This is a genomic window from Paratissierella segnis, from assembly GCF_014385195.1.
Classification (GTDB): domain Bacteria; phylum Bacillota; class Clostridia; order Tissierellales; family Tissierellaceae; genus Paratissierella; species Paratissierella segnis.
Genome location: NZ_JACRTG010000002.1, coordinates 1 through 52,622 on the forward strand (window position 1 = coordinate 1; position 52,622 = coordinate 52,622).

Here is a 52,622-nt window from a genome sequence, read left to right on the forward strand (position 1 = left end):
TGAAAGTTTGTCTAGCTCTTTGCTGACTATTTTCGATTTGCTTCATTTCTTCCACAAATCTTTGAATTGATTCTTTGTAATTTATTCAAAGTCTCACACTGTTTAATTATCTAGGTTCAATCGACCTAATTAATGTTTTAGGTCATTGCGTCTCGCTTAACGACGCCTAATTATTATATCAAATTTTTATACTTAAGTCAACTACTTTTTAATATTTTTAAATTTGTTTTTTGAAAATATTATTAAGTTTTTTTGCAGTCAACTTTTATAATATTACACGCAATTGTATTAAATGTCAACACTTTTTTGAATTATTTTTTTAACTATTATTTTTAGCTAAAACTAAGACTTCCTCAACCTTAATATACTTTAACCCTAATCGTTTTAACTCTTATTTTCTAATTCTTAAACCACTTTTTAAAACCAAAGGTCGTTTAGAGGCAATACTTATACTGCCCGATGATGACGTAATCAGTAATCTTGGGTCAATAAAGGCAGAATATTCATTGCAGGAGTTATTCTGGAACGAAAGTTAAGAATCTATGTTTAATGACCCTAGAAACTCTTCACTCTTCATTATCTTTTCAATTGTGAATTGTGAATTGTGAACTGTGAACTGTGAACTGTGAATTGTAATCAACTATCTTTTTCATCTTTCTTTTTTATCATTACTTCCTCAATTAGACCATCTTCTGATGCTTTTACCACCTTTATCTTTAAATCACCTGAAGTGAATTCAGAGCCTTCTGTCACAGGAACGCATGCTTCATCTGCTAATCTACATACTAATCCTCCAACTGTATAACCTTTATCAACAGGTATATTATATTTAGTTCTTTTAATTATATCTTCAACTTTAGTAGAAGCGGAATATACATTTTTACTTCTTTTTATAATGTCTTCTTTATCTTCCGGTATTAGAAATTTTAGTATTGCAAATACAATTGCAATAGCTATTGTCCCTAGAACTAAATCCTTCATCGTATGTGAATAGATCAACATCTTTCTAGCTATTACAAAGAGTATCAGCTCCATAATAGCTTTAGTAGAATGATTGATTATCATCAGCATAAGTTCTACCCCTACTATCAAAACCAATGCATAAGCAAGAAATGATTGAAATATCTCATAAGATTCCGGTGCGTCTGCTACAAAAATTGCTGGAAAATATCTAAATAAATCTATCAATCCAATAATTACACCTATTGCGATTAAAGCAGTAATTATCATTTCTAAAACATAAGTTAATTTTTCTAATTTATGCTCTATTAAAAAGTTTTTCATTTCACATCTCCCAATAAATTTAATTATTTTAATCAATCAATGTTTTCTCAATTTCCTTTCTTAATTTCTCCAATACCCTTTTTTCAATTCTTGATACGGTCATTTGAGAAATATTTAAACTCTTAGCTATATTTACCTGAGTTTTTTTATTAAAATATCTTTCAATCAATATCTGTTTTTCCACATCATTTAATTTTTCCATAGTCTTCATTAAAAAGTCATTGTTTTCAATCTTACTAAAGTAATAATCATCCTCACCTATCAATTCAGCTAAATTTATATCCTTATCATCATTGTTAGAATCATATGTTACATCTAAAGATTGTGGTGTATAAACTTTGCTTGCTTCCATGGCTTCTAACACTTCTTCTTCTGTTGAATTCAAGTATTCAGCAATATCTTCTATGGTAGGAGATCTTTGCAATTCTTGGCTTAAATAAACCTTGGCATTATTTATTTTTTTTGATAATTCCTGAATTCGACGGGGTACCCTGATTGTCCAACCCTTATCTCTGAAATATTTTTTTATTTCTCCAATTATGGTAGGTGTTGCAAAGCTTGAAAACTCATAACCTTTATCTATATCAAACCTATCGATAGCATAAATAAGTCCTATACATGCTACTTGATAGATGTCATCATATTCAATGCCTCTATTAGCATATTTTTTAGAAAGAATTTCAGCAATGTATAAGTGCTTTTCTATCAAAATATCTCTTGTTTCTTTATCCCTTGTTTCGCTATAATATTTAAATAGATCCTTTATATTCATTTTTTCTTTGTCTTTTAAATTTCCATTTTCATAGTAGTTCTTATTTATCATAGACTACCATCCTTATTTAATATATTTTGTCATCTCAATACCTTCATCAGTAAAGTCAACTTTGTCCATTAATGATTTTATAATTAAAATTCCAAGTTCTCTATCTTTTTTTTCTTCTATTTCTTTTGGTATATTATCTTTACAATTTGAAACCTTTATTGTTAATTTATCTATATAGGATTCATAAACAATAGATATTGAACCTTTATGACAAAATTGTAATGAGTTGATACATGCCTCTCCTATAGATACCTTAATATCTTCTATGGTGTCAAAATCAAATCCTAATTTATTTGCTAGAGAAGAGGTTGTAAGCCTTACCATACTAATATAATCAGGTTTATTTGGTATTGTTAAAAATACAGAATCATTATTCATCATTTTCACTCCTAATTATAAATAGCTTGTCCAGTTCAGTTATATCAAATAGTTTTCTTATATTGGGTTTAATATTTGATAGGTAGATTTTTTTATTATCTTCTTTAACTTGCTTTAAAATACCTATCAATGCTCCTAAACCTGTGCTATCAATATATTCAAGCTTCTTACCGTCAATTAACAAATCCTTCTTTTCTTTATTATATGAATCTAAAACTAATTCTTTAAATCTAGTTGAACTATATATATCCATATCTCCTTCTGGAATTATTACCAAAAGATTATCTTTTTTATCTACGTTAATCAAAGTATTTAATGACATTAAACCACCCCTATCCATTCAATTTATTTAATTTTATAACATATATACATTAATGTAAAGTGAAAACAAAAGGAAATCCCTTAAAGAGATTTCCATCAATATTACTCACCTACATATTTTGCAACTGCCATAACCTTATCATCTCCATCAATTTTCATAAGAGTTACTCCTTGTGTATTTCTTCCCATTGCGGATATATCATTGGTATTGAGTCTAATTATAATACCACTTTGTGAAATCATCATTATTTCATCGTTTTCATATATAACTTTTGCTGAGACTATATCACCTGTCTTGTCTTTTATATTATATGTGATTAGACCCTTACCACCTCTTTTTTGAGTTTTATATTCGTCTAAAGAAGTCCTTTTTCCAAAACCCTTTTCAGCTATTACCAATAAATATTTACCTTTTTCAACTAATTCCATAGCTACGACAATATCATCGTCATTCAATGTAATAGCTTTTACACCAGTGGCATTTCTACCCATTTCTCTTACATCATCTTCGTTGAATCTAATGGCCATGCCTTTTTTAGTGACTAAAATCAATTCCCTTTTTCCATCAGTCATCTTTACACTTATTAGTTCATCATCTTCTCTCAAATTTATAGCAATAATTCCATTTTTCCTAATGTTTGTAAATTTCTCCAAGCTTGTTTTTTTAATTATGCCTTTCCTTGTGACAAATACTAAATTACATTCCTTATTAAATTCTTTAATAGGTATTATCGAACTTACTTTCTCATCATTTGAAAGATTTAAAAGATTTATAATAGCTGTTCCCTTTGCTTGTCTTCCAGCATCAGGTACTTCATAAGCTCTTAATGAATAAACCTTTCCTTTATTTGTTATAAATAGAAGAGTATCATGGGTAGATGTTATAAAGAGATCTTCAACGAAATCTTCTTCCCTAGTTGTTAAAGCTATAATACCCTTTCCGCCTCTCTTTTGAGGTCTATATGTGCCTTCAGGCATTCTCTTTATATAGCCAAAATGAGTTAACGTAATTACTACATCTTCTTCTTCAATCATATCTTCAGCGTTAATTTCATCAGCAGATGGCATTATACTGGTTCTTCTCATATCGCCATACTTTTCTTTGATCTCTAATAATTCTTCTTTGATTATATTTAAAATCATTCTTTCACTTGCCAATATTGCCTTTAATCTATTGATTTCCTTAATTAAAGCCTCATATTCCTCTTCTAACTTATCTCTTTCTAACCCGGTCAATCTTCTTAATCTCATATCCAATATTGCTTGTGATTGTTTTTCTGAAAGACTGAAATTTTCCATAAGTCTTTCTTTTGCAGTGCTATCATCCTTTGAACTTCTAATAATCCTTATAACTTCGTCAATATGATCTAATGCAATTTTTAAACCCTCAACAATATGAGCTCTTTCTTCTGCCTTATTAAGATCAAATTGAGTCCTTCTTACTATGACTTCTTTTTGATGCTCAATATAATGATGTAATACTTCCTTTAATTTTAATACCTTTGGTTCTCCATTGACCAAAGCCAGCATTATAACTCCAAAAGTAATTTGTAATTGTGTATGTTTAAAAAGATTGTTTAAAACCACATTGGGATTCGCATCTCTTTTTAGTTCTATAACAATCCTCATACCTTCTCTATCGGACTCATCTCTTAAATCTGAAATACCTTCTAGTTTTTTCTCCCGTACATATTCGGCAATTTTTTGCAATAAATTTGCCTTAATAACTTGATAAGGTAATTCCGATACTATAATTCTATGTTTTCCTTTATTTGTTTCTTCTATCTCCGCAACAGCTCTCAATATGATTTTTCCTCTGCCGGTTCTATAGGCAGATTTGATTCCTTCTTTCCCCATTATATGAGCACCGGTTGGAAAATCAGGACCTTTGATTACTTTCATCAAAGCTTCAATATCTGTATCCGGATCATCCAATAAAAGTACTATTCCATCAATTACTTCTCTTAGATTATGTGGTGGAATATTAGTTGCCATCCCAACTGCAATACCCGATGATCCATTGACTAATAAATTAGGAAATCTGCTGGGTAAAACAATTGGTTCTTTTAAAGTTTCATCAAAATTGGGTCTGAAATCTATGGTATCCTTACCTATATCCCTAAGCATTTCTTGAGATAACTTGGTCATTCTAGCTTCCGTATAACGCATGGCTGCCGCTCCATCACCGTCAACAGATCCGAAGTTTCCATGACCGTCAACCAATAGATACCTTGTATTAAAATCTTGAGCAAGTCTAACCATAGCATCATAAACGGAAGTATCACTATGTGGATGATATTTACCTAATACGTCTCCAACTATTCTGGCAGATTTTCTATATGGTTTATCAGGTGTCGTACCCAATTCATCCATGGCATATAATATTCTTCTATGAACAGGCTTTAAACCATCTCTTACATCCGGGAGGGCGCGACTTACTATTACACTCATAGAATATTCCAAATAGGACTTCTTCATATCTTCTTCTATATTAACATCCAATAATTTGTTGTGTTCAGTATCCATTAATTTCCCTCCTATATATCCAGATTTTGTACAAATTTTGCATTTTCTTCAATAAATTCACGTCTTGGCTCTACCTTATCCCCCATTAGAGTTGTAAAGATTTCATCAGCATTTATATCATCACTTATTTGAACCCGCAATAAAGTTCTGGTTTCCGGATCCATCGTAGTGTCGAATAACTGATCTGCATTCATTTCTCCAAGACCTTTATATCTTTGAATACTGTAATTTGTTCTTCCCAATTCATTTAATATATCATCAAGTTCCTTATCGCTATAACAGTATACTTCTTTTTTACCTTTAGTTACTTTATACAAAGGCGGTTGGGCAATATAGATATGCCCTTTTTCTATCAGTTCCTTCATGTATCTGTAGAAAAAAGTCAATAATAAAGTTCTGATATGTGCACCATCTACATCGGCATCTGTCATTATAATTATTTTCCCATATCTTAATTTTTCAATGTTGAAATCACTTCCAATACCGGTACCGAAGGCTGTTATCATGGCTTTAATTTCTTCATAACCTAAAACTTTATCAATTCTTGCCTTTTCAACATTCATTATCTTACCTTTTAACGGTAAAATTGCCTGATATTTTTTATCTCTTCCTTGTTTAGCACTACCACCTGCCGAATCCCCTTCCACCAAATATATTTCATTTTCAGATAAATCACTGGACTGGCAATCTGCCAATTTTCCGGGCAATGTAGTATTATCTAGAATGCTCTTTCTCCTAGTCAACTCTCTAGCCTTTCTAGCTGCATCTCTAGCCCTTTGAGCACTTACTGCTTTATCTAATATTATCTTGCTGGCCTTAGGATTTTCTTCTAAATAATTATTTAAATAGTCATAAATAAGTGAATCAACAATTCCTCTGGTTTCACTATTTCCTAATTTACTTTTTGTTTGTCCCTCAAATTGCGGATTAGGCAATTTTATGGATAAAACAGCAGTTAATCCTTCTCTAACATCTTCACCTGAGAGATTTTCTTCCTTTTCCTTTAAAAAGGAATATTTTCTTCCGTAGTCATTTATAGCCCTTGTGATTGCAGATCTTAATCCTGATAAATGGGTGCCGCCTTCAATTGTGTTGATATTGTTTGCAAATGTATATATATTTTCCGTATATCCATCTGTATATTGTAAAGCCAATTCTACAATTGTTGAGTCTTTTTCAGATTCGAAGTATATAACGTCTTTATGAATCGGAGTTTTATTTTTATTTATATATTCCACAAAAGACTTAATTCCACCTTCATAATGAAATTCCTTTAATATATCATTTCTTTTATCATTTAATATTATTTTAATTCCTTTGTTCAAAAATGCCATTTCTCTCATTCTGAATTCCAATGTTTCAAAGGAAAATTCTATAGTTTCAAAAATACTTTTATCAGGCATAAAATGAATTGTAGTACCTGTAGAATCTGAATTCCCGATAACCTCGAGCTCCGATACTGAAATTCCTCTTTCAAATCGTTGCATATATTCTTTACCATTTCTTCTTACCTTTGCTACCAACCACTCCGAAAGTGCATTTACTACTGATACACCAACTCCATGTAAACCTCCGGATACCTTATATGCGGAGTTATTAAATTTCCCTCCCGCATGTAATATAGTTAAAACAGTTTCTACAGTAGATTTACCGGTTTGAGGATGAATTTCTACAGGTATTCCACTACCATTGTCCTCAACCGATACAGAATCATCATCATATATAGTTATTTTAATAGTATCACAAATACCTGCTAATGCCTCATCTATGCTATTATCTACTACTTCATACACTAAATGGTGAAGCCCCTTAGGTCCTGTACTACCAATGTACATACCGGGTCTTTTTCTTACTGGCTCTAAACCTTCCAATACTTGTATATCTTTTGCGGTATAATGTCTCCCATTATTGTCATTAGCTTCTTGTACCATCTACGCTCTTCCCTCCAATTCTAGTTAACTTGCAGTTAATCATTATTTTAAATCACTTTTCCATCTTCTATAATAAATACAGATTTTGATAAGTCGTTAACTGCATTTAAATCAACAGCATCTGTAACTGTAATAAAAACTTGCATATTTTTGAAAGAATTTGATAAAAATTTTCTTCTATCTTCATCTAGCTCGGAAAATACATCATCTAAAAGCACCACAGGATAAACTCCAAAATACTTCTTTATATATTCTACCACAGATAATTTAATTGACAAAACTAATGTTCTTTGCTGTCCCTGGGAGCCATATATTTTTACATCTTTATTGTTAATTAACATCAATAAGTCATCTCTATGAAGCCCGATTTCAGTTGTTCCATATTCTATATCCCTATTTAAATTGGACTTCAATAACTTTAAATATTCTTTCTCAATACTTTCTTTATCAATTAATCTAGGAATATTGGAAAAATATTTTAATTCTACGCTTTCTTTATCACAAGTAAGATTTTTATGGATAGGATTTATAAGTATATTCAATTCATTTATGAATTTATCACGCTCTATTATAATACTTGTACCAAGCTTTGACAATTGAATGTCAAATACATCTATTAAATTCACTAAATCTTTTTTTATTCTGCAAGTTTTTAATAAATTGTTTCTTTGCATTAAAACCTTATTGTATCTTATTAGATTATAACTATATACGGGTTTAATTTGAGAGATACTTGCATCTAAAAAATTCCTTCTTAACAAAGGTCCCTCTTTGATCATTTTTAAATCATCCGGACAAAATAATACAGAAACTAAACCGGTATTAAGTTCCTTATAGTTTTTTAGCTCTGACTTGTTTATTCTTATTCTTTTTGGTTTATCTCTTTCCATCTTGACTTCAATGAACTTTTCCAGATTGTTAAGTTTTGTATTAGCACCTATATATGCTTGTTCTTTATTGAAATTGATCAATTCTCTATCTTTAGTCGTTCTAAATGATTTACCATATGAACATATATATAAAGCCTCAATTAAATTGGTTTTGCCTTGAGCATTTTTCCCCATAAATATATTTATATTATCATTAAATTCCACATTTAAATTATAATAATTTCTAAAGTTAATAAGTCGCAGATTCTTTACATTCAAAAATTACACCCCTTAAGGATTTATATAATAATGAATTTATCAAAATTTTCTATATCCACTATATCATTTTTCCTTAGCTTTTTTCCACGTTCAAATACTTTCTTATCATTTACCTTAATCAATCCATCAGCTATCATTATTTTAGCATGTCCCCCAGTCTGAACTACATTGACAAGTTTTAAAAATTGATCAAGCTTTATATATTCGGTTGAAATAGATATTTCTTTCATAATTACCTCCAAAACAATTCACGATTTCAATTCACAATTCACAGTTCACAATTCACAATTATTAGGGTTGAGCTATAGGGTCTTAATCAGAAGATAATCTTTTATCTCTTCTCTTACCTAGATAAATTCCTTTACCCTATTACCTATTACCTATTACCTATTAAAAAATTATCCATTGTCTTAGTCAATTGTCAAATCTTTTATTATTATTTACGATTTCTTTCACTATTTTATTTAAAAGTCTTCTTGAGCTAATCTAACAGGCAAGACCAAATAAGTATAACTATCATCCTCTACACCATTTATAATACAAGGATTTAAGCTACCCATGAGATTGAGCTGAATTTCCTCCGAATCCATAATCTTGATTCCTTCCAATATATATCTGGAATTAAATGCTATATTTAAGTCTTCCCCATCTTTATTAGATAATACTCTTTCCATTACATCTCCGACTTCAGAATTGGATTTTATAATTATATTATCATCAATTATACTTAATTTGATTAAATTTGCTTTTTCCTCTCTTGCAAGCAATGAAGCTCTTTCTAATGCATTTTGAAAGTCTTTTTTATTTACGATTACTTTAGTTTTATGATCGTCTCTTATAATATCCTTATAATTAAAAAATTGACCTTCTAAAAGTCTTGAATATATTATAGTATCTCCTAAATTGAATAAAACGTGACCCGGTGCTGCACTTAATATAACATCTTCTTCTGTGTCTTCAAGTATTTTATTTATTTCATTAAGTATCCTACCAGGAATGATAATTTTTAAATCTATATTATAATCAGTATTTAGTTTCATCAATGCTAATCTATACCCATCTAATGAAACAAAGGAAATATTGTTGTTTTCAATTTCAACCAATACACCTGATAATGTAGGTCTTGTTTCGTCTTGAGAAGTTGCAAATACAGTCTGTCGTATAGCATTTTTTAATGATTCCACTGATAATTTTAAATTTTCTTTTTGTAAGATTATTGGCAAATCGGGATAATCCACTGCATAATTACCTAATATGTTAAATTCAGAATTTTCACATTTTATGTTTATCTTATTATCTTTAACTTCAACTTCAATAATTGAATCAGGTAATTTTTTTATAATATCTCCGAATATTCTTGAATTTGCAACAATGGAACCTTCTTCTTTCACTTCTGCATCCAAAAACGTTTCAATACTTATCTCCAAATCTGTAGAAGTTAACTTTAATTTATCATTTAATGTTTCAATTAATATTCCGTCAAGTATTTGTATAGTTGTTCTAGACGATATGCCTTTTTGTACAATGTTAATGTGTTTAGATAAATCCTTTTGTTTTACTTTAAATTTCATATAAATTTCCTCCTTAATAGATATAGAAGAATTAAATAAATAGTAGTAATAGTAGTAGGGCATGTTATTATGTGGATAACCTAAAAATTACTTAAGATATTGAAACTTAATAACTTAATAACATGTTAATAACATTTGTATAAAAAAACATTAATCCACAATTATTAATTTTCGCCCTTTATTTCTAAAATAATATCATCTATTTTTCTTTTTATATCTTCATTATTTGAGATATCTGTATTAATTTTTTCGCAAGCATGGATAACAGTGGTATGATCTCTTCCTCCGAACTCATCTCCTATTTTAGGTAAAGAAAGATCCGTTAATTCTCTTGTTAAATACATTGCTATCTGTCTTGGATACGCAATGGCTCTGGTTCTTTTTTTTGAATTAAATTCTTCTAATTTAATCTTATAATTTTTTGATACAACATTTTTAATTAAATCTACTGTAATTTCATGAGTTTTTTTTGAAGAAATTATATCTTTGAGTGCTTCTTCAGCTAATTCGATATTTGCTTCTCTGTTGGTTAAAGAAGAATAAGCAACGACTCTTATAAGCGCACCTTCTAATTCCCTAATATTTGATTGAATTTTTGAAGCTATATAGAGCATTACTTCATCTGATACTTCAATATTTTCTACATTAGCCTTTTTTCTGAGAATAGCAATTCTTGTCTCTAGATCCGGTGGTTGAATATCGGCTATAAGACCCCATTCAAATCTTGATCTTAATCGATCTTCCAGTGTTGGTATTTCTTTAGGAGGTCTATCACTTGAAATTATTATTTGTTTACTAGCTTCATATAAAGCATTGAAAGTATGGAAAAATTCCTCTTGTGTACCTTCTTTACCAGCTATAAATTGTATATCATCGATTAATAGTACATCAATATTTCTATATTTGTTTCGAAATTCCTCATTTCTATATTCACGGATTGAATTAATTAGTTCATTAGTGAATTTTTCAGAAGATACATAAACCACTTTTGAATTTGGGTTCTGACTTAATATGTAATGACCTATTGCATGCATTAAGTGAGTTTTTCCTAATCCTACACCACCGTAGATAAAAAGAGGATTATAAGCTTGCGCAGGAGCTTCAGCTACTGCAAGAGATGCCGCATGCGCGAACCTATTGCTATTTCCGATAACAAATGTATCAAATATATATTTTGGATTAAGTTGGGATCTTTGATTGTAATCTTGTGTTTCATGATTTACACCTTGTCCTACATTAAAGATATTTTCTTCTCCGGGTATGATAAATTCTACAGAATAATCAACTTTGGTGGCATGTTCTATAGCATTTTTTATTAAATTTAGATATCTTCCTTGTAAGATTCCTCTTGTAAAATCATTAGGGGCTCCTAAAATTATCTTATCTGACGAAATGGAAATGGGTTCAATAGTTTTTAACCATGTATTGAAGCTAACTTCAGATAAATCTTCCTTAATTATATTTAGGACATCCTCCCATATATCTTCCAAATTAGATGTCATAAATTAACCTCCTTTTGAAAATTTGAAAAGATTTAATAATTATCAACATATTTATCAACAAAATTTATAAGTTTTTATAATAATATTGCAATAATTAAAATAAATAATTTGTGAATAAATATGTTATTATATTGTTAATTAGATGAAAAAATGTTTAAGTATAAATGTAGTCCACATATATTAAAAAAGGAAAATGTGGACAAAAACTTAAACAAAACCAAATAAATACTAATAACTGCGGTAATATTCAGAAGTTATACACACCTTATCCACAGTTTGTGTATAACTTTATGAATTTAACAACATATTAACATCTTATTTAATAATATCAAAAGTTCAATTGTTATTCAATAAAATTATCCACAAGTATATAAAGTTGTTGATATCTATTTTGTGTAACTAGGTAATTTAAATTCTTGACATAACTATTTGTAATAAATATAATCAATAGTAGTCTTATAATTTATTTTTTATTTTATTTGAGCAAAACTCTATATTTTTATATAGGTCCCATTTTAAGGAGGTGTACTGATATAATGAAAAGAACTTATCAACCAAAGAAAAGACAAAGAAGTAGAGAACATGGATTTAGAAAGAGAATGAAAACTAGGTCAGGTAGAAATATTATAAAGATGAGAAGACAAAAAGGTAGAAAAAGATTGACAGCATAAGGCCGCTAAAGAGGTGGCCTTTTAATTAAGGTTCATAATTTTAAGGAGTAACAATGGATAAAAAGTATAGATTAAGGAAAAATATAGAGTTTAAGCGTGTGTACAATAAAGGAAAAAATTACTGGAATGGAGATTTAACTTTATATGTAAAAAAAAATGGATTGAGAGAAACAAGATTAGGTATAACAATTACTAAAAAAATAGGGAACGCTGTTGTTAGAAATAAAATTAGAAGAAGAATAAAAGAGATATATAGACTCAATCATCATCGAGTTAAAAATGGTTATGATTTAATTTTTATACCCAAAAAGAACGTAGTAGGCTTATCTTATAAAGAATTAGAAAAATCGTTAATTCATGTATTAAGGATGTCTGGAGTTCTAAGGAGATAGATATATTGATGACGAAGATATCAATATTTTTAATAAGGTTTTACCAAAATTACATTTCAAAGTATTTATTACCAGGAAAAAAATGCAGATTTTATCCAACATGCTCCGAGTATTCATTGCAAGCATATACTAAGTATGGATTTATGAAGGGAACTTATTTAACAATAAGAAGAATTTTAAAATGTCATCCATTTCATGAGGGAGGATATGATCCGCTTAAATAATTATAGGGGGTTACTAAATGAGAAATTTTTTGGGAACTTTGATGGGGTCGATATTGAGAGTTGTTTATAATATTGTATCGGGAATTGGTACTGAGCCGACCCATGTTTCATATTATGCGATAGCAGTTATTATAACTAGTATTATATTCAAATTATTGTTGCTACCAATAAATATAAATCAGTCAAAATCTAGTAAAAAGATGAATGAAATACAACCTAAACTTAAGGAGATTCAAACTAAATATAAAAATGACCCTCAAACTATGCAGGTAAAAATGCAGCAATTATATAAAGATAATAATTATAATCCGGCATCCGGATGCTTGGTTTTATTGATTCAATTTCCAATTATACTTGCTTTTTTTGCTGTATTTAGAGAGCCTGCTAAATATGCTTTTACCGAACCGGGATTTTATGAAGCAATGAATAAATCCTTCCTATGGATTGCAAATTTAGAAAATTCGGATCCATATCTATGGGGTATGCCATTATTAGCAGCTTTAACTACTTATTTGCAGACTAAAACAATGCCCACGGCACAAAATGTAGATCCTCAAACTCAAGCTACTCAAAAAACTATGAATTATTTTTTACCAGTTATGATTTTCATATCAGCTAGAAGTTTTGCTGCTGGTTTGGCACTTTATTGGATAATAAGTAATCTATTCACAATAGTTCAACAACTGATAACTAATAGGTCCTTATCTAAAGTTAAGGAGGAAAAATAAATGAAAGAAGTAACAAAGTCATCTAAAACTGTTGAAGATGCCATAAAAGAAGCATTAATTGAATTAGATGCAAAAGAAGAAGATATTGAGATAGAAATATTGGAAGAGCCTAGTAAGGGATTATTTGGGTTGATAGGAACAAAAGAGGCAAAAGTTAAGGTTACCTTAATAAATGATTTGGAAGAAATAGCTAATAAATTTTTAAGTAAAGTAATTAGTTTAATGGGCATAAATGCTACCAACCATATTGAGAAACAAGGCGATATATTGAAGATAGAAATAACAGATATAGATCCGTTGGATATGGGGATTTTAATTGGTAAAAGAGGAAATACATTGGATTCGATACAATACTTATTAAATCTGGCAGTAAATAAAAACAGACCAAACTATATGAAAGTTATAGTTGATACAGAAGGATATAGAGCAAAAAGGGAAGAAACGCTGATCAGACTTGCTAATAAAATGGCAGAAAAAGTTAAATATAGTAGAAGACCCATAAAATTAGAACCTATGAATCCTTATGAAAGAAGGGTTATCCATTCAACTCTTCAAAATTTCCCGGGAGTAGTAACATATAGCGAAGGGGAAGAACCCTATAGAAGAGTTGTAATTACATCTAAATAGTGTTAAAATAAGAGCCCAAGTATTTCAATAGAAATAAGTGGGCTTTTTATAAATTCTCAAGTGAAATTGACAATTTATCATATGGATTTTAAAATATCATAAAATGTTTTTTAAAATAGAAAAATTTATGTAAAATATATTATAATTTATATATGATTATAATCTTTAAGATATAGATAATAATTTTAAAGTGTAACGAGGTGAAGCATATGTCTGATACTATAGCGGCTATTTCAACTGCAATAGGTGAGTCAGGAATTGGAATTGTAAGGATGAGCGGTAAGAATGCGCTAAATATAGCAAGAGGTAAATTTGTAAGTATTAAAGGAGATAATTTCAAAATTGAAAATAGAAAATTGTCATACGGTCATATAGTAGACAATGATCATATTATTGATGAGGTCTTGATTTCTTTTATGAAGGAACCTTATACTTATACAAGAGAAAATATGGTTGAAATATATTGCCACGGAGGGATAATCCCTGTAAAGAAAATATTGGAACTATTATTAAATTCAGGAGCAAGATTGGCTGAAGCAGGAGAGTTTACTAAAAGAGCTTTTCTAAATGGAAGGCTTGATTTGTCTCAAGCTGAAGCGGTAATAGATATGATTAAATCCAAGACGGATAAGAGCTTTGAAGTATCCTTAAATCAATTGGAGGGAAGTTTATCAAATAAGATTAATGAAATTAGAGATTTACTATTATCGATGATAGCTCATATAGAAGTATCAATAGATTATCCCGAGGAGGATATTGAGGAGATAACATATGAGGATCTGGAGAAGGACTCTAATATTGTGAAGGAGAAAATCAAAGCATTATTGTCAACTGCCGATAGAGGAAAAATTCTTAGAGATGGTTTAAATACTGTAATTTTAGGCAAACCAAACGTAGGAAAATCTTCATTATTAAATGCAATATTGAGAGAGAACAGAGCTATAGTGACGGATATACCCGGAACTACTAGGGATATCATCGAGGAATATGTCAATATAGATGGTATACCTTTAAAAGTTGTAGATACTGCAGGGATTAGAGATACGGATAATTTGGTTGAAAAAATAGGTGTAGATAAAGCCAAGAGCATAGTGGAGGATGCAGATCTAATTATTGCAATTTTTGATGTATCCACCGAGTTGTCTGATGAAGATATTGAGATAATTGATTTAATCAAAGATAAAAAGACAATTATATTATTGAATAAAACGGACTTGCAAAGTTTATATGATAAGGATTACTTTAAGAAATACATTAAGAATATGCATATTATATCTACGTCGATTACAAATGGAATTGGGTTGGATATTTTAGAGGATAGCATTAGAGATATGTTTTATAGCGGTGAATTCAATATAAAGTCTGATGCTATAGTTACTAATTTAAGACACAAAAATCAGTTAGAAAAAGCTTTGAAGAATATTGAAAGTGTATTGAACGACTTAAAGGCACAGGTTCCTCTAGATTGCTTGGAAGTGGATTTAAAGAATTGTTGGGAAAATTTGGGAGAAATCTCCGGAGACTCGGTTGGAGAAGATATTCTGGACAGGATATTCTCCGAGTTTTGTATAGGAAAATAGTAAGTAGTTGTTAGTGAAGCATTGCAATTGAAGTTGAAATTGAATTAGAAAAGGTGAAATAAAGTGAAAGACGTAAAACACTATGATGCAGGTGAATATGATATAGTGGTTATAGGTGCAGGGCATGCAGGTGTTGAGGCAGCTTTAGCCGGTAGTAGAATGGGAATGAAAACTATAATGCTTACCATGAGTCTTGATTCCATCGTAGCCTTATCCTGTAATCCGAATATTGGAGGAACAGGAAAGGGTCATTTGGTTAGAGAAATAGATGCATTGGGTGGAGAAATGGCAATTAATATAGATAAGTCTTTTATTCAAAGTAGGATGCTGAATACTTCCAAAGGGCCTGCTGTCCATTCATTGAGAGTACAAGCGGATAAAAGGAAATATCATACTGAAATGAAGAAAGTGCTTGAGAATGAACCCAACTTAACCTTAAGACAAGGTGAGGTTGTTGATATATTAATTGAGGATTCACAAGTAAAAGGTGTATTAACAAGAACTGGAGCTATATATAAGGCAAAAGCTGTAATTTTATGTACCGGGACATATTTAGGCGGTCGAGTATATATAGGGGAAGTAAATTATCAATCAGGACCGGATGGAATGTTTCCTTCTATATTATTATCGGATTCATTGAAAAATAAAGGCCTTAAGCTTCGAAGATTAAAAACAGGAACTCCTGCAAGGGTTCATAGGGATAGCATAGACTATTCGGTTATGGAAGTTCAGCCCGGAGATGAGGAAATTATACCATTTTCGTTTTTGAATATGGATAAGAAATTTGATATTGAACAAGTACCTTGTTATCTGACATATACAACTGACAAGATGCATGAAATAATCAGGAATAATCTATACAGATCTCCTATGTATGCCGGTGAAATAGAAGGGGTAGGACCAAGATATTGTCCATCAATTGAAGATAAAATTGTAAGATTTCCGGATAGAGACAAACATCAGGTATTTATTGAGCCTGAGGGGCTTTCAACTAAAGAGATGTACGTGCAAGGAGTAAGCTCAACCTTACCTGAAGAAGTGCAATTGGAAATGTATAAACATATTATTGGTCTTGAAAATGTTAAATTCATGAGAACAGCTTATGCAATAGAATATGATTCAATAGATTCTACTATTTTGAAATTAAATTTGGAGCATAAAGAGATTAAGAATTTATTCTTTGCCGGACAAATAAATGGGTCTTCCGGTTATGAAGAGGCCGCAGCTCAAGGATTGATGGCGGGAATTAATGCCACTTTAAACTTAAAGGGGAAGGAACCATTTATTTTAGATAGATCTGAAGCATATATAGGTGTATTGATAGATGATTTAGTAACAAAGGGGACGAATGAACCATATAGGATGATGACTTCAAGGGCAGAATATAGATTGACATTAAGACAGGATAATGCAGACTTAAGGTTGACAGAAAAGGGTTATAAAATTGGTCTTGCCAGTGAAGAAAGATATAGAAAGACCATGGAGAAGAAAAAAGCAATAGAAAATGAGTTGGAAAGATTAAAAAGTATAATAATTACTCCAACAAGTGAAACAAATGAGATCTTGAGAAAACTAGGAACTACGGATTTAAAATCACCAATTAGCTTATATGAGTTAATAAGGAGACCGGAATTAAAATATGATGATTTAATAATAATAGATTCCAATAGACCTAAATTGGTAAGGGAAATAAGACTTCAGGTTGAAACACAAATCAAATATGAAGGTTATATTAAAAAACAAATGATACAAATTGAACAATTTAAAAAATTGGAGAATAAAAGGCTAAATATTGATGAAGATTATACGAATATAAAGGGTTTAAGTAATGAAGCAAAACAAAAATTGAATAATATAAAGCCTTATTCGGTAGGTCAAGCATCAAGAATATCAGGAGTATCTCCTGCTGATATCAATGTACTATTAATATATTTAGAACAAAAAAGACGGAGTGAGAAAAAAAGTGTCTGATATTTTGATTAAAGGAGCAGAAGAACTTAATATAAGTATAGAAGAAAAAGACATTAATTCATTCGAGATATATAAAGAAATGTTAAAGGAATGGAATACAAAGATAAATATAACAACGATAACAGATGATGAAGATATAGATATAAAGCATTTTTTAGATAGTTTAACTCCTTTGGTTACAAATCTTTTTGATGGTAAGAAAAATCTAATCGATATAGGTACAGGGGGTGGCTTTCCAGGGATTCCTCTCAAAATTATAAAAAGGGAACTTAATGTGACCTTGCTTGATAGTTTAAATAAAAGAATCAATTTTTTAAACGAAGTAATCAATAGATTGGAATTGGAAGATATAATAGCTATTCATGCTAGAGCCGAAGAGATGAGCATAAAACCTGTATATAGAGAAAAATACGATATAGCTATTTCAAGAGCAGTTGCCTCATTGAATACCTTAAGCGAATACTGTATTCCATTTGTTAAGTTAGGAGGGTATTTCATTTCAATGAAGGGACCGGATGCAGAAGAAGAATTAAAATCTGGAAACAATGCTATAAAAGTCTTGGGTGGAAGAATCGTTGACAAGAAATTAATATGTATACCTGAAAGTGATATAATGCACTCTTTGATAATAATCGAAAAAATAAAAGAAACTCCGACAAAATATCCCAGAGGCGGAGGTAAGCCTCGGAAAAATCCACTATAAATTGTAGTTATTTGTATGAAAATACTTGGGAAATAAAGAAGGAAATAACGCCTTATATATTGAATAATTGGAATAAAGACCTATTGAAAAGAGAGGTATCATATTTTGAAAGAGATAATAAATATTCCAATTAGATTTATAAAACCTAATCCATATCAGCCAAGAAAAAATTTCAATTTAAAATCTTTAGAAGAATTGTCACAGTCTGTAAAAACATATGGAATTATCCAGCCAATCAGCGTAAGAAAGCTAAGCCATGATTCTTACGAACTAATAGCAGGAGAAAGAAGATTAAGAGCTGCAGAGATAGCAGAACTTACGGAAATTCCGGCTATAGTTGTTGATTATAGGGATAAAGATTCTGCGATGGTAGCATTGGTTGAGAACTTACAAAGAGAAGATTTAAACTTTATTGAAGAAGCAGAGGGATATTATAATTTGATTGAAGATCACAATATTACTCAGCAAGAATTAGCCGAAAAATTAGGAAAGTCTCAATCTACAATAGCTAATAAATTAAGGATATTGAAATTACCACCGGATATAAAGAAAATTTTAATTGAAGAGAAATTAACTGAACGGCATGGAAGAGCTCTGTTAAAATTACCGGATGACAATTTAAGAAGGATAGTACTAGATAAAACTGTAAATAATAATTTGAATGTCAGTGGTACTGAGACCTTAGTAGAGGACATATTAGATAATTTAAGAAAAAAAGATGAAAATGTTTCAAGTCAAAAAATCAAATCATTAATTAACGTAAGAATTTATCTGAATACAATCAAGAAGGCATATAGGGCAATAAAGGAATATGGGGTTAAGGCAGAATACAATGAAGAAGATAAAGGAGACTTTTATTTAGTTTCTATAAAGATACCCAAGACAAGTTAATTCAATACTTGAAAGATAATGTTCCACGTGAAACATAAATAAAATGTTCCACGTGGAACATTTTTTCTTTAATTTTATCTTTTTTCATTTTGTATTAATTTAAATTTCTGATATTATATAATATAAGAAGAATTTTCGAGGTGTTGATATGGGCAAAATAGTTGCTATATTTAATCAAAAAGGTGGAGTAGGAAAAACTACTACAAGTATAAATTTATCATCGGGTATAGGTAAAATAGGAAAGAAAGTATTGTTAGTTGACATTGATCCTCAAGGGAATTCAACTAGTGGTTTGGGGATGGATAAAAACAAGGTAGAACATATAATATATGATATTCTTGCCCTTGATTTACCTATAGAAGATGGAATCTTTCCAACATCTGCTGAGAATGTAGATATAATACCCTCAAATAATCAATTAGCAGGTTTAGAAATAGAATTGGCAAGGGAAGGAGATTGGGAGATGATGCTAAGAAAAGAATTAGCTAAAGTCAGGGATGATTATGATTATATATTTATAGATTGCCCGCCTTCCCTTGGCATACTAAGTGTTTTAGGACTTATTGCTTCAGACAGCGTAATCATTCCCATACAATGTGAATATTACGCATTGGAAGGAGTGAGTCAATTATTTGATACAATAGAACTGGTAAAGAAAAACTTTAATCCTTCCCTTGAAGTAGAAGGTGTTGTATTAAGTATGTTTGATGGTAGGACAAACCTCTCTATACAAGTAGTGGATGAAGTCAAATCATTTTTCAAAGGTAAGGTATATACAAATATAATCCCGAGAAATGTTAGACTAGCGGAAGCTCCTTCATACGGACTATCTATAATGGATTATGATGAGAAATCAAGAGGCGCGGAAGCGTATATGGATCTGGCAGAAGAATTTTTAGATTTGCAGGATTTGGATTGACCTATTAACCTTACGGGAGTGGATGAGGCTAAGGAAACAAAACTGGTGACCAATTAATGAATTGTTGCTTTGAAAGTGTTTGGTTTGATAAATGTAGGAAAGGGATGATATAAATGACTCAGAAAAAAAGAGGTCTAGGGAAAGGTCTTTCTGCATTAATATCTGATAAAGCTTTAGTTGATACTATATTAAGTGAAGAAGAATATATAAATGATAATATTGTTTATTTAGAAATTGATAGTATAGTATCTAAAGAAGAACAGCCTAGAAAATATTTTGATGAGGAAGCCTTAGAAGATTTAGCAAATTCTATTAGACTTCATGGAATAATACAACCTATAATAGTAAGAAGAGCTGATGAAAAATATGAAATTGTTGCCGGAGAAAGAAGATGGAGAGCGTCTAAAAAAGCTCAGTTAAAAAAGATACCTTGTATTATAAAGGATATAGATATAGAAACAGCTTCTAAAATTGCTTTAATTGAAAACGTTCAAAGAGAAGACCTGAATCCAATAGAAGAAGCTATAGCATATAAAAGAATCATGGACGAATATAATTTAAAGCAGGAAGAAATCGGGGAGGCTATAGGTAAAAGCAGAACGTATGTTGCTAACTCCATAAGATTATTGAATTTACACGAAAAAGTTATAGAATATATCTATGAGGGAAAATTAAGTAGTGGACATGGAAAAGCTTTATTGGGAATAAAAGATAAAGATGAACAGCTGAAGGCTTGTGAAAAGATAATAGATCTTGGCTTAAATGTCAGAGAAACAGAAGCCGAAATAAAACAATCCAAAACGAAGCCGAAGAAAAAAAGAAAGATCAAACCTAAAGAATCATATATTATTGATTTAGAAGATCAGTTAATGAGATCTTTGGGAACAAAAGTTAATCTAATTGTGGGCAATAAAAAGGGCAAAATAGAAATTGAATATTATGGTGATAATGACTTAGAACGGCTTATAGACTTGCTTATGCAATGATGTTCCACGTGAAACATTTATTTTGAAATCATGAAAGGATGAATAAAAATGGAGATAAATATATTCCAAGTTGATGCATTTAGTTCCAAGCCTTTTGGAGGTAATCAGGCTGGTGTTATACCAAATGCTAAGTGGTTAAAGGAGAGCGATATGCAAAAAATCGCAAACGAAATCAATCTACCTGAAACATCATTTGTAAGGCAAAGGGATGATAATCTATTTAAGATCAAATTTTTTACTCCATTATGCGAAGTGAACTTATGTGGTCATGCAACCATAGCAACATTTTATACCTTAGCAGAAAAAAATTATATAAAGCCCATTAGAAATGGCATTAAAAAGGTATTCATGGAAACAAATATAGGCAGATTTCCAGTGGAAATAAGATACGAAAACAGCGAGCCTAAGTATGTAGCTATGGAACAAGGGAGACCTAAAACAATCAGCAAAATAGAAAATTTTAATGAATTGCTGGATATTTTAAATTTAGAATTATCTGATATAGGAGTAATAGATGAATTTATTGATCCGGAAATTATATCTACCGGGCGATTGGATATTATATTGCCTATAAAAGAGAAGGAAATATTGGATAATATAAAAGTGGATTTTTGTGAATTATCGAATTATTGTAAATCAATGGGTGTAATTGGAGTACATGTTTTTCATATTCCTGAAATTAATTCTCATAAAATATATGCTAGAAATTTTGCTCCGTTAGTAGGTATCAATGAAGAAGCAGCAACGGGAACTGCCAATGGAGGTTTAATCTACTATTTAAAGAAGAATTCATTAATTAATGAAAATTTAATTACAGTGTCACAGGGAGAGTCATTAAATAGATTGAGTGAAATATATTGTTATATTGACAAAGACAAAGACGGCTTTATAGTAAAGGTAGGTGGCAAAGCTAATATTACCATGGAAGGAATTATAAAGTTTTAAAATCTAGAGAAATTTTATAGATATAGGATAAAATATGATTTGGAGGGGTATTGAATGCTAGTTGAAAAAACAGTAAGGGAGTTTATTGATGAGACAAAAAGCGGCAATCCAACACCGGGCGGAGGTAGTGTTTCTGCATTGATTGGAAGTTTAGGCGGAGCATTAACAAATATGGTGGCAAATCTTACCATAGACAAGAAAGTATTTGAACAAATTCCTGAAAATGCTAAAGTTAAGATGAAAGAAAATTATATGGAACTTGAGAAATCAATAGAGAATTTAGTCCTTATAATAGACAAGGATGCAACTGCTTTTGATAGTGTTATGGATGCATTTAAATTGCCTAAGAGTACCGATGAAGAAAAATGGATTAGATCAAAATCTATCCAAGAAGGATATAAAAAGGCATTAGAAGTTCCGCTTAATTGTGCAGATGAATGTTATAAGGTACTTAAACTTCAAAGGGTATTTGCAGAATATGGAAATGTAAACGCAATTACAGATGTTGGCGTAGCTGCACTTTTAGCCTATTCGGGAGTAGAAGGTGCATTATTTAATGTTACTATAAATTTAAAAAGCATAAAAGATGAAGAATTTAGATTAAATATAGAAAATAGGGTTGATACTATATTAGTAAATAGCAAAAAACTCAAAGAGGAACTTCTAGAGATAGTATATAGAAGATTAGGTTAAGAGAAGGCATCCCTTCTCTTTTTCTTTAAATAAAACGAATAGAAGGCTTTTATTGTCTTTAGAAATATTGTATTATTAAATAAAATAAATTAAGAGGTAGCAATATGGAAAAAAACGAAATTAGAAATTTAATCATAAAAGCAAAGGGAGAAAAGAAGTCGGAATTAGTTATTAAAAATTGTCATGTGGTAAATGTATTTACAAATGAGATTATAAAAGCAGATGTTGCTATAGATAAAGGTAAGATAGTAGGTATAGGAGAATATCAAGGTTTAGAAGAAATTGATTTAAAAGAAAAATATCTAATACCAGGATTTATTGATAGCCATGTCCATATTGAGTCATCAATGTCCACACCTTCACAATTTGCTAGGGCGATAATTCCAAGAGGCGTAACATCTATAGTTGCAGATCCCCATGAAATTGCCAATGTTAAGGGAATTGAGGGGATAAGATTTATGATTGAAGACAGTAAAAAAACTCCTTTAGATGTTTATTTTGTACTGCCCAGCTGCGTACCTGCTACATCCTTTGAAAATTCCGGTGCAATCTTAGAAGCCGATGATTTAAGAGAACTTATGGATGATGAAAATGTCATAGGACTGGGTGAAATGATGAATTATCCGGGAGTTCTGAACTTAGATGATAAGATATTGGATAAACTTGAATTAGGTAGTAGAAAAATCATAGATGGACATGGTCCAATGATATCGGGCAAGGATTTAAATGCCTATGTTGCCGCAGGAGTTAAAACAGAGCATGAATCATCAACATTGAAAGAAGTTGAGGATAGGCTAAGACTTGGAATGTATATTTTAATTAGAGAAGGCTCTGCAGCAAAGGATTTAAACAAAATAATTTCTGCTGTTAATAAAGATAATTTAAGCAGATTTTTATTTTGTACGGACGATAAACATCCGGAAGACCTGCTTAAAGATGGCAGCATTGATTTTAACATAAGATTGGCAATTAAAAGTGGTGTAGAACCGATTGATGCAATTAAGATAGCTACGATAAATGCTGCATTGGCATATAACCTTAAAGGGAAAGGTGCTATTGCTCCCAATTATGATGCTGATTTAGTTGTTGTAGATAATTTAGAAGATTTTAATATATTTGAAGTATACAAACATGGGAAGATTGTAGCTGAGAATTATAAGCCTTTATTCGAAAGCAAATCATATTCACCGGACTATATGAAACACTCAGTACGCATAAGAACAATAACTGAAGATGACTTAAAAATCAAAATGGAAGGAAATATAGCCAATGTAATTAAAATTATTCCAGAAAGCCTTGTTACAGAAAAAGTGCAAAGGAAAGTTTTAATTAAAGATGGATATTTTGCATATTCTGATAAGGATATATTAAAATTGGCAGTCATTGAAAGACATAAATTAACCGGCAATATTGGTGTTGGACTTATCGAAGGCTTTAAATTAAAAAATGGTGCTATAGGAACAACAATTGCCCATGATTCACATAATATTATAGTAGTAGGGGATAACGATAGAGATATATTAAGGGTTGTTAAACATCTAGACGATATTGGCGGGGGCTTACTAATAGCATCTCAAGGAGAAATAATAAAAAGTTTAGCTTTAGAAATTGGAGGAATAATGACTTCCAATGCAATCGAAGAAACCAATGAATCATTGAAAGAAATGATGGATATGGCATATAATAAATTGAAAGTTAATAGGGATATTGACCCATTTATGACTTTATCATTTATGGCATTACCGGTAATACCAAGATTAAAGTTGACTGATATGGGCTTATTCGATGTTGAAAGTTTTAAATTTGCGGATGTATCGGTAAAAGATTAATTGTGAGGGTGATTAGATGGTATATTTTGATAATGCGGCAACAACATATCCAAAGCCGGATGTAGTATATGAAAAAATAATGACTGCAATGAAAGAATATGGCGCAAATCCCGGTAGATCAGGACATAAGATGGCATTAAAGATAAGCAGGGGTATATTTGAAACTAGAGAATTGCTTGGGAAACTATTTAATATAGATAATCCTTTAAATATCGTCTTAACCTTTAATTGTACAGAAGGGTTAAATTTAGGCATTAAGGGATTGTTAAAACCCGGAGATCATGTAATCACAACGTCAATGGAGCATAATTCTGTATTAAGGCCCATTAAATCTATGGAGAAGCTTGGTATAGAACATACAATAGTGAAATGTGACAGTAAGGGAAGACTCAACGTATCTGATGTTGAAAGAAGCATTAAAAGCAATACTAAATTAATAGTAACTACCCATATTTCAAATCTTACAGGTACCATAATGCCGATAGCCGATATCGGCGAATTGGCTAAGAAAAGTGGAATAGCATATATGGTAGATGCGGCACAATCTGCCGGTATATATGATATAGACGTGGAGCGTATGAATATAGATCTGCTGGCGTTTCCAGGACATAAGGCTCTTTTTGGACCACAAGGTACAGGAGGACTTTATATTAGGGACAATATAGAATTGACCGATCTTTTTCAAGGGGGTACAGGCAGTGCATCTCATCTGCTTGAACAACCGAATATACTCCCCGATAGATATGAAAGCGGCACTGCAAATGGACCGGGTATCGTAGGTCTTGGAGCAGGTATAGAATATATATTTGGAAAAGGAATCAATAACATAAGAAAACATGAGGAAGATCTAACAGAACATTTTATTGAGGAAGTGGGCAAAATAGATGGTATAAAACTCTATGGGCCTTTAAACAAAGAAGAACAGTTAGGAGTTGTATCTTTAAATATTAAAGATGCCGATTCATCTGAGGTTTCTTATATATTAGATGAAGAATATGATATAGCAGTAAGACCTGGACTTCATTGTGCGCCTTTGGCTCATAAAAGTATAGGAACATTTGAACAAGGTGCAGTTCGGTTTAGCTTTGGGTTTTTTAATACACATGATGAAATAGAATATGCTATAAGAGCATTGAAGGCAATTGCAAAGGAAGTACAGGGAGGAAATATATAGATGGTATATATAAGAGAGTTTATTTCTGCTTATTTTATTGAAGTGATTTTAGGATTAGTTATAGCAATTTTAATTTTATTTATTTTATTATTAATTACACAAAGCAAAATTAAAAAATCTAAAGAAAAATATAATTCATTTATGAGAGGATTAACAGGTGTTAATATAGAGGATTTATTAATTCACATAGATAAAGATATAAGAGATATGGAAAGAGATATAAATCTAATAGAGAATAGCATTAGTTCATTTGATGCTAAACTTGCTTTTGCAATCCAGAAGATAGGGTTTATAAGATACAATGCTTTTGATGGGATTGGAAGTGAATTAAGCTTTTCCATTGCCTTACTGGATAATTTTCAGAATGGTTTTGTACTAACAAGTATCTATGGCAGAGAAACGTCAATTAGTTTTGCAAAACCGATAAAAAATGGAGAAAGTAATATCCCTCTATCGGCAGAAGAGTTAATAGCCATTGATAGAGCAATAAAAGGAGAAATGCAAGAGAAATCAATCTAGTGAGGTGGTAAAATAGATGAGAAATATACTATTTATCGTAAATCCTATAGCAGGCGGAGGGAGAACTAAGGAAATAGTGCCAATCATAACAGAAAGGATGACGGAAAACAATATTGAATATAAAATTATATATACAAAACGACCTAAAGAAGCTATTAACATCTCTGAAGAAAATGTAGACAAGTTTTCGGTAATCGTAGCAGTAGGTGGCGATGGTACTATTAATGAGGTAGCTAAAGGAATAATCAACAAAAAAAAGGGAATATTAGGTATTATACCAGGGGGAACTGGTAATGATATGAGTAAATCCTTGGGATTATCACAAAATCCAATTGAAGCATTGGATGCAATTATAGAGAATACTACCAAAAATATAGATATAGGAATAGTTAATGGGACTTTATTTCTTAATATAGCCAGTATTGGTTTTGACGCAGAAACGGTAAAAAATACTGAAGTTATAAAAAAGAGAATAAAAGGTAAAATTGCATATATATTAAGTGTTTTAATTACGCTTTTCACCTATCGGAGAAGAGATATTTCTTTAATAATTGATGGTAAGGAATATCAAAGAAACTTTCTACTCATTGCAGTAGGCAATGGCAGCTATTATGGTGGGGGCATGAAAATTCTTCCAATGGCTGAAATAGATGATGGGTATTTTCATGTTTGCATTATTAAGGATATAAAAAATTGCATGGTACCATTTTTATTCCCATCTATTTTTAAGGGTAACCATTTAAGATATTCTAAGTATGTCGATATATTCAAAGCTAATAAGGTGATAATAAAAAATGAATCAAATGTGATTATAAACTTAGATGGGGAACTTATGAATAACGATAAAAAGGATATAGTATTTGACTTTATGGACTATAAGTTAGAAGTTATTACTAATGGATTTAAATATTAAATATTAAATATTTTTAATATTTTACAAACTGCCAACTTTAAAATTTTCAGGATGTTGGTATTGCTTATCTTGATGATATGAATTGCCTTATCAGTCCTATATAGTATGGCTTTTTAATAAGGTTGATATATATTTATACTATGATATAATTATTACGTTATAAAGATTACAAAATGGTTACAAACTCAAATCTCTACTAAGGAGGAAAGCTTATGATTGAACAAAATCCATCAGAACCAAATACTTCAAATAGCAACAAGATTATGGTTTTACTTGATAAGCTAAAGAAAATAGACATTAAGAAAATAGACATAAAGAGATTCGATATAAGAAAATTAAAAAAATTTGACATAAAGAAATTAAAAAAATATGATTTAAATGAAATCAATTTTCGGAGAGTTCTAATCTTATTTATGGTAGTTGTGATGGCTGGACTAGGTTTCACGGGTTATAAAATAAACGAGATAAGGACAAGGGGATTTGATGTATTCTTAGGAAGTGAGCTCTTAGGTAAAGTAAGGACCGAAGAAGAAGCAGTATCTGTAATGGCAGATATAAAGAGAGAACTATCAAATACATATGATGTAGATGTAGTATTGGATAATGAGTTAAATTTTGAGGCAACTCATTGTAAGGAGAAGAACTTGATATCCGATACTGATTTAAGAAATAACATAAAGTCTAAGATTAACTTCGTAGTCAGCGGATATTCTTTGCAGGTTAATGGAGAAGAAGTTGGGGTACTTAAACATGAAGAAGATGCCCAAGAAATATTGGATAAGATAAAAGAGCCCTTTGTAGATATTAAGGATGATGAATCGAAAGTTAAAGAAATAAAATTTTTAGAAAATGTAAATGTAGCTAAAAAGGAAGTTCCTTTAAATAAAATTGCGAATTCTGATGACGTGATTAAGTATTTACAAACCGGATCTGAAGAAATTAAAACTCATGTAGTTGAAGTTGGTGAAAGTTTTTGGACTATAGCAAAGATGTATGATACTACAGTTGATGAATTAGTCGAGGCAAATCTTGATAAAGATCCTAAAAAACTTAAACCCGGGGATGAAGTAAAATTACTTGTACCTAAATCTAAAATTACAGTAGCTACAGTGGAAGAGATAGAATATGTTGAGGATACAAATTATGAAGTGCAAGTCGAATACGATAAAAACATGTATGCTAATCAGAAAACGGTTAAGGTAGAGGGTAAAAGAGGAAAATCAAAAATTGTTGCAAATGAAATAAGACACAATGGAATGTTATTTGAGCGAGAAATAATCAATGAAGAAGTAATTGAGGAACCAATTGACGAACTTGTAGTTAAGGGAACTAAAGAAGTACCAAAAACAATTGCAACAGGAAGCTTTTTAATGCCGACAAGAGGGAGAATATCTTCAAGATATGGTATGAGATGGGGTAGAATGCATAAAGGCTTAGATATAGCGGCAAGCTATGGCTCAGCTATAAAAGCAGCTGATGGCGGAAAGGTAACATTTACAGGAAGCAAAGGCTCATATGGGAATTTGGTTGAAATAGATCATGGAAATGGATATAAGACCAGATATGCTCATTGCAGCAAAATCTTGGTTAAAACCGGAGACAAGGTTTATAAGGGACAGCATATAGCCAATGTAGGTAATACCGGAAATTCTACGGGGTCTCATCTTCACTTAGAGGTTCTTAAAAATGGAGTAAATGTAAATCCGGCCAATTTTGTAAAATAGAAAATCGAAGGTTTAGCTGTACACTTTATACTTGGTGTGCAGCTTTTTGTAATTCTATAAATTTTATTTTAATTTGATTTATATAATATATCAGAAAAGAGGAGATAAAGCTTGAAATACAATTATGGATATTTTAAAGAAAGTGCAGATTATATACTTAGTAAAATTGATTTTAAACCTGAAATAGCTTTGATTTTAGGATCTTCTCTAGGTACATTATCTGAAGAGATAGAAAATCCTGTGGTCATTGAATACAAAGATATACCTAATTTTCTAATGACAACTGTTGAGTCTCATGCAGGTAAGCTTATTCTAGGAGAATTAGGTGGTAAGAAGATTGTTTGTATGTCTGGAAGATTCCATTATTATGAAGGATATGATTTTGAACAATTGGTTACGCCAATAAGGGTATTTCATCTATTAGGAGTAGAAGCTGTTATCCTAACTAATGCAGCAGGTGCTGTTAATACTTCTTATAGTCCCGGAGAGATAATGATAATAAAAGATCATATAAAATTAACAGGAGCAAGTCCGGTTAGAGGGTTAAATATTACAGAATTTGGGCCTAGATTTTTTGATATGTCAAAGGCTTATACAGAAGAATACAGGCAATTAGCTAAAAAGGTTGCTAGAGACTTAGGGGTAAAAATTAATGAAGGTGTTTATTTTTATTGTTCAGGACCTCAATTTGAAAGCCCTGCAGAAATACGAGCAATTAGGATTTTAGGCGGAGATGCAGTAGGGATGTCAACGGTAACGGAAACTATAACTGCTGCTCATTGCGGTATGAAGGTATTGGGATTATCACTTATCACAAATATGGCAGCAGGTATATTAGATCAACCTTTAACCACAGAGGAAGTGGATGAAACTGCAAAAGAAGCTGCTAATGATTTTAAGGTTTTAATGAGAGAGATAATCAAACAAATGTAGAATATTAAAAATATGATGAAATAAGGGAGAGAGGATGTGCTGTATGCCTGAGGATTGTTATCTAAAAGAGAAACAAAGGGGATGCAAAACGGCAGAACATTTGGAGTTTGTTTCAGAAATATATTATTTAACCAAGGCTTTAGGAGGTCCCAATATATTAACTAAAGAACAAATGGATGAAGTCATGAAGAAATTCAACACTTATAAATATAGATAATTTACAACCTTATAAAAAATACTTGGAGGTATCCTCCAAGTATTTTTATGATTTTGGATTATAAGGAATTGAAAAGTGGAAATCTCTCGACTGTGTTCGAGATAATACAATAATGAAGCATTGATTATATTTTCGAATCCAACAAGAAAAATATAATCAACAACATAACTAAACTTTCTAATAGATCATCCCTATTTCCACTTATTGATTCCACTTCATTTTTTTCAACTGAATCGCCTTGGAACAACGCTTTTAAATTTAACATTCCAGCTCCTTGACTATCAGGGCTGTTGTTTAGATCTAAGCATGATTTAATCAGCATATTTTTTACTTCATTGTGAGTCAGATTATTATCTTTGTTTAATAATAACGCAATGCTTCCTGTTACCAATGGTGTTGCCATTGAAGTGCCGCTTAGAGATGAATAACTATCTAATTTTGTGTTGGATAGGGATTTTATATTTACTCCCGGCGCCACCAAATCAGGTTTATTAATTCCTTCCTTTGTAGGGCCTCTACTTGAAAATTTTGCTATGGTGTCGTCTTTAATATCAATAGTCCTTTTATCATCTACGGCACCAACCGTTATTACATTTTTATTTACACCAGGGGAAAGAATCGTATTCTCATTTGGTCCGCTATTACCTGCAGCAGTTACAACTATTAGGCCTTCGGAAATAGCTCTATCTACCGCTTTACATAGAGGGTCTTTGTTGCTGGGATTTGTAGCGGGAGTTCCTAAAGATAAATTTATCAATTTTATATTGAGCCTATCTTTATTTTCTATGACATAGGAAATCGCTGAAATGATATCTGAGGTACTACCGCCGCCGTTTTCATCCAATGCCTTAATTCCTACAATGTTTGCTTTAGGAGCGATTCCCGATAGTTTGCCTCTTGAAGAATACCCATTACTTGCAATAATTCCTGCTACATGAGTGCCGTGACCATTATCATCATATGGAGTTTTTTTGTTATTAACAAAATCCTTGAAATCAACTATCCTATTAATTGGTTTGATTAAATCATCATGAGGTGCTACTCCTGTGTCTATAACGGCAACAGTTATCCCTTCACCTTCGAAGCCTTTATCATGGGGGAAATATGCTTCCATTGCAGCTGTAGAAATATCCAATTGAGTATAAACTTGTGAATCAAAACTAATATAGTCTACTTCAGGACTGGTGGATAGCCTATATATCATATCTGTAGACATTTCTCCGGCGTATCCATCTATTATAGACAATTCTGATTTTAAAGATGTTGCAAAGCTTTTTATACTCTGCCTTAAATTATTATATACTTCGTTAAATTGTATTATAACGGGGACTTCCTCTATTGTTTGAGCCATTATCTTAGAGCTTAATATTGGACATAGCTTTTCATTATTTCCTCTTCTCAATATAACCACCTTCCTTTCTCTATTCTATGCTTCAAAAATTTAAAATGTGATAAATTTATAATTTATTGCGTTAAATGAAAAAAAGTAGCGGATTGATGATTGATGATCCGCCACTTTTTTAATGTTAAATGTTATTTAATGCTTTTTATGAACAATTAATTTGACTATTTCTCCAATCAATAAAGGAAGAAAAGCAAAAGCCAAGATAATTTCCCAATCAGTAAATCCTAGTGGAAATGTATGGAATATTGGATTTAAAAATGGTATATATATTACCACTAACATCAGTATAAAAGAAAAGGTTGTTCCATATACAAGGGTTTTGTTTGAGAAAACGCCAATTTCAAACATAGTATAATGTGTTGACCTAGTGGAATATGCTCTCAATAATTCAGCAGTTATCAATGTAGTAAAGGCAATAGTTCTAGCCTCAAGTATATTATCTAAACCATATCTGTAAATTCCCCACCAATAAGCAGATAATGCTGCAATTGCAATTGCAATGCTTTGGAAAACAATGCCTATTACCATATGTTTATCCAATATGGGTTCATTAGGGTTTCTGGGGTTTTGTGACATTATATCCGGATCTCCTTTTTCAACACCAAGAGCTAAGGCTGGAAAACTATCAGTCACTAAGTTTAACCAGAGTAGCTGAATCGGCAATAAGGGAACCGGCAGATTCAACAGTATACTTACAAATACCAGTAATATCTCTCCTATATTACAGGATAATAGGAAGAACACAAATTTCTTGATATTATCATAAATTATCCTGCCCTCTTCCACCGCAGAAACAATACTTGCAAAATTATCATCGGTAAGAATCAAATCTGCTGTATTTTTAGCAACGTCTGTTCCTGTAATGCCCATAGAAACACCTATATCTGCTTTTTTCAATGCCATAGCATCATTTACGCCATCACCCGTCATTGCAGCGATATTCCCATTTGCCCGTAATGCAGAAACGATTCTAACCTTGTGCTCTGGAGAAACACGAGCAAATACTTTCACCTTTTTAACTATTTCTTTTAGATCTTCGTCGGAAACATTATCTAATTCTTCGCCCATCATTGCTTGGTCTTCTGTTTCAGCCATTCCTAAAGCCTTTGCTATAGCGAAGGCAGTTTCTTTGTAGTCACCGGTAATCATTATTGTATTTATTCCTGCTTCTTTACACTCTTTAATTGCGTCCTTTGCTTCCGGTCTAGGAGGATCAATCATTCCAACAAGGCCAACAAATATCATATTTGTCTCATTATTTTCTGGTGATATATTAGAAGGCAAGTCATCATATTCCCTAAAGGCAAAAGCTAGGACTCTCAAAGCATCCTTAGCAAATTTACTATTTATTTCTAATGCTTCTTTTTTTAATTCATCTGTAAAAGGCACAACCTTGTCTTCTATTTTAATAGAACTACACCTTTTGATGATTATATCAGGAGCACCTTTTGTAAAGGATACCATTTTTCCCGGTATAAAGTTTTCATGAAAAGTAGTCATCATCTTTCTACCTGAGTCAAATGGGATCTCTTCTATTCTGATGTAGGATTTATTAATCTCATTTGTTATATTAGCTTTTCCGGCTAAAGTAACCAGTGACCCTTCAGTAGGATCTCCTATTATTTTATATAAATCATCTGATTTATCAAGTTTCGCATCATTGGTCAGCATACCTATTGAGAGCAATGTATTTAAACTTTCAATTGAATCAGTAGAAATTACTTCACCTTCTATTTTAAATTCACCGGTAGGGTCATATCCGGTGCCGGTTACATCCAGTATTTTATCATCAACATAAACTTTAACTACTGTCATTTCATTTTGAGTCAATGTACCTGTCTTATCAGAGCAAATAACAGTAGTACATCCTAAGGTTTCTACTGCTAAAAGTCTTTTAACTATAGCATTCCGTTTGACCATTCTATTCATACCGATAGCCAATACAATCGTTACTATAGCAGGCAATCCCTCTGGAATAGCTGCTACTGCCAGACTGATCGCAACCATAAACATTTCAAGCGGCTCTCTTCCTTGAAGTAGACCTATAACAAATACAAGAATACATATTACAATTGTAGAAATACCCAAAATTTTCCCCAATTGGTTTAATTTCTTTTGCAAAGGAGTCGTTTCATCTTCAAATGACTGTATCATTGTAGCTATTTTACCTATTTCGGTATTATGTCCAGTGCCTACCGCTACGCCTTTACCTCTGCCGTAAGTGACTATGGTGCTCATATAAGCCATATTGTGTCTGTCACCTAATGAAACTTCCTTGTCAAAAGATTCATTAGCTTCCTTTTCGGATGGAACCGATTCTCCGGTTAGGGAGGCTTCTTCAATTTTAAGATTTGAACTTTCAATAAGCCTCAAATCTGCAGGAATTATATCTCCGGTTTCCAATAAGACAATGTCACCTGGAGTCAATGTATTGGCAGGTACTACTATAACTTGTGAATCTCTTATGACTTTGGCATTAGGAGATGCCATCTTTTTTAAGGCATCCAGGGCTTTTTCTGCCTTGCCCTCTTGATACATACCTAAAAAAGCATTGACAACTACAATTGCCAATATAACAATAGCATCGCTAGATTCACCAACAGCGATAGAAATAATTGCTGCTCCAATTAGAATTAATACAAGAAAATCGGAAAATTGTGCTAACAATTTTGAAAAAAAGGACCGCCCTTTTTCTTCTTGTAATTCATTTAGTCCATATTTTTCCAGCCTCTTACTTATTTCGTTTTCCTTTAAACCCACATCGGATTCTACATTCAATTCGGATAGGACTTCTTCTTTACTTTTTAAGTACCATTCCATAAAAACCACCTCTCTTTTTCCTAACAAATTTTTCTAACAATACTACTAGTATATCATTTTTTTAATATAAAAAAACAAAAAAAGACCTTTGTTTATGATTATCATAAACAAAGGTCTTGCTTCCTAATAGAGGTCAGTTAACCGGGATTAACCGTATTGACGATTAACTAATTATAAGCTACTCCCCTTTGATACTATTATTATATGCTAAAATTTTATTTTAATCAACAAAAATATTAAATATTATGGAATTAATAAGTATTTGACTTTAGCTAAGCCTTAGTAGATAATCTATATATAGAGACAAATTAAGGCATAGATATGATAATCATTCTAGAAATAATAATGAGTTTTATGATACATACCATATATAGGGAGAGATTCCAACTCTCTGTTAATTTTTATACTATTAGGAGTGGATTAATAAATGAGTGACAAGGTGTTAGTAGTTGATGATGAAAAAGCCATTGCGGATATTATAAAGTTTAATCTTGAAAAAGAAGGATATCAGGTAGAAACAGCATATGATGGAGAAGAGGGGTTGGAGAAGGTAAAAAGTTTTCAGCCTAATTTAGTTGTCCTAGATATTATGATGCCTAAAAAGGATGGATTTCAAGTATTAAAAGAAGTCAGATTATCATACAAATTTCCTGTAATAATGCTGACAGCTAAAGAAGAAGAAGTGGACAAGGTATTGGGACTTGAGCTTGGCGCCGATGATTATGTGGTCAAGCCTTTTAGTATGCGAGAGCTGATTGCACGAATAAAGGCCAACCTAAGAAGGGTAGACTATTCAAGTATCAAGGGAAATACCAATGTAATAAAGTCGGATGAATTGGAAATAGATTTAGTAAAATATGAGGTTTTAAAAAATGGTAAAGTTGTAGAATTGACATTAAGAGAGTTTGAATTATTGAAATTTTTAGCATCGAGTGCAGAGCAAGTCTTTACTAGGGAACAGCTTCTGGAGGAAGTGTGGGGTTATGAATACTATGGTGATATTAGAACAGTTGATGTTACTATAAGAAGACTTAGAGAAAAAATTGAAGATAATAATGGAGAATTTAAATATATATTAACCAAAAGAGGAGTTGGCTATTACTTCGGGAGGGGGTAATCCATGTTTTCCAGTATTAAATGGAGATTCATTGTAATATATTTTTTATTAGTATTTATTGCAATGGTTATAATAGGAATATTTATTGTGGATAAATTGGAACAGCACCAAATAAACAGTGTTATCACTTCGATGGAATATAAATTGGAAAACATTGCAAGCTATTCAACTTATCTAACTTCCGATGACTGGGTTGCAAACAGAGAAGAAATACAAGATACAATAACTGAGTATGCATCAAGTGCAGAAACCCTTTATGTTATTTTAAATGAAGATATACCTACTATCATAGCATCCTCATCTAAACAAAATGATAGAATTATCGGCGACAGTGCATTTCAGCAAAGATTTATTGATCCTACATTAGTTCTGAAAGCCTTTGAAGGGGAAACGGCAGTAAATAAGGAAGTTATAGACAATATTCCGTTAGAACATGTTGCATATCCGGTATTTTCAAGTAATGGTAAGGTCAAGGGCATACTTTATATGACCTCGGATTTAAAAAATGTGTATGCTACCGTAAATGAATCTAAGACTATCTTGACAAATGCTACATTTTTGGCTTTAGGTATTACAGTACTTTTAGGATTTATGATTGCCAGCAGTATTACAGAGCCAATACATGATGTAACCAAAAAGGCCGAGGAAATGGCAATGGGAAATTTCGATCAATTTGTTGAAGTAAAGTCCGACGACGAAATCGGACAATTGGCAAATATGTTTAATCATTTGACCTTAAAGCTTAATCAGACAATTCAGGATATGGATTTAGAAAAAAGTAAGCTTGATACGATATTCAATTATATGGCTGAAGGAGTTGTTGCCATAGATAGAAACGGCAGCATTATACATGCTAATCCAATAGCTATAGAATTGTTGAATTTAGGGAATAATTTCAATGAAAAGGTATTTAATTTATCAGATATCAATTTAGGTAATATAAATTATAATATAACAAATAGTCTAGAAGGAGATGTGATAACTGAGATAAATTCTCAAGTATTTAAGGTAAAGTATGCGCCTTTTAAAAATGAAAAAAATGATATTGGCGGACTAATTATAGTGTTCCAAGACATAACCCGCGAGCATAGATTAGATAATATGAGAAAAGAATTTGTAGCAAATGTATCTCATGAATTAAAGACACCTATTACTACTATAAAGAGCTATACGGAAACCTTAATGGAAGATGATATAGATAAAAATACAAAAGATAGATTTTTAACTGTAATTGATAGCGAATGTGATAGAATGACAAGATTGGTCAGAGATTTATTGCAATTATCAAATTTGGATTATAAAAAAACCAATTGGAAAAAGGTTGAAATATCTACCGGAGAAATAATACGGGATATAATTTCAAAATTGGATTTATTGATTAAGGAAAAAGGACATAGGCTAATATTAAATATAGAGGAAGACATTCCCAATGTAGTAGTTGATAAAGATGGTATTGAACAGGTTATACTAAATATTATATCTAATTCCATAAAATATACTGAAGACAACGGTATAATAGAGATAAATAATTATGAAGCTGAGGGAGATGTGGTAATTAGCATTAAGGACAATGGTATTGGCATTCCACAGATGGATCAAAAAAGAATATTTGAAAGATTTTATAGGGTTGAAAAAGGCAGAAGCCGGGATTTGGGAGGAACAGGTTTAGGATTATCTATTGCAAAAGAAATAATTGAAGCGCATAATGGAAATATAGTACTAAATAGTGAACCAAACATAGGAACAGAAGTTATAATTAAATTGCCAACAAGTGTAATTCAATCTTAATTGTGCTGTAATAATTCTGTAATATATTTACTATATAATTAAATTGCATTAAAGTAAGTTAAAGAAGGAGGTATGGATATGTGGAAAAAGTTTGTTTTATGCGCACTAATATGTTTTAGTTTAATAAGTTTCAGTTCATTGAGTTTCGCCGTAGATGCTAGTAAATATCAAGTTCTAAAGCCTGATAAAGAATCCTATTCTACTGCGGATAAGGTAATACTATTTAATGGAAAAGCTCCTTCGGGGACTGAAATTATGATAGATGTCTATGGTACAACCGATATTGATATAGAGAAGAAAACATTTAATCTTGATAAGCTTCCAACGGAGAAAGATTATATTTTAGTAATTTCAGAAAAAGTTACCTCAGGCAATTTGGGATTTTTTCAAAAGCAGATGGATTTAGTAAAAGGAATTAATAAAGTTGTTGTAAACTTTGGAGTAGAAGGTGTTGAATCAAAGGAATTTATTGTATATGTATATGATAAGGCTAAAACCGACAACAGATTGAATGTAACGGGAGATTCAAAATTATCTGAGGTTTTACCGCTGTTAAAATAATGCCAGTCATTTGGATAAGGAGATGATACTATGAGAGAAAGAGTCAAGACTATTCTCCTTTTTTCTTTGGTATTATTAGGTATTTTTTTGACTCAGAAATTGTGGATACAATTACCGGGAAATATATTTACAATATTTGAATCTAAAGAGAAATTGTCATCATCCTATTTGCTATCGGATATGATAGCACCCAATAAGTATCTTTTAAAATTTAATAAAGGAAAATATACTCTGGTATATGAAGATAAATATAAACTATGGGATAATGCTATGACTTGCCTTAAAGTACTTTTGGGGTCGGATAAGATAAAATTTGAGGAAATCACAAAAGAAGAATATTTAAAATATCAGGAACAAAGATCCCTTGTCTGTTATTTTCCGGAGATGGTAAATACCTATATATTGGCAAAGGCTTGGGATGTTAATTCCCCTAATAATATTGTGGATACTATACCTAATATAACTGATATCTATATCTTTTTAGGTAATGGTGATCCTTTTTTTATTTTTTCATTGGGTGATAAACATGTAAAAGCTTATGACAATGAATTGGATACAAAAATATTAAAGAATAAATTAACAAGTATAGAGGATTACGAAAATTTCGATTATTATTACTCCATGAGGGAGGTCCAAGGGACACAAAAAGATATTTATATACCTTATGAAATTAAAAATAGTTTACCGGTTGTATATGTGACAAACGAAATTGCTTTCTTAGATAGAACAGAAAAGGATTTGCTTGCTGAGGAATTCTTTTCTACAAACATAGAAAATATACAAGAAATAGTTGAAGCTAATGGTTCATCTATATATGTATATGAAAATAGGTTTTTAAAATTAAGTATGAATGGATTGTTGGAGTATTATCATCCTCTTGAAGAGAAGGTAACTGAAAGAAATTTGTATATAAGTTTATCTAATGCAGCTGATTTCATCAATGAAAAGACTAAAGCTGAAAAAGGAATGTATTTAGCAAAGGTTGAGGGAATCGAATCTGAAGAGAGTTTTGGATATAGATTTACATTTAGATACAGAATAAGGGGTATTCCAATTATACTTGGAAACAAGGAAGTAGGAGAATATATCCAGATGGAAGTTTTTAATAATCACATAAGAAGCTATAAACATTTTATAAGGCGAGAAACGGATATTAATTTAAACCCCATTGTTGATGGAAGAAAAATGTTAACATCTTATGACGTAATTGACCAGAATGCTGAATTTTTGGTTGAAAGATATCTTGAATCTAAAAATATGACTAGAGAAGAAGTGGGAGAAGAAATAATACAAGAGGTCACATCATCTATTGAAGATATTACTCTGGCATATTATGATCCTTGTCTTAAGGACAAGGGAGAAAAATTGATAGGTGTATGGACTATTAGATTTGGTGGCAAATTATATGCTTTTGATGCATATACCGGGACTCTAGTTTTTGAAAGATAGATGGTGATGATATGGATTGGTCTAAGGCAAAGTCTATATTGATTGTAGCTCTAATAATAACAAATATATTACTTGGGTTGATTTTATACCAAAGTGAAAGAAATATGGATCCAACCCTTAAAAAGGGATTTATTGAAGATGTAGTTAGACTTTTGGAGGATAAGGGAATTAAACTCGATACGGAAATTCCAAGAAAAATTCCTCAAATATCATGGCTGACTGTTGAATATGAAAATGTGGAGCCAGATATAATAAATAAAAATTTCTTTAATGACAAAGGAACTATAAGTGAGAGTGCAGAGGAAATTGTAGATATAGGTTATAATGATGAATTAATTACAATCACAAATGAAAAATTGTTAATGTATCAATCCAAATCGGATAAAATTATATATGATATAAAAGATGAAGATGATGCTGTTAATATAGCTATGAACTTTTTAAATGATAAGAATTTCTCCACAGAAGATATGAAATTATCATATATAAGGCAAGTAGATGATGGATATAAGATTGAATTTACTAAATTGTATAATAGTAACTTTCTGGAAAATTCCTATACAATTATACATGTGGGAAATAAAGGGGTAGTTGAAATGGAAAGGAAATGGCTAAACGTTGTAGATGTAGGAGAGAAGCCATTAAGCATTTCCTCAGCTCCCAAGTCAATTTTAGGATTATTGAGCATGGAAGATGCATATGGAAGATGCATAAAGGATATATCAATATGCTATTATTTCGAACCTGAAAAGAATGCTTACGTCGATAATCCGGATGAAGCTAAACAAGGCAGAGCGACTCCGGCTTGGAGGATTCAATTTGATGACGGACATAAAGTTTTTATAGATAGTTACAATTATTACTAGAAGGAAATTTATTTCCTTTTTTTTTTAAAATAAAAGAACTATGGGATTTCAAAAATGGTATTATATAATTTATATGTTGCTTATTAGAGGTCTTTTTTATTATAATGTAATAAGATACAAATAGAAGGCGGGAAAAGTCATGTCGATTAAATTTTGTTCACTCTCCAGCGGAAGCAGTGGCAATTGTCAGTATATAGAAACTGAAAATACCAGAATTTTAATAGATGCAGGATTTAGCGGAAAGAAGATTGAAACTCTTTTAGGATCAATTGGGGTGTGTCCAACAACCTTAGATGCTATATTGGTAACACATGAACACATTGATCACACCATGGGGGTAGGCGTTCTTTCCAGAAGGTATGATTTACCTATATATGCAAATTCAAATACATGGGTTGGGATGGATCCAATCATCAAGAAGATAAAGGAAAAGAATACTAAGGTTTTCAATACAAACAAATCATTTAATTTAAATGATCTATACATACATCCATTCAATGTATCCCATGATGCAATGGAACCTGTAGGCTATTTGGTGTATTATAATAACATTAAAATTAGCATTATAACGGATACCGGCTGGGTCAATGACAGCATGAGGGAAAGTATCAAAAATTCACATTTATATTTTATGGAATCAAATCACGATGTTGAAATGCTTAGGGAAGGCTCATACCCATACCCTTTAAAACAAAGGATAATGAGCAATATAGGGCACTTATCAAATGTTGATGCAGGTAATGTTTTAGGGGATGTATTGTCGGGAAATGGAGAGATTGTGCTTCTTGGACATCTCAGCCAAGATAACAATAGACCTAAGCTGGCATATGAAACTGTAAGGAGCATAATCTTAAAACAGGGATTGGATGTAGACAACAATATAAGATTAAATTTATCCTTTAGAGATAAGTCTACTTGTGTATATAGTTTGTAATATGGGGAATTATAGTGAAATATTAAGTTATATTAGGCAATTAAACCAATTTAAAAAGAGAGTTTTGTAGGAGGTTGGTTAATGAAGATTTTAATTACAAATGATGACGGTATAATGTCTGATGGAATCTTTGCTTTGGCAAAAGAACTTGAGAAGGACAACGACGTAACAATCGTAGCTCCGGAGGTCCAAAAAAGTGCTCAAAGCCATGCTATTACATTGAATAAACCGTTGGTAGTGAAGGAAATAAAACTAGAAGGATTAAAATCAAGGGCTTATAGTATATCAGGAACTCCGGCAGATTGTGTTCGCGCAGGTATGGAAATGTTGGTAGATGAAAATATTGATATAGTAATTTCCGGGATAAATATGGGACTTAATTCAGGAATGGATATATTGTATTCGGGAACGGTATCGGCTGCTATTGAGGCAAATATATTCAATAAGCCTGCAATAGCTATATCTGCTGAATGGATTGACGGGAAAGCAAACTATGAAATAGCTAGTAAATATGCCAGAAAAGTTCTTGAAGAAACTAAGGAAGAATTGTTAAGGACAAATATAGTTTTAAATGTAAATACTCCTTTTGAATTAGAGGACATAGAGAAGGAAATTAAGATATGCAAAATAGGGGGAGTAATATTTGACTATTACTATATGGACACCGACGAGAACGGAGAGAATGTACTCAAACTCAAAGGACGTAAGGAATCTCAACCTGATGAGGGAACAGATAGATATTATTTATCTAAAGGATATGCAACATTAAGCCCCCTTTTCTACGACCTAACCAATTTTGAATTATTGGAAGAAGTAAGAGATTGGTTTAGATAGTGCATATTAATGATGTTATTGGGTAATTATAAACTACATTTAGATAATATCTTGGATACTTTTATAGGGGGGATTTAAGTGATTGAAAAAAGGGCAAATATAATTACTATGAAGGGAAATCCTATGACTTTATTAGGACCGGAAATTAAAATAGGCGATAAAGCACCGGATTTTACAGTATTGACCGGGGATTTGAAACCATATACTTTAAAAGATGCAGGCGATAAGATTAAAATCATATCTGTAGTCCCATCATTAGACACGGGAGTGTGTGAACTGCAGACCATTAGGTTTAATGAAGAAGCTGCAGATTTAGATAATGTTGTAATACTTACAATATCCGTAGATTTGCCTTATGCTCAAAAGAGATTCTGCAGTTCAAATAATATAGACAAGGTCATAACCTTATCGGATCATAAGGATCTATCCTTTGGATTAAACTATGGATTTGTAATTGAAGAATTGAGATTATTATCCAGAGGCATAATTGTACTGGATAAGGACAATACAGTAAGATACGTTGAATATGTAAAGGAAGTATCGAACCATCCCGATTATGATAAGGCATTGGAGGAAACAAGAAAACTATTATAAGGGTAAAAGCGATGCAAATATTTATTGCATCGCTTTTTAAATAAAAATTTAATAAGGCAGGAATACTTGTGAAAATTAAAATTATTTCAGTAGGGAAGATTAAGGAAAAATATATACAAGAAGGAATCAAAGAGTTTTCCAAAAGATTGTCCAGATATTGTACCTTAGATATTGTTGAAATAGATGATGAGAAGGTACCGGAAAGTTTGTCTAAAAAAGAAATGGAGATTGTAAAACAAAAAGAAGGAGAGAGGATATTGGGAAAAATACCGCCGAACTCCTTTGTTATAGCATTATCCATAGATGGAAAAGAGCTTTCCTCAGAAGATTTAGCATTTAAAATTCAAGATTTAATGATAAATGGGACAAATGATATCACCTTTATCATAGGAGGCTCAGTAGGATTGTCAAATGAAGTGCTGAGTAAAAGCAATTTTAAATTATCTTTTTCAAAGATGACATTTCCCCATCAATTGATGAGGCTTATATTGTTGGAGCAGATATATAGGTCTTGGAGGATTATAAATGGAGAACCGTATCACCGCTAATACAGGACTCTAATTAACCGTGTTTTTTTTGTGTTATGCTAAAAACATAAGGAAGACATGTAAAAAAGGAGAAATGTATTATGGGTAAGGTAGCAATTTACACAAGGGTATCTTCGGCGAAGCAAGCAGCAGAGGATAGATATTCGCTTGAAGTACAAAGAGAGAAATGTATTTACTATTTAAAATCGCAAGGCTACAAAGAAGAAGATTTTCTGTTTTTTTGTGATGCAGGAATTAGCGGAACGACTATAGAACAAAGAGATGAACTTAAAGAGTTATTAAAACAATTACAAGAACCAAATAGCAACATAGAAGGTATCTGTTGTTATGATTTAAGCCGTATTAGTAGAAGTATAAGTCATACTTTAGAGATTTTTAAACTTTTAAAAGAAAATCAACTCAAGTTATATACTGTAGACGGTGCGTTTCAAGGAGATATAAACAATCAAACGGCTAAAATAATGGTTTCTATCTATAGTATGCTAAATGAGTTGTTTATCGACCAGTTAAGAGAGCGTGTTAAAGCAGGTTTAGAAAAATCCGTATTAAACGGTAATTACTACGGAGGACCCGCACCTTTAGGTTATAAATACGAATTTTATTCTACTAAGCAAGAAGAAGATAAAGATTTTAAACAAGACAAAAAGACAAAAAAGAAAGATATAAAAAAAAGATTAGTCGTAGATGTAGAAGAAAAGCAAATTGTAGAATTAATATTTAACCTTTTTACTAAGGAAAAATACAGTATAAAAAATGTTGCACAATATCTTAATTTAAACGGGTATAGAACAAGAAAAGGTAAACAATTTGCAACTGCTACGGTTCAAAAAATATTAGAAAATCCCGTGTATGCAGGTAGATTATTTTGGGGAAAAAGGAAACAAAAGAAAAAAACAGAGCAAGGTGTAAGGATATGGGAAAAGACAGATATTTATAGTATAGATTTTTACGATTTACCACAAGGAAATCACGAATCAATAATTACGGAAGAATTTTTTTTAGAAACTGTAGAAAGATTAAGAAGTAGAAAATTAGTTAGACAGAATAAAGATATGGCTGAAGCAATGTCTAATGTAACTAAACAAGAGTATTATGATGCACATAAAAAAATGTTCATTAATATTTTGCATTGCCCGAACTGTAATGGGAAAATGACATCTTCTTTACAACCTGGACACAGACGAGCAGACGGTAGTATATCAGAAGCGAAAGTGTATTATAAATGTTCAACATACAACGCAGGGAAAAACATCTGTGACGGCTATTATAGTGTTCAAGAAGAAAGGGTATTTGCCTTAATCAAAGATGATTTTTTTAAAAGGCTAAAAGAAGCGTTTTTACTTGTAAAAGAGTATCAAAATTATTTACGAGAGAAACACGGGACAAGAGAAGAAATGATTTTCGATGCAGAAGTTAATAAAATTAAGGAAGATATAAAAAATCTTGAAAAAAATGAAAGCAGACTTATGACTAAGATGGATAGTCTTATTGAACGACAACTTGATGAAGATAAAAATACAATAAAATATAAGCGACTAGAAAAAATGATAAAAGAAACGGAAGATGAAATTGAAAAGGTGCAAGAGTTAAAAAAAGAACAACAAAATAAAATAATATCAGCGGAAAAGCGAAGAGAAGCGTTATTTACAGAAGTTAAAAAACAAGAAGAATTTAAAAACATAGAAGATTATTTTACTTCGCTTACATTGCTTCAAAAAAGGGAACTTTTAGAAAAAGTTTATAATAAAATTGTTATAGATACTATAAGCAATGCAAAATTTGGGCCAAAAAAATTAAGTTTAAAGGAAATAGAATATAATCAATATTCTAGCGTAATAGGATTATGTAAAATATTAGGAGTTCAAGATTTTAAGGAATTTAACAAATATCTAAGGTTAAGTAAGAAAAAAGAACTTAATCTTTTAGAACAATACTACGCAGATGCTGAGGAATATTTAATAGATATAGAAAAACAAAATAAAAGTGCTAAATTTTATAAATATATCGATGAATTAGATAAATATGTAAAAAATAACAATGAGGAAATCGAAGAAATAGAAAAAATGATAAAAGAAAACTTATAAAAGAAAAACATTTATTATAACACTTGTTAAAATAACAGGTGTTTTTTTATGTATTTTTTAGAAAAAAAATACTTGACATTAAAAAGTATCTTTCTGTATTATACTTACAACATAAAACAGAGAGAAGGTGGCACAAACGAGAAATAGCAAGCCTTACGAGAATTTTTAATAAAGAAAAAATATAATAAAAATAGATAAATATTAAGCACATCTTCCCATAAAAGGGAGATGATGACTATGAAATATATTAAATTACAAAATGAAGATTCTTTTTACAATAAAAAGAAAATTGGTGATAAAGGAGAACAAATAGTTAGTAAACTTTTAGAAAATAAAGGATATACAGTAAAAAATGTTACAGATAAAACCGAATGGCGAAAAAAAGATGTAGATTTACTTTTGTATAAAAATAATAAACTTACTAAAAAAGTTGAAGTAAAAACAGAAAAAGCAGGAACGGTGACAGGTAACTTTTTCGTGGAAACAAAAAGTAATGGTAAACAAGGTTGGATGTTTTATACAGAATCAGATTATCTTTATGTAGTTGTTCCAGACAAAAAAATTTATGTAATTTATACGGAAGAATTTAGAGAATGGTTTAAGGATAATATGTATAAATGTAAAATTAAAAAAGCACCAACAACAGGAAGTGATGGTAAAGTATTATATTATAATTGGGGCAGATTAGTTCCTTTAAATATTTTAGATAATTTAGAATTTATTTATTCTATCCCATTAAATTAAATTTAAAAAATACTTGCAATTATAATATATCATTTTATATCTTATACTTACCTCCATTAAGTTTTTTATAAAATATATTACTTTAGGTTTTTATTTAAAAGGTGGTATTTTTATAAATACCCCTTTACATAGGAGGTGGTAATATGAATATACTTGCACTCGACCAGTCTACAGCGCTAACTGGTTTTGCAATATTTAAAAATAAGAATCTTAAAAAATCTGGTTATTTTAAACCGTCTGGAGAATTATTTATTCGTATACAACAAACTAAAGAATACATACGGGAATTAATTATAGATAATAATATAGATTATGTGTTTTTAGAAGATATCCAATATCAAAAAAATCAAAAGACATATAAAATTTTAGCCAATTTGCAGGGTGTAATTATTAATTTACTTATAGAGTTAAATATACCTTTTGAAATAATTCCCCCTTCCGTTTGGAAATCTTGGAACGGGATAAAAGGAAGAAAAAGAGCAGAACAAAAAGAGAATACAAAAGAGAAGTGTAAAGAGATTTACGGAAGAGATTTTAGTGAAGATGAAGCAGATGCAACTTGTATTGGACTATACGGACTATATATATTAGAACAAAAGGATGCTATTTAGCAACAAAGTATGCTATTTAGTATCTTTTTATTATGTTATACTAAAAATAAGGAGTTGATATATTTGAGTAAGGTAATTATAGAGTGTAATAGTCTAATAGAAAAATATAAATTAGATAAGGAAGTAATTTTAAAACAATTAGAAGTAATTAATATAAAAGAAAATAAAGATTTTATTCTTACTTATAGTAAAGACTTTAAATTTACTTTAGTGGGAGAAATAAAAGATAATAGTATAATTCTTACAAATATAATAAAAGCCATTGCTTATAAAAAAGTAGATAATTCAGATATTCTAAATATAATTAAATAAAAGTATATAAATTCTTACTAAAAGCCCAAAACGGGCTTTTTTTTATGCCTTTTTGTCCCCTTTTGAATTATCAATATGAGTTTTTAACTTGAAAATGCTTTAAATGATTGGTTATAAAGAACGAAGTAAAGTTTTGCAACAAAAAACATAAGAATTTTTCGCAAAAGGGGGGCGATAAAAATGGCACGTCCTAGAAAAGTAATAGATATGGATATAGTAGAGAAATTGGCATCAGAAGGATATACAGTAGAAGAAATTGCAGCAAAAATGGATGTAAACAGAAGTACATTATATCGCAGAAAGAAATTTTTAGAAACATATTATAAGGGTTATTACAAATTTAATACAAAAGTTAAAGATGCAATAAATAAAAAAATTCAAGCAGGTGATGTAAAAACTCTTTTATATTTAGCAGATAAACGAAAAATCTATAAAACTGAATTAGAAGAAATTGAATTAAAAATGAAAGAAATTGAATTGAAAATAAAAGAGAAACAACTAAATAATGATGATACTGACGGAAATTTTGATATCGTTGTAACGCTTAAGAAAAAAGGTAGTGATGACAATGAGCAAGATTAATATTCAATTTGATGAAGAAATTTTTAATACGGCTTATTTACCGTATTTGACTGACTTCTCTAAAAGGTTTCTAATTTGGTTTGGCGGAAGAGGTTCTGGTAAAAGCCATAGCGCTGCACAACGAATTATTTACAATGTATTATCAATTAAAGGATTTAATGTGCTTGTTGTGAGAAAATGGTTAAATGCAAACAGAAACAGTACCTTTTCACTAATTTACGGATTGATATTAGAATACGGATTATCCCGTTTTTTTAAAGTGAATCAGCAGGATATGACTATTACTTGTTTAGTTAATCAAAACCAGATTCTTTTTAAAGGACTAGATGATAAAGAGAAAATTAAAGGGATAAAAGCATTAAACGGTAATATAAAACATCTTTGGATAGAAGAAGCGAATCAAATTACACAAGATGATTTTATATATCTTAATAACTCTTTGCGTGGTTTTGACGGATATAATATTCCTTATAATATCTTATTAACCTTTAACCCTGTTTCGCAGTTAAGTTGGTTAAAGTCTTATTTCTTTGATACTACAAATAAAAGTATTAGAAATAAAACTGAAATATTAAAAACTACTTATCATTCAAATAGATTCCTTGATAATGATTATATTGAATCACTAGAATCCTTAAAAGATATAGATTATATAAAATATTGTGTTGATGTATTAGGCGAATGGGGAAGTTTTGGAAATATTATTCTTTCTAATTGGGAAGTTAAAGATTTATCGTTATCAAATATTTGGAGAGATTATGATTATTTGACGTATGGTTTAGACTTTGGTTATAACCATCCATCCGCTCTAATTTTGGTTGGAATAAAAGATGACAATGTTTATGTTTTGAATGAATTATACGAAAGAAAATTGACTAATACGGAATTAATTACAAAGGCAGAGAAGTTTATAGTAGATAGGAATATTTCAATTATTGCTGATTCTGCCGAACCTGATAGAATTAAAGAATTTCGCAATTATAATTTTCTTTCTATTCGTGGAGCAGAAAAAGGGAAAAACTCTGTGAAAATGGGGATTGATTATTTAAGAGGAAGAAAAATTTATATAAATACTAAATGTGTAAATACAATTAAAGAAATTCAGAACTGGCAATACAAAGTGGATAAAAATGGAACTGTATTAGAAGAACCTGTTCCGTTCCAGGATGATGCGATTGCCGCTATTAGATATGCTACAGAACAATTCTGGGGAAGTAAAAACGGAGTTGGTTTTATTAAATTAAAGTAACATAAAAGGGGGTATGTACCTATGCTTACAGATTTAAAATTTTTACAGGTTGGACAAACTTTTCCACCTGCAACTGAAAAAGAAAGATTAGAAAATTATATAGATTATAAAAAACTTTTTGAAGGTAAACACGAAGAAGTTTATAAGAATCAATTTAATAGAATAAAAAGAATTAATAATGATTATACAGAAATTGTATCTTTTGATATGATTTTAAACTATCATCAACTTGTTACTAAAAAAGTAGCCGATTTACTTGTGGGTGAAACACCTAAAATTACTATTCAGGACAAAAATAAACAAAAGATTTTAGATGATATTTTAAATAAAAATGATGTTTTTAATTTAATGTATATAACAGCGATGGATACAAGTAGATACGGCGTTGGACTTTTTTACCTTTATAAAGAATTAAACAAAGGTGTAATAGATATAACACAACCTGCGATATGGTTTCCTATTGTAAGCCCGAGAAATGTAAGAAAAATACAATATCATGTTCTTTGTATTCCACGCCAAATTAATGACAAAGAAACAGAATTATATTGTGAAATCCACGAAAAAGGTAGGTATACAATAAAATATTTTTTAATTCGAAACGGAAAAATTGTTAGAGAATTTACTGATGAAGAAAAAACAATAGAAACTGGGTTAAATGATTTTGCTATTATTCCCGTAACTAATCTTATTACAAGTGATAATATTTTTGGAATTTCTGACTATGATGTAATAGATACTATTGTTTCTGAACTAGAAGTACGTTTTTCCCAAATATCAAAAATTCTTGATAGACATGCTGAACCAAGTATGCAAGGACCCGCTAGTGCGCTAAAATACGATAGAAGAACAGATAGTTATAGTTTAAAGACAGGTTCGTATTTTGTTGTAGAAGGAACGGATGGAAAAGTGAACTATCTAACATGGGATGCACAACTTGAAGCAAACTTTAGATTTATACAAGAATTACAAAATGCACTTTATACGCTTAGCGAAATGGGTGGAACAATTTTAGGCGATAAAGAAAATGTAAATGGGAATATAAGTGGTATTGCTTACAAACTTAAAATGGAAACTGCTTTACAAAAGGTTAGCAGAATAAGGAATTCTATGGATACAGCAATTAGAAAGGCAATTTCTGGTTGTGCTAAAATGGAAGGTTATAACATAGCGGAAAACGAATTAATTATTGAATGGAAAGATGGATTAACAAATGACGATAAAGAAGAAGCAGAAATTATGCAAATTAAAAATGGTAATAAGCCTACATTAAGTCACGTTACTTCTATTATGATGGCAAATGATATGAGCCGTGAAGAAGCAGAAGAAGAATATGAACGAATAGTGCAAGAAGAAATGGAAGCCAATCCTCTGCTTATTCCTAATCCACATTTATTAGAAGATGAAGAGATAGATGAAGAGATAAATGAGTAAGAGAGGTGATGTTAAATGGCTAAAAGAAAACTATCTTATATAGAACAACTAATTAGATTATTTACAGCCTCTCAACAGGAACTTATTCGTTTATTACAAACTATAGAACCCCGTGGAACAGTAGCACAATATAGAAAAGAATTATTAAAACAGACAGATAAGGAATTAGCCTTACTGTTAAGCAAGGCTACTCCATTAATGGAGTCTTTAGTACAACAATCTTATGTACAAGGAATAATTTATGTAAATAGAAAACTGGGTAAGAAGATGATTAGCACTAAAGAAGCAGAGATTTTAAAAGAGTTATCTAAAACACATCGTAAAACTATTAATGTGTTTATTAGGAATAAATTGGGAGATTTAAACGATACTAATTACTTTATAGGTAGACAGATAAAAGATAACATTCAGAGAGCCACAGAGGAAGCAATAGGTTTAAAATTAAGCACAAATGAGACATTAAGAGAATGTAAGAAAAATATATTAAAAAACTTTGCAGAGAACGGTATTAGTGCTATAAAAACGAAAAATGGACGAGAAATTAGAATGGATGCTTATGCAGATATGGTAGCAAGAAGCACAACAAGAGAAATAACAAATACGGCTACTATTAAACAAGTTAGCGAATTGGGTTATGATTTAGTAAAGATGTCGGAACATCTTGGAGCCTGTCCTATTTGTCAAACATATGAAGGTAGGGTTTATAGTATATCTGGTAAGGATAAAAGATTTCCCAAACTGGATATTGCGTTTAGTTCTGGTTATGCTAATATACACCCAAGATGCCGTCATGTGCTTGAGCCTTTCGTAGAAGAATTAAACGATGTAGATAAATATATTAAAATAAGTAATGAACCTTTTAAAGAGCCGTCAAAATCCAGTAAACAAGTGCAAGAATATTATAAACAACAAAGAGAAAAACAAATACTAAGAAATGATAGATTGCAGTGGGAAAAGTATAAGACAGTTCTTAAAAATGAAGCCCCTGCGACACTTGCAGGATTTAGAAGAATGAAAACAGCCAATAGTGATAATTATAAAGAAATAAAGAGAAAATATAAAGAGACTTTAGCGAGAGAAAATTAAAGAGAAAAATATAAAAAATAAATAAAAAATACTTGCAATTACAAAGTATGTTTATATAATATACTAACAATAACAACTTTACAGAAAATAATTAAAGAACGGAAAAGTATTCATAATTTAATCATCTCCTTTTCTATTAAGGTGGTAGGCTTGTTCGGTAATGAGCCTATCACTTTTTTATATTTAATTTTAGGGTGTAAACCCAAATGGGACTTTATATAGATAGACTTTATATAGATAGTATTACAATTCTCTACTATTCTTTAACTACTTTAAAAGTTTTTTATTTTATACGCTGCATTATTATAGTTTATACGTTATACTGTTTATAAAAGTATATTACTATTTATAAATGTTTAAAAAGTAGTGTGTTAGACTTTTTTAAATACTTTTTAATATAGTTTTTAGTTGTTTATAAAAGTATACTTTATTAAACAATATAGAGTTATTATTGCTTAACTGTTTTTCGTTTTGTAAAACTCAAAAAAATAAGAGCCTTGTAACAGGCTTAAATACTGGCTTATATCGAAACCCAACGTCATATCTTATATAATATATTATTAAGAAGTCATGTTGGGTTTTATATTAAAAAACAAATACAACCTAGTATTCCAAAACATTCAATCCAGTTCATTAATATGTTTTTGGATACAATGTATTACTAATATTCCAGGTAATTAAATACAAATAAACCGTATAAGAAAATCTTTAATATAGTATATAAATTATTATTTAAAAAACACTTTATAAAAAAGTATACTTTGTAATAAAGTGTGTAATTTAAAACCTTTAGCAATACTTTTCGCAAGAAAACAGTTATGCAAATTATATTAAGTATAATAGGAGTGATAAAACGTGCAAAGAAATTATGCGTATTTGCGTGTTAGTACGAAAGAACAAAATTTAGATAGACAGTTAGATGCTATATATGATTTAGATATACAAATTGATGAGAGGGATATATATGTAGACAAACAAAGCGGTAAGGACTTTAACCGCCCAGAATGGCAAGCATTAAAGCGTTCTATTCGCACTGGGGATACATTATTCATTCATAGTTTGGATAGGTTAGGAAGAAATAAACAAGGAATTTTAAATGAATGGCAATGGCTTATAGATAATAATATTTATATTGTAGTTTTAGATATGCCTCTTCTTGATACAAGAAAATACAAGGATTTAGATGGAATAGGAGAATTAGTTACTAATTTAGTCCTTCAAATTCTTTCTTGGCTTGCTGAACAGGAACGAACTAATATAAAAGTAAGACAACGAGAAGGTATAGATTCAGCATTAAAAAAAGGTGTAAAATTTGGACGTCCTTCTGTTCAAAAACCAAAGAATTTTAAAGAGATATATAAACAATGTATTTGTCAAGTGAAAATTCCTCTATATTCTAATCCAAAATTCCTCTAGTTTAGGTAAAAAAATTATTGCTTTTCTAACCAAAGCTGTGTTTCTTTTAATCTATAAGAATTGCCATT

The 52,622-nt window shown here is 30.7% G+C and carries 50 protein-coding genes; 38 read left to right on the forward strand and 12 right to left on the reverse strand.

Features of this window, described 5'->3' with window-relative positions; genetic code table 11:
- Positions 1-636: 636 nt before the first annotated feature.
- The 10 genes from H8707_RS00380 to dnaA all read right to left on the reverse strand — a co-directional run bounded on the left by H8707_RS00380 (position 637) and on the right by dnaA (position 11,484).
- On the reverse strand, positions 637-1,284 hold the full coding sequence (locus tag H8707_RS00380; protein ID WP_262428163.1) for a hypothetical protein: 648 nt from the start codon (positions 1,282-1,284) through the stop codon (positions 637-639).
- Between the two features lie 28 nt (positions 1,285-1,312).
- Positions 1,313-2,107 carry a SigB/SigF/SigG family RNA polymerase sigma factor gene (locus tag H8707_RS00385; protein ID WP_262428164.1) on the reverse strand — a complete coding sequence of 265 codons (795 nt, stop codon included), beginning with the start codon at positions 2,105-2,107 and terminating at the stop codon, positions 1,313-1,315.
- A 12-nt stretch (positions 2,108-2,119) separates the two neighbouring features.
- The gene (locus tag H8707_RS00390; protein WP_262428165.1) at positions 2,120-2,485 is read right to left on the reverse strand and encodes an ATP-binding protein; all 366 of its coding nucleotides are present in this window, start codon (positions 2,483-2,485) and stop codon (positions 2,120-2,122) included.
- Positions 2,478-2,807 (reverse strand): STAS domain-containing protein, encoded by a 330-nt coding sequence (locus H8707_RS00395; RefSeq protein WP_262428166.1) that lies wholly within the window; start codon positions 2,805-2,807, stop codon positions 2,478-2,480. Before H8707_RS00395 ends, H8707_RS00390 begins: the two co-directional genes overlap by 8 nt.
- A 101-nt stretch (positions 2,808-2,908) precedes the next feature.
- Complete coding sequence (gene gyrA, locus H8707_RS00400) at positions 2,909-5,332, reverse strand: DNA gyrase subunit A (protein ID WP_262428167.1); 2,424 nt, start codon at positions 5,330-5,332, stop codon at positions 2,909-2,911.
- Positions 5,333-5,343: 11 nt separating this feature from the next.
- Positions 5,344-7,263 (reverse strand): DNA topoisomerase (ATP-hydrolyzing) subunit B, encoded by a 1,920-nt coding sequence (gyrB, locus tag H8707_RS00405; RefSeq protein ID WP_262428168.1) that lies wholly within the window; start codon positions 7,261-7,263, stop codon positions 5,344-5,346.
- Between the two features lie 47 nt (positions 7,264-7,310).
- Positions 7,311-8,411, reverse strand: a complete 1,101-nt coding sequence (recF, locus tag H8707_RS00410; RefSeq protein WP_262428169.1) for a DNA replication/repair protein RecF — start codon at positions 8,409-8,411, stop codon at positions 7,311-7,313.
- A gap of 20 nt (positions 8,412-8,431) precedes the next feature.
- A complete protein-coding gene (locus H8707_RS00415) occupies positions 8,432-8,641 on the reverse strand; it encodes an RNA-binding S4 domain-containing protein (protein ID WP_262428170.1) in 210 nt (69 codons plus the stop codon).
- A 234-nt stretch (positions 8,642-8,875) separates the two neighbouring features.
- Positions 8,876-9,982 (reverse strand): DNA polymerase III subunit beta, encoded by a 1,107-nt coding sequence (gene dnaN / locus H8707_RS00420; protein WP_262428171.1) that lies wholly within the window; start codon positions 9,980-9,982, stop codon positions 8,876-8,878.
- Positions 9,983-10,146: 164 nt separating this feature from the next.
- Positions 10,147-11,484, reverse strand: coding sequence for a chromosomal replication initiator protein DnaA (gene dnaA / locus H8707_RS00425; protein ID WP_262428172.1), 1,338 nt, complete (start codon positions 11,482-11,484; stop codon positions 10,147-10,149).
- Positions 11,485-12,020: 536 nt separating this feature from the next.
- Here dnaA and rpmH point away from each other — a divergent pair.
- The 20 genes from rpmH to H8707_RS00525 all read left to right on the forward strand — a co-directional run bounded on the left by rpmH (position 12,021) and on the right by H8707_RS00525 (position 30,123).
- Complete coding sequence (gene rpmH / locus H8707_RS00430; protein WP_262428173.1) at positions 12,021-12,155, forward strand: 50S ribosomal protein L34; 135 nt, start codon at positions 12,021-12,023, stop codon at positions 12,153-12,155.
- A 53-nt stretch (positions 12,156-12,208) separates the two neighbouring features.
- Positions 12,209-12,547: a ribonuclease P protein component gene (gene rnpA / locus H8707_RS00435; RefSeq protein ID WP_262428174.1), complete on the forward strand. Its 339-nt coding sequence runs from the start codon at positions 12,209-12,211 to the stop codon at positions 12,545-12,547.
- 8 nt (positions 12,548-12,555) lie between these two features.
- Positions 12,556-12,771 (forward strand): membrane protein insertion efficiency factor YidD, encoded by a 216-nt coding sequence (gene yidD / locus H8707_RS00440; protein WP_262428211.1) that lies wholly within the window; start codon positions 12,556-12,558, stop codon positions 12,769-12,771.
- 17 nt (positions 12,772-12,788) lie between these two features.
- On the forward strand, positions 12,789-13,499 hold the full coding sequence (locus H8707_RS00445; RefSeq protein WP_262428175.1) for a YidC/Oxa1 family membrane protein insertase: 711 nt from the start codon (positions 12,789-12,791) through the stop codon (positions 13,497-13,499).
- The gene (jag, locus tag H8707_RS00450; RefSeq protein WP_262428176.1) at positions 13,500-14,126 is read left to right on the forward strand and encodes an RNA-binding cell elongation regulator Jag/EloR; all 627 of its coding nucleotides are present in this window, start codon (positions 13,500-13,502) and stop codon (positions 14,124-14,126) included.
- Positions 14,127-14,335: 209 nt separating this feature from the next.
- Entirely contained in the window at positions 14,336-15,706 is a 1,371-nt protein-coding gene (mnmE, locus tag H8707_RS00455; RefSeq protein WP_262428177.1) for a tRNA uridine-5-carboxymethylaminomethyl(34) synthesis GTPase MnmE, read from the forward strand.
- A gap of 63 nt (positions 15,707-15,769) precedes the next feature.
- Positions 15,770-17,677: a tRNA uridine-5-carboxymethylaminomethyl(34) synthesis enzyme MnmG gene (gene mnmG / locus H8707_RS00460; protein ID WP_262428178.1), complete on the forward strand. Its 1,908-nt coding sequence runs from the start codon at positions 15,770-15,772 to the stop codon at positions 17,675-17,677.
- Entirely contained in the window at positions 17,670-18,380 is a 711-nt protein-coding gene (gene rsmG / locus H8707_RS00465) for a 16S rRNA (guanine(527)-N(7))-methyltransferase RsmG (protein WP_262428179.1), read from the forward strand. Before mnmG ends, rsmG begins: the two co-directional genes overlap by 8 nt.
- Positions 18,381-18,485: 105 nt before the next feature.
- Positions 18,486-19,271: a nucleoid occlusion protein gene (noc, locus tag H8707_RS00470; protein ID WP_262428180.1), complete on the forward strand. Its 786-nt coding sequence runs from the start codon at positions 18,486-18,488 to the stop codon at positions 19,269-19,271.
- A gap of 148 nt (positions 19,272-19,419) precedes the next feature.
- Positions 19,420-20,190, forward strand: coding sequence for a ParA family protein (locus H8707_RS00475; protein WP_262428181.1), 771 nt, complete (start codon positions 19,420-19,422; stop codon positions 20,188-20,190).
- Positions 20,191-20,303: 113 nt separating this feature from the next.
- Positions 20,304-21,176 (forward strand): ParB/RepB/Spo0J family partition protein, encoded by an 873-nt coding sequence (locus H8707_RS00480; protein ID WP_262428182.1) that lies wholly within the window; start codon positions 20,304-20,306, stop codon positions 21,174-21,176.
- Positions 21,177-21,224: 48 nt separating this feature from the next.
- On the forward strand, positions 21,225-22,121 hold the full coding sequence (locus H8707_RS00485; protein WP_262428183.1) for a PhzF family phenazine biosynthesis protein: 897 nt from the start codon (positions 21,225-21,227) through the stop codon (positions 22,119-22,121).
- Positions 22,122-22,175: 54 nt separating this feature from the next.
- The gene (locus H8707_RS00490; RefSeq protein WP_262428184.1) at positions 22,176-22,814 is read left to right on the forward strand and encodes a cyclodeaminase/cyclohydrolase family protein; all 639 of its coding nucleotides are present in this window, start codon (positions 22,176-22,178) and stop codon (positions 22,812-22,814) included.
- 104 nt (positions 22,815-22,918) lie between these two features.
- On the forward strand, positions 22,919-24,643 hold the full coding sequence (gene ade, locus H8707_RS00495; protein WP_262428185.1) for an adenine deaminase: 1,725 nt from the start codon (positions 22,919-22,921) through the stop codon (positions 24,641-24,643).
- A 16-nt stretch (positions 24,644-24,659) separates the two neighbouring features.
- Positions 24,660-25,817 (forward strand): aminotransferase class V-fold PLP-dependent enzyme, encoded by a 1,158-nt coding sequence (locus H8707_RS00500; protein WP_262428186.1) that lies wholly within the window; start codon positions 24,660-24,662, stop codon positions 25,815-25,817.
- Positions 25,818-26,336 carry a DUF4446 family protein gene (locus H8707_RS00505; RefSeq protein ID WP_262428187.1) on the forward strand — a complete coding sequence of 173 codons (519 nt, stop codon included), beginning with the start codon at positions 25,818-25,820 and terminating at the stop codon, positions 26,334-26,336.
- A 16-nt stretch (positions 26,337-26,352) separates the two neighbouring features.
- Positions 26,353-27,249, forward strand: a complete 897-nt coding sequence (locus H8707_RS00510) for a diacylglycerol/lipid kinase family protein (protein WP_262428188.1) — start codon at positions 26,353-26,355, stop codon at positions 27,247-27,249.
- Positions 27,250-27,461: 212 nt separating this feature from the next.
- Positions 27,462-28,973, forward strand: a complete 1,512-nt coding sequence (locus H8707_RS00515) for a peptidoglycan DD-metalloendopeptidase family protein (protein ID WP_316699564.1) — start codon at positions 27,462-27,464, stop codon at positions 28,971-28,973.
- Between the two features lie 111 nt (positions 28,974-29,084).
- Positions 29,085-29,906 carry a purine-nucleoside phosphorylase gene (locus H8707_RS00520; RefSeq protein WP_262428189.1) on the forward strand — a complete coding sequence of 274 codons (822 nt, stop codon included), beginning with the start codon at positions 29,085-29,087 and terminating at the stop codon, positions 29,904-29,906.
- Between the two features lie 43 nt (positions 29,907-29,949).
- Entirely contained in the window at positions 29,950-30,123 is a 174-nt protein-coding gene (locus tag H8707_RS00525; RefSeq protein WP_262428190.1) for a hypothetical protein, read from the forward strand.
- 124 nt (positions 30,124-30,247) lie between these two features.
- On the opposite strand, the gene H8707_RS00530 is transcribed toward H8707_RS00525, so the two are convergent.
- Positions 30,248-31,525, reverse strand: a complete 1,278-nt coding sequence (locus H8707_RS00530) for a S8 family peptidase (RefSeq protein ID WP_262428191.1) — start codon at positions 31,523-31,525, stop codon at positions 30,248-30,250.
- A 135-nt stretch (positions 31,526-31,660) separates the two neighbouring features.
- Entirely contained in the window at positions 31,661-34,348 is a 2,688-nt protein-coding gene (locus tag H8707_RS00535) for a calcium-translocating P-type ATPase, SERCA-type (RefSeq protein WP_262428192.1), read from the reverse strand.
- Between the two features lie 427 nt (positions 34,349-34,775).
- Between H8707_RS00535 and H8707_RS00540 the strand changes: the two genes are divergently transcribed.
- The 18 genes from H8707_RS00540 (at position 34,776) to H8707_RS00625 (ending at position 52,554) form a co-directional block, all read left to right on the forward strand.
- The gene (locus H8707_RS00540) at positions 34,776-35,465 is read left to right on the forward strand and encodes a response regulator transcription factor (protein ID WP_262428193.1); all 690 of its coding nucleotides are present in this window, start codon (positions 34,776-34,778) and stop codon (positions 35,463-35,465) included.
- 3 nt (positions 35,466-35,468) lie between these two features.
- Positions 35,469-37,253: a sensor histidine kinase gene (locus tag H8707_RS00545; protein ID WP_262428194.1), complete on the forward strand. Its 1,785-nt coding sequence runs from the start codon at positions 35,469-35,471 to the stop codon at positions 37,251-37,253.
- A gap of 78 nt (positions 37,254-37,331) precedes the next feature.
- Entirely contained in the window at positions 37,332-37,814 is a 483-nt protein-coding gene (locus H8707_RS00550) for a hypothetical protein (RefSeq protein ID WP_262428195.1), read from the forward strand.
- Positions 37,815-37,844: 30 nt separating this feature from the next.
- Complete coding sequence (locus H8707_RS00555; RefSeq protein ID WP_262428196.1) at positions 37,845-39,263, forward strand: YycH family regulatory protein; 1,419 nt, start codon at positions 37,845-37,847, stop codon at positions 39,261-39,263.
- 11 nt (positions 39,264-39,274) lie between these two features.
- Positions 39,275-40,129, forward strand: coding sequence for a two-component system regulatory protein YycI (gene yycI / locus H8707_RS00560; RefSeq protein WP_262428197.1), 855 nt, complete (start codon positions 39,275-39,277; stop codon positions 40,127-40,129).
- A gap of 139 nt (positions 40,130-40,268) precedes the next feature.
- Positions 40,269-41,063, forward strand: coding sequence for an MBL fold metallo-hydrolase (locus H8707_RS00565; RefSeq protein WP_262428198.1), 795 nt, complete (start codon positions 40,269-40,271; stop codon positions 41,061-41,063).
- An 81-nt stretch (positions 41,064-41,144) separates the two neighbouring features.
- Complete coding sequence (surE, locus tag H8707_RS00570; RefSeq protein WP_262428199.1) at positions 41,145-41,897, forward strand: 5'/3'-nucleotidase SurE; 753 nt, start codon at positions 41,145-41,147, stop codon at positions 41,895-41,897.
- Between the two features lie 78 nt (positions 41,898-41,975).
- The gene (gene tpx, locus H8707_RS00575) at positions 41,976-42,491 is read left to right on the forward strand and encodes a thiol peroxidase (protein WP_262428200.1); all 516 of its coding nucleotides are present in this window, start codon (positions 41,976-41,978) and stop codon (positions 42,489-42,491) included.
- A gap of 68 nt (positions 42,492-42,559) precedes the next feature.
- Complete coding sequence (gene rlmH, locus H8707_RS00580) at positions 42,560-43,039, forward strand: 23S rRNA (pseudouridine(1915)-N(3))-methyltransferase RlmH (RefSeq protein ID WP_262428201.1); 480 nt, start codon at positions 42,560-42,562, stop codon at positions 43,037-43,039.
- 80 nt (positions 43,040-43,119) lie between these two features.
- Complete coding sequence (locus H8707_RS00585) at positions 43,120-45,123, forward strand: recombinase family protein (protein WP_262428202.1); 2,004 nt, start codon at positions 43,120-43,122, stop codon at positions 45,121-45,123.
- Positions 45,124-45,360: 237 nt separating this feature from the next.
- Positions 45,361-45,867, forward strand: a complete 507-nt coding sequence (locus H8707_RS00590) for a PDDEXK family nuclease (protein ID WP_262428203.1) — start codon at positions 45,361-45,363, stop codon at positions 45,865-45,867.
- 143 nt (positions 45,868-46,010) lie between these two features.
- Positions 46,011-46,478: a RuvC family protein gene (locus H8707_RS00595; RefSeq protein WP_262428204.1), complete on the forward strand. Its 468-nt coding sequence runs from the start codon at positions 46,011-46,013 to the stop codon at positions 46,476-46,478.
- 63 nt (positions 46,479-46,541) lie between these two features.
- Complete coding sequence (locus H8707_RS00600; RefSeq protein WP_262428205.1) at positions 46,542-46,790, forward strand: hypothetical protein; 249 nt, start codon at positions 46,542-46,544, stop codon at positions 46,788-46,790.
- 180 nt (positions 46,791-46,970) lie between these two features.
- Complete coding sequence (locus H8707_RS00605; RefSeq protein WP_262428206.1) at positions 46,971-47,372, forward strand: helix-turn-helix domain-containing protein; 402 nt, start codon at positions 46,971-46,973, stop codon at positions 47,370-47,372.
- On the forward strand, positions 47,359-48,621 hold the full coding sequence (locus H8707_RS00610) for a PBSX family phage terminase large subunit (protein WP_262428207.1): 1,263 nt from the start codon (positions 47,359-47,361) through the stop codon (positions 48,619-48,621). The genes H8707_RS00605 and H8707_RS00610 overlap by 14 nt, the downstream gene beginning before the upstream one ends.
- A gap of 21 nt (positions 48,622-48,642) precedes the next feature.
- A complete protein-coding gene (locus tag H8707_RS00615; RefSeq protein ID WP_262428208.1) occupies positions 48,643-50,052 on the forward strand; it encodes a phage portal protein in 1,410 nt (469 codons plus the stop codon).
- A 15-nt stretch (positions 50,053-50,067) separates the two neighbouring features.
- Positions 50,068-51,138 (forward strand): phage minor capsid protein, encoded by a 1,071-nt coding sequence (locus H8707_RS00620; RefSeq protein ID WP_262428209.1) that lies wholly within the window; start codon positions 50,068-50,070, stop codon positions 51,136-51,138.
- Between the two features lie 855 nt (positions 51,139-51,993).
- On the forward strand, positions 51,994-52,554 hold the full coding sequence (locus H8707_RS00625; protein ID WP_262428210.1) for a recombinase family protein: 561 nt from the start codon (positions 51,994-51,996) through the stop codon (positions 52,552-52,554).
- The last annotated feature ends 68 nt before the right edge of the window (positions 52,555-52,622 follow it).

Coding starts and splice junctions, on each gene's coding strand:
- H8707_RS00380 (WP_262428163.1), bottom strand. CDS start 1,284: ATGAAAAACTTTTTAATAGAGCATAAATTAGAAAAATTAACTTATGTT.
- H8707_RS00385 (WP_262428164.1), bottom strand. CDS start 2,107: ATGATAAATAAGAACTACTATGAAAATGGAAATTTAAAAGACAAAGAA.
- H8707_RS00390 (WP_262428165.1), bottom strand. CDS start 2,485: ATGAATAATGATTCTGTATTTTTAACAATACCAAATAAACCTGATTAT.
- H8707_RS00395 (WP_262428166.1), bottom strand. CDS start 2,807: ATGTCATTAAATACTTTGATTAACGTAGATAAAAAAGATAATCTTTTG.
- gyrA (WP_262428167.1), bottom strand. CDS start 5,332: ATGGATACTGAACACAACAAATTATTGGATGTTAATATAGAAGAAGAT.
- gyrB (WP_262428168.1), bottom strand. CDS start 7,263: ATGGTACAAGAAGCTAATGACAATAATGGGAGACATTATACCGCAAAA.
- H8707_RS00415 (WP_262428170.1), bottom strand. CDS start 8,641: ATGAAAGAAATATCTATTTCAACCGAATATATAAAGCTTGATCAATTT.
- dnaN (WP_262428171.1), bottom strand. CDS start 9,982: ATGAAATTTAAAGTAAAACAAAAGGATTTATCTAAACACATTAACATT.
- dnaA (WP_262428172.1), bottom strand. CDS start 11,484: ATGACATCTAATTTGGAAGATATATGGGAGGATGTCCTAAATATAATT.
- rpmH (WP_262428173.1), top strand. CDS start 12,021: ATGAAAAGAACTTATCAACCAAAGAAAAGACAAAGAAGTAGAGAACAT.
- rnpA (WP_262428174.1), top strand. CDS start 12,209: ATGGATAAAAAGTATAGATTAAGGAAAAATATAGAGTTTAAGCGTGTG.
- yidD (WP_262428211.1), top strand. CDS start 12,556: ATGACGAAGATATCAATATTTTTAATAAGGTTTTACCAAAATTACATT.
- H8707_RS00445 (WP_262428175.1), top strand. CDS start 12,789: ATGAGAAATTTTTTGGGAACTTTGATGGGGTCGATATTGAGAGTTGTT.
- jag (WP_262428176.1), top strand. CDS start 13,500: ATGAAAGAAGTAACAAAGTCATCTAAAACTGTTGAAGATGCCATAAAA.
- mnmE (WP_262428177.1), top strand. CDS start 14,336: ATGTCTGATACTATAGCGGCTATTTCAACTGCAATAGGTGAGTCAGGA.
- H8707_RS00475 (WP_262428181.1), top strand. CDS start 19,420: ATGGGCAAAATAGTTGCTATATTTAATCAAAAAGGTGGAGTAGGAAAA.
- H8707_RS00480 (WP_262428182.1), top strand. CDS start 20,304: ATGACTCAGAAAAAAAGAGGTCTAGGGAAAGGTCTTTCTGCATTAATA.
- H8707_RS00485 (WP_262428183.1), top strand. CDS start 21,225: ATGGAGATAAATATATTCCAAGTTGATGCATTTAGTTCCAAGCCTTTT.
- H8707_RS00490 (WP_262428184.1), top strand. CDS start 22,176: ATGCTAGTTGAAAAAACAGTAAGGGAGTTTATTGATGAGACAAAAAGC.
- ade (WP_262428185.1), top strand. CDS start 22,919: ATGGAAAAAAACGAAATTAGAAATTTAATCATAAAAGCAAAGGGAGAA.
- H8707_RS00500 (WP_262428186.1), top strand. CDS start 24,660: ATGGTATATTTTGATAATGCGGCAACAACATATCCAAAGCCGGATGTA.
- H8707_RS00505 (WP_262428187.1), top strand. CDS start 25,818: ATGGTATATATAAGAGAGTTTATTTCTGCTTATTTTATTGAAGTGATT.
- H8707_RS00510 (WP_262428188.1), top strand. CDS start 26,353: ATGAGAAATATACTATTTATCGTAAATCCTATAGCAGGCGGAGGGAGA.
- H8707_RS00515 (WP_316699564.1), top strand. CDS start 27,462: ATGATTGAACAAAATCCATCAGAACCAAATACTTCAAATAGCAACAAG.
- H8707_RS00525 (WP_262428190.1), top strand. CDS start 29,950: ATGCCTGAGGATTGTTATCTAAAAGAGAAACAAAGGGGATGCAAAACG.
- H8707_RS00535 (WP_262428192.1), bottom strand. CDS start 34,348: ATGGAATGGTACTTAAAAAGTAAAGAAGAAGTCCTATCCGAATTGAAT.
- H8707_RS00540 (WP_262428193.1), top strand. CDS start 34,776: ATGAGTGACAAGGTGTTAGTAGTTGATGATGAAAAAGCCATTGCGGAT.
- H8707_RS00545 (WP_262428194.1), top strand. CDS start 35,469: ATGTTTTCCAGTATTAAATGGAGATTCATTGTAATATATTTTTTATTA.
- H8707_RS00550 (WP_262428195.1), top strand. CDS start 37,332: ATGTGGAAAAAGTTTGTTTTATGCGCACTAATATGTTTTAGTTTAATA.
- H8707_RS00555 (WP_262428196.1), top strand. CDS start 37,845: ATGAGAGAAAGAGTCAAGACTATTCTCCTTTTTTCTTTGGTATTATTA.
- yycI (WP_262428197.1), top strand. CDS start 39,275: ATGGATTGGTCTAAGGCAAAGTCTATATTGATTGTAGCTCTAATAATA.
- H8707_RS00565 (WP_262428198.1), top strand. CDS start 40,269: ATGTCGATTAAATTTTGTTCACTCTCCAGCGGAAGCAGTGGCAATTGT.
- surE (WP_262428199.1), top strand. CDS start 41,145: ATGAAGATTTTAATTACAAATGATGACGGTATAATGTCTGATGGAATC.
- H8707_RS00585 (WP_262428202.1), top strand. CDS start 43,120: ATGGGTAAGGTAGCAATTTACACAAGGGTATCTTCGGCGAAGCAAGCA.
- H8707_RS00590 (WP_262428203.1), top strand. CDS start 45,361: ATGAAATATATTAAATTACAAAATGAAGATTCTTTTTACAATAAAAAG.
- H8707_RS00595 (WP_262428204.1), top strand. CDS start 46,011: ATGAATATACTTGCACTCGACCAGTCTACAGCGCTAACTGGTTTTGCA.
- H8707_RS00605 (WP_262428206.1), top strand. CDS start 46,971: ATGGCACGTCCTAGAAAAGTAATAGATATGGATATAGTAGAGAAATTG.
- H8707_RS00610 (WP_262428207.1), top strand. CDS start 47,359: ATGAGCAAGATTAATATTCAATTTGATGAAGAAATTTTTAATACGGCT.
- H8707_RS00615 (WP_262428208.1), top strand. CDS start 48,643: ATGCTTACAGATTTAAAATTTTTACAGGTTGGACAAACTTTTCCACCT.
- H8707_RS00620 (WP_262428209.1), top strand. CDS start 50,068: ATGGCTAAAAGAAAACTATCTTATATAGAACAACTAATTAGATTATTT.